The organism is Shinella curvata, assembly GCF_022899935.1.
GTDB lineage: Bacteria > Pseudomonadota > Alphaproteobacteria > Rhizobiales > Rhizobiaceae > Shinella > Shinella curvata.
Window position 1 is genome coordinate 224435 of sequence record NZ_JALJCJ010000001.1, and the last position, 45521, is coordinate 269955.

A 45521-nucleotide genomic window follows, 5' to 3' on the forward strand; every position below is an offset into this window, starting at 1 on the left:
GTCCCCGCCACGGCGGAGGTTGCCGATTTTCCCGGTAACGTTATCAACACGGACAGCGCGGACGATGGCGATATCTGGTTCGGAACCGCCGCCGCGGGCACGATCTACGATCTGCGCAAGCCGGTGGCCGGCAACTACGCCTGGCACACGCTGATCCACGAGCTCGGGCACGCCCTGGGCCTCAAGCACGCGCAGGAAAATGTGGTCTATGGCAAGATGCCGGATGCCACCAACAGCATCGAATTCACGGTCATGAGCTACCTGAGCTACATCGGCGACACAGGCAACTCCTACTCTTATGAAGAATTCGGCGCGCCGCAGACGTTCATGATGGCCGATATCGCGGCGCTCCAGCACATGTACGGTGCGGACTATTCCACCAATTCCGGTGCCACCGTCTACAAATGGACACCGGGAAGCGGCGATACGCTCGTCAATGGCGAACTCGCCATCGCCCCCGGCGAAAATCGCATCTTCGCGACGCTCTGGGATGGCGGCGGCAATGATACCTACGATCTCAGCGCCTATTCAAACGGCGTCAAGGTCGATCTCCGCCCAGGGGAGCACTCCGTCTTCGACGCTACGCAGCTCGCCTATCTCGGCGGCGGGCCGAATGGCGGCTTCGCGCGAGGCAACATTTTCAATGCGCTGCTTTTCAAGGGTGATCTTCGCTCGCTCATCGAAAACGCCACGGGTGGCAGCGGCAATGATACGATCGTCGGCAACCAGGGCGCCAACATCCTGTCCGGTAATGCAGGCGCCGACCAACTCGACGGCGGCAGCGGCAACGACACGCTGATCGGCGGCGCCGGCGCCGACAAGCTCATCGGCGGCGCGGGCGCAGATACCGCGTCGTACTCCACGGCTGCGGCGGGTGTCGTCGCCAACCTCATCAAGCCTTCCGACAACGTCGGCAACGCGGCGGGTGACACCTATTCCTCCATCGAAAACCTGGTGGGAGGCAATTTCGTGGACAAGCTGGTCGGCAATACGGGCAACAACAACCTGCAAGGCGGCGCCGGTGCGGATACGCTCGACGGCGGAGCCGGCAATGATACGTTGAACGGCGGCACGGGCGGCGACAAGCTGATCGGTGCTGCCGGCGTGGATACGGCGAGCTACCTGCTGGCGACGGCGGGGGTAACGGCAAGCCTGGCAAGTGCCGCAATCAATACCGGCGAGGCGATCGGCGACACCTATTCCTTGATCGAAAACCTCCTCGGCAGCGCCTTCGGCGACAAGCTGACAGGCAATACCGGCGCAAACAGGATCAATGGCTACAAGGGCAACGATACCCTGACCGGGGGAAGCGCGGCCGACGTCTTCGCCTTTGCGAGCGGCTACGGACGGGATACGATCACCGACTTCCAGAACAATGTCGATGACATCGATCTGCAGTCCTACAACTTTTCGTCGGCCAGTTCCGTTCTCAGCAAGGCCGTACAGGTCGGCGCCGACCTCGAAATCCGCCTGTCCAGCGCTGACGTCGTCATCCTGAAGCTCTTCAACAAGGCAAGTCTTGTCGCGACCGACCTCATTCTCTGAGCGCGGGAGATGGAATGCGGACCAAGACCTGATATCGGCCTTGGTCGTGTGCAGGATGGACATTTTTTCGGGACTGGTCACGAACGGCGCTTCGCCGCAGCTCTTGTGACCAGTCGCCTAGCAGCCCCGTCCGCCACACCGATTGTTTCAGAAGCCCCTTGCGGAACACATATCGAACATATAGTGTCTGTTCTGGATTTGTTTCACGATTCTCGGTGGAGAGGCCATGCTGACGCGCAAACAACAGGAACTGCTCCTGTTCATTCATGAGCGTATGAAGGAATCCGGCATTCCGCCGTCTTTCGACGAGATGAAGGATGCATTGGATCTCGCCTCCAAATCCGGCATCCATCGCCTTATAACCGCGCTGGAAGAGCGCGGTTTCATCCGCCGCCTGCCGAATCGTGCCCGCGCGCTGGAAGTCATCAAGCTTCCTGAAGCCTATTCGTCGAGCCTTCAACCACGTCGCGGCTTCTCGCCCGCTGTCATCGAAGGCAGCCTGGGCAAACGGCCGGCACCCGCGACACCGCCGCAGCGCACCGTCACACCGCAGGCAGATGTGATATCCGCCTCGGTATCCGTTCCCGTGATGGGCCGAATCGCCGCCGGCGTGCCGATTTCGGCCATCCAGAACAACACGCACGAAATCACCGTGCCGGCAGAGATGATCGGCGGCGGCGAGCATTATGCGCTAGAGGTCAAGGGCGATTCTATGGTCGAGGCCGGGATCTTCGATGGCGACACCGTCATCATCCGCAACACCAGCACCGCGAGCCCCGGCGAAATCATCGTTGCGCTTGTCGATGATGAAGAAGCCACGTTGAAACGGTTCCGCCGAAAGGGGGATTCCATTGCGCTGGAAGCCGCAAATCCGGCTTACGAGACCCGCATCTTCGGTCCGGACCGCGTGAAAATCCAAGGCAAGCTGGTGGGGCTTATTCGGCGTTATCACTGATCGTTCGTGAGCACGACAAGCGTATTCCGTTTTTCTCCCGCCTGATGTTGCAATCGTTGGCCGGGGGACGGGACACGGGAATGTCTTGATTTCACGACATATGGCGCGGCCATGATCAATGTGTAGACCACCGCAGATCGGTGGTTTTCGCCGCGTCCCCCTCCCCGTCCCGGTGTTCGCTGCCGACATGTTTTTGATCGGTCCCTTCACCCGAATAGGCGCCTGTCCGCCAATCATAAATGCGGTGTCGTGACCAGGGACGATCCAGCGTGTCGATAGCCGACGTGAAGCGGGCATCGGAGAAGCTCTTTTCGTTCGCTTGTTCGCCGGGCCGGATTTCCAGTGCGCCGGTTCGGCGCAGGTGGCGGGCCGTGACAAGCCGTGCGCCGGAACGGCAGGCGGCGATCCGTAGCGGCGCCGGTGTGACGACAAGGTCCGCAGCATCGCAGGCCGTGCCGAGAAATGCAACATCCTCAAGCGTGACAATACGCCAGCCATTTGGCGAAACGGCCACGCAGAAAGCCTTTGCCTCACAGAGAAAGCCGGCTTGAAGCCTTGCTGCCGCAAAGGCGGAAGAAATCGCCTCCCTGGCTTTCTCGCGGTTCGCCCGACGGCGCGGCCATATCCGCTTCTTCGCGGTCTGCGTGGCGGCGGCGTCTTCTTCGAGTGTCAGCCCGCTGGTCTTCCTTACGTCCGGTTTCACGAGTTCACCCAGGCGCAGGGCCCTTCGCCATTGCGCGTAGACGAAGTCCGGCGGGCGGGCGCGGTTCGCTGCGGCACGCCCATCGCGCAACACGGCGACGAGGCGACCATCTTCGGAAATCACGACTTCCGGCCTCACGGGGTCATTCGGCAAGAATGCGAGGGTTGTGCCCAACAGAACCAGCAACGTCCCGGCGTGGCGGAGGCGTGTCCGCAGGATACAGACAAGCCCGCCCCCGAGGCCGATGAGCAGGAACGTGCCGGGGGAAATACGACCGGTGACGATCTCGCCGTTCCAACTCGCAACCCAGGTGGAAAGCGTGATCATCCACTCGATCCCCTTGCCCATGATGGCAAAGGGGACGGCATCGAGGCCGAACGGCACCAGCAGCACGGCAGCCAGACCAAAGGGCATGACGACGGCGCTGATGACGGGCATGGCGAGCAGGTTGCCTGCCAGCCCATAGGCCGGGATGCGGTGAAAATGGCCGATCGAATAGATAAGCGTCGAGAGGCCGCCGATCAGCGAGGAAAGCGTCAATCCCCCGAGGAAGCGGCCAGCCGAACCACCAACGTTGCGAAATGCGCCTCCCCGGCTCTCGCGGCGTATCGGGCGCTCGCGCCAAGCCGCATAGCCAGCGACCAGCCCAAGCGTGGCGGCATAGGACATCTGGAAGCCGGGATTGGTGATGGCCGATGGCGTGATCAAGAGGATGAGGATCGCCGAGAGCGCGACATTGCGCAGGCTGATCGCCGAGCGGCCGAGCAGCACGGCGACGAGCATGACGCAAATCATGATCCAGGAGCGCACCGCGGAAATGGCGCCGCCCGAGACGAGGATGTAGAGCGTCACCATGACGAGCGCTCCGGCCGCTGCGATTTTCTTCGCCGGATAGCGCTCGGCAAAGCCGGGGATCAGCGCCATCACCATGCGTGCGCCCACCAGAAAGGTGCCGGCTGCCAGCACCATGTTCAACCCCGAAATGGCCAGCACATGGGCGAGCCCCGCCTGCCGCAGCGCCTCCACGGTCTCGTCGCTGATCGCGCGCTGCTCGGCGGTCACCAGCGCAGCCGCTATCGCTCCGGCATCCCCATCGATCCTGCCCTTGATATGCTCGGTCAGGTTGTTTCGCCAGGTCGCGATTTCCTGACGGATCCGCTCCGCCAGGCCGGGTGGCGTCGTCAAAACGCTTTGCGGCGCCTTGTAAAAATATCCGACCGCTCCGTTGCCAGCAAAATAGGCATCGAAGGCAAAATCGTTGAGGCCGGACAGCGCCGGACCTGACGGCGGACTGAGGCGCGCGCGACCGGCGATGCCGCCACCAATCGCGATCGGCTCGTGTCGGCTGCGGGCTAGGATGGTGACCACACGCGGCGCGCGCTTCAGGACGGGATCGCGCGTGGTCTCCAGGACGATGCGATAGCGGATTGCGCCGCGTCCGTCGCTTTCGCGGGAAAGCACGCGGCCGGTGATCTCCGTGGTCACGGGCGCATCCAACAGAACGGTGTCGAGGCGCGCGGTTTCAAAACCCGCAAGAAGCATGCCCAGGGGCACGAGGAACGCGCCGCCGGCGACGAGCGCCAACCAATCTTCCCGGTGCCGCAAACGCCAGGCCGGCCAGAAGGCGGCGACGGCGACGAACATGAGGGCAACGGTGGAGGGATCGGACGGGGCTGCAAACCAGAGGGCCGCCCCCAGGCCTAGGAAAACCGGCACGAAGAGAAAGAAGTGGCCATGTTGGCGTTCATCGCCCCAAGCGGCCGCCATGCCTCGCCGAGCGATGAAAGCGTGCGACAGCCGCCCCGCAAACCGGCGCGCAAATCCAGGCGGCCCGATAGGCCGCGGCAGATCGGCGGATCCCGTCACCGGCATCCGCGCATCCGGCGGCATCCGCCAGGCCTCAGCCTCGCGCATCGCCTCCCGTCTCTCCGCTCCATCCACCCCGGCCATGGCTTCGGCCCCGCTCTAGGCCACCATAGTGCAATCCAGAGGAAAAATCTTCAATCAACAGTAGGCATGGGAAATACTAAGTGACACAGAAAGGATGCCACCTCCGCATTCTGGTGACCACTCTCAAAGGTTGCTTGCAACTTCGCGGAAACGGTAGATATTGCGTTGCCGGAAAGCCTATTTCCGCAGTGCACAATTTGCCTTTGGTATCGCTTGGCAGCGCGCCGTAAATGGGCTAGCAAAACGAGCATGTTCATGGGTGCGGCACAACTGCGTGCCACCATTCGAAACAACGGAGGATCGTCATGACAGGAACAAGCGCGGGTGTATCGATCGGTGGCAGGACAGTCGAGCTGCCGACGCGATCCGGGACGATCGGCCCCGATGTGATCGACATCGGTACGCTCTACAAGAATACCGGCGCCTTCACCTATGACCCCGGTTTCACGTCCACCGCTTCGTGCGAATCGAAGATCACCTATATCGATGGCGACGAAGGCGTGTTGCTGCACCGCGGCTACCCCATCGACCAGCTGGCCGAGCATGGAGACTTCCTGGAAGTCTGCTACCTCCTGTTGTACGGCGAACTGCCGACCAAGGCGCAGAAGGATGATTTCGATCATCGCGTGACGCACCACACCATGGTGCACGAGCAGATGAGCCGCTTCTTCACCGGCTTCCGTCGTGACGCCCATCCGATGGCCGTCATGTGCGGCTGCGTCGGCGCTCTCTCGGCCTTCTACCACGACTCGACCGACATCACCGATCCGCACCAGCGCATGGTCGCTTCGCTGCGCATGATCGCCAAGATGCCGACGATCGCTGCCATGGCCTACAAGTATCATATCGGCCAGCCCTTCGTTTACCCGAAGAACGACCTGGACTATGCGTCGAACTTCCTGCGCATGTGTTTTGCTGTTCCGTGCGAAGAGTATGTGGTCAATCCGGTTCTGGCCCGCGCGATGGACCGTATCTTCATCCTGCACGCTGATCACGAGCAGAACGCTTCGACCTCGACCGTGCGTCTCGCCGGCTCCTCGGGTGCCAACCCATTCGCTTGCATCGCGGCCGGCATCGCCTGCCTCTGGGGCCCCGCGCATGGCGGCGCCAATGAGGCGGCGCTCAACATGCTGGCCGAAATCGGCTCGGTCGATCGTATCCCGGAATATGTCGCAAAGGCCAAGGACAAGAACGACCCGTTCCGTCTGATGGGCTTTGGCCATCGGGTTTACAAGAACTACGACCCGCGCGCCAAGATCATGCAGAAGACGACGCACGAGGTCCTGAGCGAACTCGGCGTGAAGGACGATCCGATGCTGGAAGTCGCGATGGAACTCGAGCGCATCGCGCTGACGGACGAGTATTTCATCGAGAAGAAGCTCTATCCGAACATCGACTTCTATTCGGGTATCACGCTGAAAGCGCTCGGCTTCCCCACGACCATGTTCACCGTGCTTTTCGCGCTCGCCCGCACCGTGGGCTGGATTGCCCAGTGGAACGAGATGATCGAGGACCCGGAGCAGCGCATCGGCCGTCCGCGCCAGCTCTATATCGGCGAGCCGAAGCGCGATTACATGCCGGTCTCGAAGCGTTAAGCGTAAGGCATACGAAATCAAAAGCCCGGTCAGTTTTGACCGGGCTTTTTTGTTGCAAGAAGATCGAGGATCACCGCCGCGCCGGTCACGCCGGGCGGTTGCTCGGTCTGCATGCGGTCATGGACGAGATCGTAGCCCTCCAGCATGGCGCGGCGTTCTGCGGTGTCGAATGCGAGCCGTTCGAACCAGCGTGCCAGGCTACCGGGGCGGACCTGCTCATTCAGATATTCCGGCACCACGGCGTAGTCCGCGATGATATTGGGAATGGCGGCCGTCCAGATCTTTACCTTGCGAAGGAACAGATTGGCCAGCCAATCGAATTTGTAGGTGGAGACGACAGGCACGCGGGCAAGTGCAAGCTCCAGGATAACCGTGCCGGAGGCGGCCAATGCAGCATCTGCCTGCGCGAAGGCTTCCCACTTTTCCTCCGGCGACACGGTGATGGTCGGCTTCACCTGCCAATCGGCTGTCAACCGCCGCACCAGCGCCTCCTGGCGCGGCACGGTGGGCAAAAGGAAGCGGATGCCGGGGTTGCGGGCGCAAAGTTCTTTTGCCGTATCGCCAAAAACCGGGAGTAGCCGGCTAATCTCCGTGGAGCGCGACCCCGGCAGCAGCAGGCACACTCTCTCGCCATGGTCACGATCTGGTCGGCCGAGCCGTGCATCCCGAATCTGACGGATCTGCCCGTCGCCGATTAGACGATGCCCGACATAGATTGTCTGAGGGCCTCCGAGGCGCTCCATGACGGCAGGCTCGAAGGGCAGCAGGGCAAGTACGCGATCGACATAGGCGCGCATGCGCGGCGCGCGCTCTTCCTTCCAGGCCCAGACGCTCGGGCAGACATAATTGACGACCGGCAGGTCCGGCATGGCGTTGCGCACGCGCCGTGCGACGCGGTGGGTGAAATCCGGGCTGTCGATGATGACAAGTACATCCGGCCGCGCGGCGATCAGGGCTTCCGCTGTCTGGCGGATGCGGCGCAGCAGCGACGGCAGGCGCTTCAGCACCTGCGAAATGCCCATGATGGAAAGCTCGGAAAAGTCGAAGAGGGATTTTAGCCCTTGACGCTCCAGGGCCTCGCCACCGACGCCGACGAGTTCGATCGGGCCGGAATAGGCTGTGCGCAACGCCGCGACGAGATCGCCGCCCAGAAGATCGCCGGAGACCTCGCCGGCGATGATGCCGATCCTGAGTGGTTTACCGCTCATGATGCTCCTCCGTTCGCGACGGCACGATGCCGGTAACAAAAAGACCGCGCGCATTCGCCTCCGCCACCAGGGATTCGCGCTCGAGCACGAGGGATCGCCCGGCCTCGACAGCGATACCGGAAAGGCCGGCGACCTGCGCCTGCCGCAATGTCTCGAGGCCGATCGACGGCAGGTCCGCCCTGAGGTCCTGTTCCGGCTTGCAGAGTTTTACGAGGACGCCCTTGCGGCGTTGGGAAATGCGCCCGTCTGCGCGCAGCCGTGCCACGCGCTCCAGCATGGCATCCGTGCCCTCCGCGCCTTCCAGCGCCACCACTCGTCCCCCGACGGCCACTGCGCCCTGCCCTACATCCAACCGGCCAAGGGCCAGGGCGGCGGCGGCAGCGGCGGTGATATCGGCCTCAGCGGCTGAATCCGGCGCGATCGCGCCAAGCGGCCCCTCGGTGCCCAGAAGATCCGGCGCGATGTCATGCGCGCCGACGACGCGCACGCCCTCACGCTCGATCAGGCGGATGACCATCTTCAGCACGGTATCGTCACCGCCCTTCAGGAGTGTGCGCACGACGGCAGGAAGGGCAAACAGCGCTTTCCACGGGGCACGGATATCACGCCATTCCGGCCGGCGGCGCACGAAACCGGACAGCACGGCGCGACCAATGCCGTTCGCCTGGAACGCGGCGCCGATGCCGGCATAGTTGCCGATGGAAATCACTTCGTGGTCGAAGCCGGACCAGTTCTCGCTGGATTCGTTGCTGAGAGCGAGGATATAGGGATTTTCACCCCGAGCGCGGGCGGCATCCGCCACATAGCGCGGCAACAAGCCACCGCCGGCGATGATGGCAAGCCGGTCGCGCGTGTCGGCCCGGCCGTCCGCCATGGAACTCAGCCCTTGCCCCGGTTCGGCGAGGACAGCGCACGGTCGCTGTCGGCCGCGATGAAGTCGAGGATATGCATGACCGGTACGCTGCCGACATACTGCTCTCGGATTGCAGCGGCATTGGTGCGGATCGATCCCTCACCTTCGAAGATCTGCTTGAAGGCACGGCGCACTTCGTGGATCGTCGCCTTCTCTATTCCCGAACGGCTCATACCGACGACATTGAGGCCGCCGAGGATGCCTGGATTGCCGTTCAGCATGCCATAGGGAATGACATCGTAAGAGACCGCAGAAAGCCCGCCGATGAACGCATGACGGCCGATGCGGGTGAACTGATGCACCGCCGAGCCGCCACCGAGGATCACGCGGTCCTCGACCGTCACATGTCCGGCAAGCATCACATTGTTCGACAGGATGATATGATCGCCGAGCTGGCAGTCATGGGCTACGTGGGAGTTGGCAAGAAACAGATTGTTGCTGCCGACGACAGTTTTGCCGCCGCCCTCGGTCGTGCCGGTGTTCATCGTCACGCCTTCGCGGATAACGCACATCGACCCCACGGTCAGCGTCGTCTCGGCGCCGTCGTGATGCACGCTCTGCGGATCGCCGCCGATCACTGCATTGGCGAAAATGCGCGTGCCGCGGCCGACAACAGTCCGGCCGGTAACGACCACATGCGTCAGAAGCTCCACATCATCTTCGAGAACGACCTTGGGTCCGACATGGCAGAAGGGACCGACGACGACGTTTTCGCCGATGATCGCTCCGTCTTCCACGACGGAGAGCGGATGGATCTTCGCGCTTGCGGCAATCATTTTCAGGCGTCTTCCTTTTTTACGATCATCGCGCCGATATCAGCTTCCGCGACAAGTTGCCCATCAACTTTTGCATCGCAATGAAACTTCCAGATATTGCCGCGCTGCTTCTGCTTGACGACATGGAACTCGACGCGGTCGCCGGGAACGACGGGCTTGCGGAAACGGGCATTGTCGATCGTCATGAAGTAGACGAGGTTCGAACCCGAACGCGACTTCCGCGCGCAGATCGCGCCGGCGGTCTGCGCCATGCCTTCGATGAGAAGCACCCCGGGCATGATCGGGTGATCGGGGAAATGGCCCATGAACTGGGGCTCGTTCACCGTGACATTCTTGATGCCGATCGCCGAATTGTCGCTGTCGATCTCGATGATCTTGTCGACGAGCAGGAACGGATAGCGGTGGGGAAGCAGCGTGAGAATCTCACGCAGATCAGCCACGCCGAGCGTCGCCTTGGTTTCTTCACTCATCGTTGCCCCCCTTCTTCTGGACTCGAGTGCTGGAACGCATGGCGATCTCCGCCATGTCGCGCAAGAAATCGCGCATTGGGCGGGCCGGAACGCCGCCGTATTTTTCACCCGCCGGAATATCGGCAACGACACCGCTCATGGCGGCGATCTGCACGCCGTCCCCGATGGTGATATGGCCGTTGATGCCGGATGCACCGCCGATCATCACGCCATCGCCGATGCGCGTGCTGCCGGCGATACCGACCTTGCTGACGATGCCGCAATGGCGGCCGATGCGCACATTGTGGCCGACCTGAACCTGGTTGTCGATCTTGGTCCCCTCACCGATCACGGTATCGTCCATCGTGCCGCGATCAATCGTCGTGTTGGCGCCGATTTCGACGTGGTCCTGGATTATGACGCGGCCGATCTGCACAATCTTGATCATGCCGGGCTTAACGCCGGGCGCATAGCCAAAACCGTCTTGGCCGATACGGGCACCGGGATGGATAATCACGTTGTTGCCGACGAGCGCGCACTGAACGGTTGCACCCGCTGCGATGGTGCAGTCGCGCCCGATCTTCACATTCGCCCCAATGATCGCGCCGGCCCCGATATGGCTGCCTTCGCCGATCTCCGCACCGGCGCCGATGACAGCCATGGGCTCGACGGTGACGCCGGGTTCGAGGCGTGCGGCGGGATCGACATAAGCTGCCGGGGAAATCGAAGCGGTTGCGGAGGTCATCGCTTCCGGACGCATCGCGGACGGATACAGAAGTTCCCCTGCCCGGGCGAAATCGGTGTGCGGACGCTTCGAGACCAGGACAACAATGTGCGCGGGAATCAGAGACACCAGCGCGCGATCGCAAAGGACCGCCGTTGCCTCGCTCGTCTCAAGCTCGGCGCGAAATTTGCGGGAAAGGATATAGCAGAGATCGCCATCTTTCGCCCGGTTAACGGGCGAGACGCTGCGCACGACGCGGTCGGCATGCGCAGAATCGGCAAGTTCCGCCCCAAGCGCGTCGGCCAGGTCACCCAGACGAATACCGTCGTGGGGCGGAAAAAACCAGGTATGCTCCATCGGCAAGACTCCAGAACGTCCGTGTTCTCTGAGGTTCTGGACGGCCGTCGTCAGAACTGCGTAGCGATGCCGAACTTGAAGCGCTGAACTTCGTCGAACTGTTCCTTCTTGATCGGAATAGCATAGTCGAAGCGCAGCGGGCCGAATGGCGAGGCCCAGATCACGCTGGCGCCGACGGAGGCGCGCAGGCTCATACCGGTTCCTTTCAACCCGTCACCGGTAGTCGGCGTTGGGTCTGTCGCCACATCATTCCCATACAGCGTTCCGGCATCAACGAAGACAGCGCCACGGAAGCCAGAGTCACGCGGAATACCGGGGATCGGGAACGATGCCTCGGCCGAAGCCGTGAAATAGGTCGTACCACCGAGTGAATCGCCGGTCCTAGTTGCACGCGGGCCGATACCGCCGGACTCAAAGCCTCGCAGGTCATTGGCCGAAAGCGTGAACTGGTCGTAGACCCGTGTTGTACCGAAGCCCCACATGTGGCCGCCACTGACGGCGAGAGAGCCGATGACGTCTGCATCCTCCATCAGCGTATGGAAGTAACGCGCCTTACCGTAGATCTTGTAGTATTCGGAATCGCCACCGAGGCCCGCCACTTCCTGCGTGATCTGGGCAAAGATACCCTCGCGCGGCAGCGTGCGATCATCGACCGTGTCATAGGTCAGGCTATGCGCAACCGCAGAACGGACCCACGGACCGTTTTCCACGACATCCTGATAGGGCGTGGACAGCTCGTCGAGATCGCTGGAATTGTAATCCAGGCGCGCATAGCTGTAGCGAAGCGTCGTCGACAGGTCCTCGGTAATCGGCGCCGTTACGCGCAGATTGAAGCCCTTCGTGTTGAGCGTGTAGTAATCTTCGCTCTCGTCCTTGTTGCTGAAGATATCGAAACCGGCAGCAAGGCGATAACCGAGGAAATATGGCTCGGTGAACGACAGGGCGTAGTCGCGAGAATTGCGGCCCGTACCGGCAGACACGCGAATGTACTGACCGCGACCGAGGAAATTCTTCTCTTCGATCGAGGCTTCGATCTTGAATCCGCCGTTCTTGCCCGTCTCGTAGCCGGCGCCGATACCGAACGAACCAGTCGACTGGTCCTGAACGTCGACGACAAGCACAACGCGGTCGGATTGGCTGCCCGGAGCGGTCGTCACGTTGACGGCCGAGAAATAGCCGAGCGCTTCGAGACGACGCTTGGCGCGCGTAATGACTTCCTGGTTGAAGGCGTCGCCTTCACCAATATCGAACTCGCGGCGAATGACGTAATCGCGCGTGCGGGTGTTGCCACGAATTTCGATACGCTCGACATAGGCGCGTTCGCCTTGGTCGACGAGGTAATCGACTGCGATCGTGCCATTGCCGAGATCACGGTTGCCGCGCGGCGTCACGCGGGCGAACGGATAACCATTGGCGGCAACGCGCTGGGAAATCGCGGACATCGTGTCCTGCACGTCCTTGGCGCGATAGGTCTTGCCTTCGCGGCTCTCGACGAGACCCTTCAGCTCCTCCGAATCGATACCTTCGACGGTCGATTCGACGTTCACGCCACCGAAATTGTAACGCTGCCCTTCGTTCACCGTGAACGTGACGACATATTCGTTCGAGGCTTCGTCGAGCACGGCTTCCGATGAAATCACCTGGAAGTCGGCAAAGCCGTTGTTGAAGTAGAACTGGCGCAGCGCCTCTTCGTCGGCGCGCAGCTTCTCTTCGCTGTAAACGTCCTTGCGGGTCAGGAACGACAGGAAGTTCGACTTCTTGGTGACAATGACCGCTTTCAGGCGGCTGTTGCTGAAGGCTTCGTTACCGACGAAGTTGATCTGCGAAATCTTCGTGCGATCACCTTCATCGACGACGAAGGCAAGGTTCACGCGGCCATTGCCAAGAGGATAGGTCTGTGTGGTGACCGTCGCATCGCTGCGGCCGATCGAGGCATAGGCATCGCGAATCGTCTGCTTGTCGGCTTCGATCGCGGTTTCGCTGTACGGACCGAGCGACTGCGAGCGCAGCAGGCCGACGAGCTTTTCGTCCTTGATCTTCTTGTTGCCGTTGATGACGACCTGGTTGATCAGCTGATTTTCATTAACGACGACGACGAGCGTGCTGCCGGAAACCGAGATCTTCACATCCGAGAAATAGCCGGTCGCGAAGAGACGGCGCACGGAGGCGTCGATATCGGCGTTCGAGAAGCTCTTGCCGGGCACGATGGTGACGTTGGCCTTGACCGTTTCAGCACTCACACGGTCCGCACCGCGAACCTGGATGCTGCGGATCGTGGCCGCTTCCGCGACGGATGCGGAGACAAGCGTGGCAAAAGAGCCGCCCGTGACAACCATACTAGCCGACAATGCAACGGCCGACACGGCGTTCAAAAAGTTTGAACCAGCTTTCATCTTCACTACTTACCTTCGTTTCAACGTCCCGGCGGGCGTGCACCCGAGTCCGGTCACGTTTGCCGTTTTAACCGCTTTTGCCATACAAGCAAGGTCACGCGTTAATTTCTGTTTACTTCAATTCAAACCGTGGCCTGAAGGCCACTACCTGAGTTTCATTACGGTAAACAGACTCTTAGCATTCACACCTGCGGCGAGCGGCTCCCCTTATATTCCTCACCGGCCGAAGCCGGCACTCTCAGCCCAGAAGCATCGAAATATCGTTCCAGGTCGCAAAGACCATCAGCATGAGCACCAGCGCCATGCCGATGCGAAATGCGATCTCCTGCGCCCCGGGCCCGACAGGTCTGCCCCGGATAGCTTCCACCGCATAGAACATCAGATGGCCGCCATCAAGTACCGGAACAGGCATCAGGTTCAAAAGTCCAATGGAAACAGAGAGAACGGCAGCCAATTGCAGCAGCGCTGCAACACCGAGCGTCGCCATCTGGCCGGAAGCCTGTGCCACGCGGATGGGGCCGCCGAGCTGATCGGCCTTCATGCGGCCCATCACGAGGTTCGACAGATAGTCGAACGTGCCCGTCACGATATGCCAGCTCTGGAGCACGCCCTGCCCCACGGCTTCGAGCGGTCCGTATTCCACGACGCGGAAATTGCCGGTTTCCTGGTTGGTGACGATGCCGATCAGACCGAGCTCGATCTTGTTGCCGAACTGGTCGGTGATTTCGGTGCGCTGCGGGGTCATCGGCAGGTCGAGATCCGCACCGTCGCGGCGCACGGTCACGGTGATCTTCAATTCCGGCCGCACGCTGACATAGCGGCGCACGTCGTCGAAGGTCGCGACCGGATTGCCGTCGAGCGCCACGAGAAGATCACCGGGGCGCACGCCGGCGGCTTCTGCAGCGCTGCCGGGACGCACCTCCGCGACGATCGGGTCGGCGACCTGGCGACCGTAGATGGAAAACATCACCGCAAAGATGGCGATCGCCAGGAGGAAATTGGCGATGGGGCCGGCCGCGACCGTGATCGCGCGCTTCCACAGGGCCGCCCCCAGGAACGTGCGCTTGCGCTCGGCCTCGGGCAAGGCTGCCAGGGCGTCGTAGTCCGGAATGGAGGCTGCGTCTTCGTCCCCGAGAAACTTCACATAGCCGCCGAGAGGAATCGCCGACAGCTTCCAGCGCGTGCCGTGCCGGTCGTTGAAGCCGATGATCTCGGGACCGAAACCGATGGAAAAGGCCGTGATTCCGATTCCCGACCAGCGGCCGGCTAGATAATGCCCGAGCTCGTGAATGAAGACGATCAGCGTCAGCACGATCAGGAAGGGAACGATATAGCCCGTCAAAAAGCCGACGGAGCTAGCCAGCATGTCCATGATTCAGTCCCCAGTCATTCGTGAGTTCGGTGCGGCTCACGGGCCAAAGAGAAACACGCCGGCCGGCGCGTTTGCAGCCCCCGACACGATGGCATCGCCAAGTGCAATGAGGAACGCGGCGAAGCAGGCGAAAACAAGGCCATCGACGCGGTCCATGACGCCGCCGTGACCCGGAATGAGACGACTGGAATCCTTGACGCCGAACCGGCGCTTGATGAAGGATTCGAAGAGATCGCCGATCTGGCTGCAGACGGACAGGACGAGCGCGATGACCGGGATCCACAAACCATTCAGCGGGAAGAACGCGGCATGCACGAGCGTGCCGGCAATGACGGCCGAAACCGCGCCGCCAATGGCGCCCGACCAGGTCTTGCCAGGAGAGATCGGCGGAGCCAGCTTCGGGCCGCCGATGGCGCGTCCGACGAAATAGGCCAGGATGTCCGTCGCCCAGACGACGGCGAAGATGAAGATCATCGCGGCAAAACCTTCGCCGCTGTCGCCGCGGATGGCGGCGAGCGAAATCGCGGTCAGGCCGGAATAAACGATACCGCCTGGCAGCCAGCCGCTTTTCGTGAAGGCGAAGGCATAGAGGATGCTGGCCACGGTCGCGCCGATGAGCACCGGCAGCGCCAGTTCGTCGAAGCCGAAGATCACAAGGCCGGCAATGCCGGCGACGGTCGCCCAGCCGAAGGCGTTGCCACGGAAATCCGAATCGGGAAGCCGTGTGATGGTCGACCACTCGTAGTAGACGAGGACGGAGATCGCGGCAGCAAGCAGGCGGAAGGCAATGCCGCCATACCAAGTGGCTGCCAGAACCAAGGCGGCAAGCACGATGCCGGAAATGATACGCAGGCGAAGTTCAGTCTGCATCAGGAACCAACCGCAAGTGTGGCGGCAGGCTGCAGGCCGCCGAAACGGCGTTCCCGTGCAGCATAACGCGCCAGGGCCGTACGGAACGTGTCGCGCGTGAAATCCGGCCAGTATTCGGGAACGAACATGAGTTCGGCATAAGCAGCCTGCCAGAGCAGGAAGTTCGACAGGCGCTCCTCCCCGCTGGTGCGGATAACGAGGTCGGGATCGGGAATATCGGCCGTGTCGAGCGAGGCGCTGATCCGTTCGGAAGTCAGCTGCGACGGGTCAAGGCGACCGGCGGCGACCTCCTCGGCAAGCTTGCGCACGGTGCGGGCAATCTCGTCACGGGAACCGTAGTTGAAGGCGATGACCAGCGTGATGCCGGAATTGCCGCGCGTTGTCTCCTCCGCCTCGAGCAACAGCGGCAGGATATCGCTTGCGAGATTTGCCCGGTCGCCGATCACACGGATGCGGACATTCTGCTTGTGCAGTACCGCGAGGTCGCGCCGGATGAAGGTCTTCAGCAGACCCATGAGGTCGGAGACCTCGCTTTCCGGCCGATTCCAGTTCTCCGAGGAGAAGGCGAAGAGCGTGAGGTACGAGACGCCGCATTCAGCCGCCGTCTTCACCGCCTCGCGCACCGCCTCGACACCCTTGCGATGCCCCATGGCGCGCGGCAGGCCGCGTGCGTTCGCCCAGCGTCCGTTGCCATCCATGATGATGGCGACGTGTGCCGGTACGGTGCTGGGCGAAAGCTGGTTCATGAACAATCCGGAAAAGAGAAAAAATACAGGTGGCGAAAGCCTTAAACCTGCATGATTTCCTTTTCCTTCTCGGCAAGCAAGCGATCGACGTCCAAAATCGTCTCGTCCGTCATCTTCTGCACCTTTTCGGATTGGGCGCGGCTCAGGTCCTGGCCGATATCGCCATCCTTTTCGGCTTTCTTAAGGTCATCCATTCCGTCACGGCGGACGTGGCGGATCGCGACCTTGGCCTTTTCGGCATAGTCATGCGCGACCTTGACGAGCGACTTGCGGCGCTCCTCGTTGAGTTCCGGCAGCGGGATACGCAGATTCTGGCCGTCGATGATCGGGTTGAGGCCGAGATTCGATTCGCGAATACCGCGTTCGACGGCGCCGACCATGCCCTTGTCCCAGACGGAGACCGAGAGCATACGCGGTTCGGGAACCGAGATGTTGGCGACCTGGTTGAGCGGCACGCGTGAACCATAGGCCTCGACCTGCACCGGATCGAGCACGTTGGCCGAGGCACGGCCGGTGCGCAGCGACGCGATGTCGTTCTTGTATGCGGTGATCGCGCCATCCATGCGGCGCTTCAGTTCCTTCAGGTCGATACCTTCACTCATCGGAATACTCCTATTTTCTCACAGAACGGCTGCACCTATGACGCGTGCGCCGACTCAGAATCAGTTGTCGGTTACGATGGTCCCGCGTCCGCCACCGGTCAATATTTCGGCGAAACCACCCTTTTCATGGATGGAGAAGACGATGATCGGGATGTGGTTTTCACGCGCCAGCGCGACGGCCGCGACGTCCATGACAGCAAGGCCCTTTTCGAGTACTTCGCTGTGCGTCAGGCGATCGAAGCGGGTCGCCGTCGGATCCTTCTTCGGATCGGCGGAATAGATGCCGTCGACCTGCGTGCCCTTGAAGATTGCTTCCGCGCCCATTTCGGCGGCGCGAAGGGCGGCAGCGCTGTCGGTCGTGAAGAACGGGTTGCCCGTTCCGCCGGCGAAAATCACCACGCGGCCGAGCGACAGATGGTAGAGCGTCGCGCGCTGCGAAAAGCTTTCGCAGATTTCCGGCATGGCGATGGCCGAGAGCACGACCGTATCGATGTCGAGTTTGCGCAGCGAGGTGGCGAGCGCCAATGCGTTGATGACGGTCGCGAGCATGCCCATGTGGTCGCCGGTGACGCGATCGCCGCCCTTGGAGGCCACGGCCACGCCGCGGAAGATGTTGCCACCGCCGACGACGACGCCGACTTCAACGCCCATGGCGCGGGCTTCGGCAATATCGGAGGCGATACGGTCGGCAACCGCGACATCGATACCGAAGCCCTGCGACCCCATCAGGGCCTCGCCGGAGCATTTCAGCAGAACACGTTTATAGATTGGCTTGGCGGTCATTGTCGCTCCTGAACTCGTGCACCTGCTCACCCGATCCGGCCGCCCGGGCGGCAACCGGGGCGGTTGCGCAAGGGGCAGCCATGGCCGCAGAGAAATTTCGGGGCAGGCATATCGGCAAGCCGGATACACGAAGGGCGCCGCGTTGTCACGCGGCGCCCTTCTGTTTTCCCAAACGGCCCACTATTTCCCAACAAAAATAGGAAAATCAGCCCTTGGCGACGGCTGCAACTTCAGCGGCGAAGTCCGACTCTTCCTTCTCGACGCCTTCGCCGAGCAGGAGGCGGGCCATGCCGACGACTTCGATCGGCGCGCCGACGGTCTTTTCAGCTTCCTTGACGGCAGCGCCAACCGTGAGGTCGGGGTTCATGACGAAGGCCTGCGACAGCAGGGCGACTTCTTCGAAGAACTTGCGCATGCGGCCTTCAACCATCTTTTCGATGATCGCGTCCGGCTTGCCGGAAGCGCGCGACTGCTCGATGAAGACGTTGCGTTCGCGTTCGGCGACGGCAGCATCGACTTCTTCGGCGCGGATGGCGAGCGGTGCCGTTGCAGCAACGTGCATGGCAACCTGGCGGCCGATGGCAGTCAGGGCTTCCTTGTCGCCGGTCGACTTCAGCGCGACGAGAACGCCGAGCTTGCCGAGGCGATCAGCGGCAGCGTTATGGATGTAGGTCGCGACGACGCCGTCTTCGACCGACAGGGCAACCGAGCGGCGCAGGTTCATGTTTTCGCCGATGGTGGCAACCGCGTCCTTGATCGTGTCGGTGACCGACTTGCCGGTTGCCGGATAGGTGGCAGCACCTACGGCTTCAACGGTACCGTCGGTGGTGAGCGCTACGTCGGCAACGCCGCGAACGATCGTCTGGAAGGCGTCGTTACGGGCAACGAAGTCGGTTTCCGAGTTGACTTCGACGACGACGGCCTTGGTGCCGGCGCTGGCGATGCCGATGAGGCCTTCAGCAGCCGTGCGGCCCGACTTCTTGTCGGCCTTGGCGATACCCTTGGCGCGCAGCCAGTCGATCGCTGCTTCGATGTCGCCGTCGTTTTCAGCCAGCGCCTTCTTGCAGTCCATCATGCCTGCGCCGGACTTTTCGCGCAGTTCCTTCACCAGTGCAGCGGTGATTTCAGCCATTGTGAGCCTCTTGTCGGTTGTTGCGTGCCGCCGGAAAACCGCGGCGAACTCAAGGTTTTGGGAACGAATGTACCCGGAAATGTGACAGGGTGATGAATATCACCGCTGGCCTGCCGTTTTGAAACCGCGACCCTTGAGGGTCATCGAAAAGCAGGACCTTTATAAACAAGCCGAGGCCAGGGATCGTCTCTCTGGCCTCGGTTGATCAGGAAAGAAGGAGCGAAGGTGTCGCTCCGACCTTTGCCTTACGCTTCGGCTTCGAGAGCCGGCTCGACCGGAACTTCAGCCGAGGCGCCGAGGTCACGGCCCGAAGCGCCCTGCTGGCGCGCGATGCCGTCGATGGCAGCGCGGGCGATCAGGTCGCAGTACAGAGCGATGGCGCGCGAGGCGTCGTCGTTGCCGGGGATCGGGAAATCGATCGGATCCGGGTCGCAGTTGGAGTCGATGACGGCGACGACCGGAATGCCAAGACGCTTGGCTTCTTCGATCGCGATCGATTCCTTGTTGGTGTCGATGATGAACATCAGGTCCGGCGTGCCGCCCATGTCGCGGATACCGCCGAGAGCCTTTTCAAGCTTTTCGCGCTCGCGCTCAAGGTTCAGGCGCTCCTTCTTCGAATAGCCAGAGCCTTCCGAAGCGAGGATTTCGTCGAGCTTGCGCAGGCGCTGGATCGAGTTGGAGATGGTCTTCCAGTTCGTCAGCATGCCGCCGAGCCAGCGGGCGTTGACGTAGTACTGGGCCGAACGCTTGGCAGCGTCAGCGATGATGTCGGAAGCCTGACGCTTCGTGCCGACAAACAGAACGCGGCCGCCGCCGGCAACCGTGTCGGACACGACCTGAAGGGCGCGCGACAGCATCGGAACGGTCTGGGCCAGGTCGATGATGTGAACGTTGTTGCGATCGCCGAAGATGTACGGCTTCATCTTCGGGTTCCAGCGGTGCGTCTGGTGGCCGAAGTGAATGCCGGCTTCGAGAAGCTGGCGCATAGAGAAATCGGGCAATGCCATGCCTAGTTATCCTTTTCCGGTTGAACCTCCGCAAGGCGAACAGCACTTCCTGGGAAATGCCACCGGGCGGAACGATCCGGATTTCTCCCGGACAATCCCATGCCTCACGTGTGGAATGAGCGGCCCTTTACCCTCCGTTTCCCGGAAAATCAAGGGCCGCACGGTAAAAAACACGCAGAATGCCGCGCCTACTTGCATTCCTGCGGCTTGAACATCTCAAGCTTGGCGAGCTTGCCGGTCAGCACGAACTCGCCGTAATCCATGGTGAGGTCCCGTGTGACGCCGTTCTCGTAAAGCTTGAACGCCATGCGGTAGACGGGCAGCGCATCGCCGTCATTGGTGTCGTTGTAATAGGCGATGGACACCGGCCAAAAGGCCTGCTTGGCGAATTTTCCGGCCTTGTCGGCATCCGGATCGCCCGCCTTCGGCATTTCCTTCTTGCCGACGACGGAGGTCGTCATCAGCGTCTTGTCGCCCGCATCCGAGCCGTCATAGAGGCGTGATTCGAAGAACCGGTCGCCCTTCTTGGCGTGCTCGATCACCTCGAGCATGTGCTCGGTCGGAAAACGGCTCTCCGCCAGTTCCAGCTTGCGCGCATCGGGCGATGTCAGGTCGACGCTGACGCCCGTCTTGTCGTCGCGCGCCGTGCCACGCACTTCCTTGTCCAGCTTCTCGTCGGTGAAGGAGCGGGTGAGGAAGCGGAAGCTGCGGCTCTTCAGATCCTCGTACGTCGTCGTCTGTTGGTCGGTGAGGCGCGTTTCCTCGCCGGTATTGACCTGCGTGACGAAGCGGAAGCTCACCGTGTAGCCGTCGCAGGGGCTGCCGTTGAACTCGTAGACCATGCGGCCGTACATGCCGGCGATGCCGGAGCGCTCGGTGGCGTCCTTGAGCTGGAGGTCGTAGACGGCGCGGTGCGGCGCAAGCCCGCTCGCCGGTGAGGCAAAGGCGCTGGTCACGCCGCTGCCGGCGAGGCATGTCCCGGCCGTGATGGCCACGACAAAGGCTGAACGAAACATCCGTTTCCTCCTGTTGAAGTCGAGCGCGATGTTATATGAACTCTTTCGGCAAAAGCGAGGCAATATCCACGCGATGCCATATTCATTTCCAACATTGCGACAGGCCTTGCCGCAATGCCCCTCACAGCCGCAGCGCGCCGTCCCTATCTATCAAGCCGGCGATCAAGAATGGAGACCGCAATGTCCGCTGAAATCGAAAAACGCGTCAAGGAGCTGGGTTACGACATTCCAGTGGCTGCGGCCCCCGCGGCGAACTATGTGCCCTTCGTCATCAGCGGCAACGTGCTTCACATTTCCGGCCAGCTCCCCATGCTCGATGGCAAGCTCGCGGTCACCGGTCATGTCGGCAAGGATGTTGACGTCCCTGGCGCCCAGAAAGCCGCCGAACTCTGCGCGCTCGGCCTGCTCGCCCAGGCAAAGGCCGCGCTCGGCGATCTCTCGCGCATCAAGCGCGTCATCAAGATCAACGGTTTCGTCGCCTCCACGCCCGATTTCGTCGAGCAGCACCTCGTCATCAACGGCGCCTCGAATTTCCTCGTCGGCGCACTCGGTGACGCCGGCAAACATGCACGCGCCGCCGTCGGCATGGCCTCCCTGCCCCTGAATGCCGCCGTCGAGATCGACGCCATCATGGAAATCGCCTGATGCACAAATTCAACTGGCTGACCGAGCGCCCGATTGCGCATCGCGGCTATCATGATCTCAACCGGGCCATCTGGGAAAACACCCTTTCGGCCTTCGCTCGCGCGGTCGAGGCCGGTTTCGCCATCGAATGCGACCTGCAATATGTCGCCGATGCCATTCCGGTCGTCTTCCATGACGATGACCTGAAGCGTCTTTGCGGCATCGAGGGTGACGTGCGCCAGCGCACCGCCGCCGAGCTCGGCCTGCTGACCATCGGCGGCACGGCCGACAAGGTGCCGACGTTGCGCCAACTGCTCGACCTCGTGAAGGGCCGCGTGCCGCTCGTCCTGGAGCTGAAGGGCCGCAAGGGCGACGACGACGGCTTCGCCATGGCCGTGCTCGACGCCATCGAGGGCTATGAAGGGCCGATCGCCCTGATGAGCTTCGACACGTGGCTGTTGAAGGATCTGAAGGAGATCGGCACCACACGCCCGGTCGGCCTGACAGCGGACGGCGCGCGACCGGAGAATTTTGCCGTGCATGAAGAGGCGATGCAGTACGGTCTCGACTTCATCTCCTATTACTACGGTCACCTGCCGAACGCCTTCATCAGCCGCCAGCGCGACCTTGGCAAGCAGGTCATCACCTGGACGGTGCGCGATGACGAGGCGCGCACGATCACGGCGCTCAACGCGGACCAGATGACCTTCGAAGGCTTCGATCCGCGCGAAGCCCTGACGGCCTGAGGTGACGGTGCGCATCCGCGTCGAAACGAGCTTTGCCGATATTTCGGCCGAAGACTGGGGGCGCCTCGCAGGCGCCTCCAGGGCGGATGCGCAAACGCCCTACAATCCCTTCGTCAGCCATGCCTTCCTGTCCTCGCTGGAAGAATCGGGCTGCGCCACGGCCGATACCGGCTGGCTCGGTCAGCACATGCTTCTGGAAAACGACGAGGGCGCCCTCATCGGCGCCCTGCCCGTCTATCTGAAAAACCACAGCCAGGGGGAATATGTCTTCGACCACGGCTGGGCCGATGCCTTCGAGCGGGCCGGCGGCAGCTATTATCCGAAGCTGCAGTCCTCCATCCCTTTCACGCCCGCCACTGGCCCGCGCCTCCTGCACCGGACCGATCAGCCAATCATCGAGACACAGGCAGCCCTTGCCGGCGGCCTGAAGGAACTCGCCAAGCGCCACGGCGTCTCCTCCGCCCATGTCACCTTCGTGCCGGATGCGGAAATCCCGGTCTTCGAGGCCGCCGGCTATCTGCACCGCACCGACCAGCAGTTCCATTTCGTCAATGACGGCTACGGCTCATACGATGCCTTTCTCGAAACGCTGGCGTCGCGCAAGCGCAAGGCGTTGAAGAAGGAGCGCCGGGCGGCGCTGGAGCACGGCATCGAAATCGACTGGATGACTGGCAAGGATCTGACCGAGGCGATCTGGGACCAGTTCTTCGCCTTCTATATGGACACCGGCAGCCGCAAATGGGGCCGCCCCTATCTCAACCGGGACTTCTACAGCCTGATCGGCGAACGCATGGCCGACGACATCCTGCTTGTCATGGCCAAACGCGACGGCCGCTATATCGCAGGCGCGATCAACTTCATCGGCGGCGACACGCTCTACGGCCGTCACTGGGGCTGCATCGAGGACCACCCCTTCCTGCATTTCGAGGTCTGTTACCATCAGGCCATCGATTTCGCGATCGCCAGGGGGCTGAAGCGCGTCGAAGCCGGCGCGCAGGGCGAGCACAAGTTGGCCCGCGGCTACCTGCCGACCATTACCCATTCCGCCCACTACATCACCCATGCGGGCCTGCGCCGCGCCGTTGCCGAGTATCTCGAGCGCGAGCGCAAGGACGTGGAGATGATGGGCGACTATCTGGCCGAACACGGCCCCTTCCGCCGCGGCGAACACAACAACGAGACAGAGTGAGACCGGGAGACGAGCATGAGCTACGACACCAACAACATTTTCGCAAAAATCCTGCGCGGCGAAATCCCCTCGCACCGCGTCTATGAGGACGAACACACATTCGCCTTCATGGATGTCATGCCGCAGGCAAACGGCCACACGCTCGTCATCCCCAAAACCCAGTCGCGCAATATCCTCGATGCCGATCCGGAAACGCTGGCCCGCCTGCTGCCCGTCGTGCAGAAGGTCGCCGTCGCGGCCAAGGAAGCTTTCGAGGCCGATGGCGTGACGGTCATCCAGTTCAACGAACCGGCCGCCGGCCAGACCGTCTATCACCTGCATTTCCACGTCATCCCGCGCGTTGAAGGCCTGCCGCTCAAGCCGCATACCGGCACGATGGAAGACCAGGGCGTGCTTGCGGCAAATGCCGAAAAACTCCGCAAGGCACTGGCGTGATGGCTGCCCTCACCCGCCGCACCCTCCTGCTCGGCCTCGCCAGCGTCGCGCTGGCCGCAGCCCTGCCGGCGTTTCCCGTCTTTGCGGCCGAACGGCCGGAGCAGATCATCGAGAAGGTCTATGCGTCCTATGCCAATGACGGCAACGGCCCGCAGGACGTCCCCTATCTGGCGGATGTCGCCGAGCAGCTGTCGGGCGAAAACCATCCGGGCTTCGATTTCTTCATCGACGCGCAGGATTTCGACAAGGTCTCTGCCGTCGTCACGCTGGTTTCGGAGAGCGACAAGGATGCCGTTGTACGCGCCGAGATGACGAATTTCGGCACGACGAAGACGGTTGAGATCGACTTCGTGAAGAACGGCGGCGCCTGGAAGATCGGCAATGTCCGCTATCCCGTCGCCGGCGGCTTTGATCTTCGCCAGAGCCTCGGCCTCAGCGCGCTCTAAGCGCCGATTATCGCAAGTCCCGCGGCCAGGAAGGCAATGGCCGCGGCAATGCCCAGAATCTGGCGGAAGCGGCCGCCGAAGAAGAAAAAGAGCGCACCGGCCAGCACCGCGCCCAGCCGCAGCCAGAGCGGCGAGCTTTCCAGCGTTCCCGTCGGAAAGAAGATCAGCTTGGCGATGACGGCCGCCACCAGCGCCGTAGCAACCGCCCGCACCCAGTTCAGCACTTCGGACTTTTCATCGATGCGGTTGCCTGCAATCACGCCGGACCAGCGCCAGAAATCCGTGGCGAGCCAGCCGGCAATGGCGATGTAGATATAGGGCCAGGGACCTTCGAAGCTCATCGCTTTCCCTCCCTCTGCCGCAACATCCGTTCTCCCAACCAGGCGAGCGTGCCGCCGATGATGCCGGTGAGCAGGATGTCGTATTCAGGCGCAATCACCGCGAAGAGATAGCCGAACGCAAGGCCGATGCCGAGCGCCCAGTAGATCACGCGGTGGCGCGCGGAAATCCAGATCGAGGTCAGGAAATAGACCGGCGTCAGGAAGAACAGGCAGCCGGAGACGATGGGCGGGAATTCCGAGACCGCGCCATAGACGAGACCGACCAGCACGATGTTGGTGAGCGTCAGCGTGATGCCGAAGCCCGCGAAGAAGGCCACGCGGCCGTAACGCGGCACGTCGCGCACATGTTCCATGGCAAAGACCCAGGCGGTGATGGCGACGAAATGCGAGACGATGAGCAGGAGCCAGGTCGGCGTCCGACTGGTGCGGATTTCCGGGATCAGCGCAGCCACCATCGGCATCATGCGCACGGAGGAAAGCGTCACGGCCAGGAACGCCGTCGCGATATGCGCACCCGACAGCATGGAGCCGACAAGGATAACTTTTGCCGGCAGTGCCCAGACCATGCCGGTCATGAACATGACCTGCCCGACCGGGATTTTCGCCTCCGCGGTGAAGGCGGCGAAGCCAACGAAGGAGAGCATGAGGATGATTGCCGGCAGGCTGAACAGCCCGCGCATGCCGATAAGGAACCAGTGGGTGTGCGAATTGTGGTCTGGCGCGGTCTCGGCAGTCATCGATATCTCGGGATCATCGGCAAAAAGAAAGCCGGGCAGTTTCCTGCCCGGCCTGTATCATTTGTAAAGCCGTTATTTCTTGCGTGGCACCTTCGGAACCGCGCCTGACGATTTGCGTGGCGGCTCGTCCTTCGGCTCCGGAGCCTTGGCTTCCGCAGCCTTCTTGGACGACTTGGCCTTGGCGGGTGCCGCTTCGGCGGCCACCGTTTCCTTGGCCTTGCGGGGCTTGGCCTTCTTGGCGGCAGCCTCTTCCACTTCAGCCTTTGGCTTGATCGGCGCGGTTTCCGGCACGGCGTCGAGAATCAGGCCCTTCGAGCCGTCTTCCTTCGGGCCGACGGAGACGCGCACGACGCCACCCTTCTTGAGCTTGCCGAAAAGGATTTCGTCGGCGAGCTTCTTCTTGATGTTTTCCTGGATGACGCGCGCCAGCGGGCGGGCACCCATCTTCTCGTCGTAGCCCTTCTCGGCCAGCCAGGCGATTGCTTCCTGCTGCAGGTCGAAGGTGACGTTGCGCTCGGCAAGTTGGGTTTCCAGCTGCATGACGAATTTCTGCACGACCTGATGGATGACCGGCGTCGGCAGCGAGCCGAACGGGATGATCGCATCGAGACGGTTGCGGAATTCCGGCGTAAACAGGCGGTTGATCGCCTCCATGTCCTCGCCTTCGCGCTTGGACGAGCCGAAGCCGATGGCGGCCTTGGCCATGTCGGAAGCGCCCGCATTGGTCGTCATGATCAGGATGACGTTACGGAAGTCGATCTTCTTGCCGTTATGGTCGGTCAGCGAGCCGTGATCCATGACCTGCAACAGGATGTTGTAGAGGTCCGGATGCGCCTTCTCGATTTCGTCGAGCAGCAGCACGCAATGCGGATGCTGGTCGACTCCATCGGTCAGAAGACCGCCCTGGTCAAAGCCGACATAGCCTGGAGGTGCACCGAGCAGACGCGAGACCGTGTGCCGCTCCATGTATTCCGACATGTCGAAGCGCAGCAGTTCCACGCCGAGCGAGCTTGCAAGCTGCTTGGCGACTTCCGTCTTGCCGACGCCCGTGGGGCCGGAGAACAGGTAGCTGCCGATCGGCTTGTTCGGTTCGCGAAGGCCAGCCCGGGCAAGCTTGATCGCCGATGCCAGCGCTTCGATCGCCAGATCCTGGCCATAGACCACCGAGCGCAGTTCCTTCTCCAGGTTGGAGAGCACCTGCTCGTCATCCTTGGACACGGTCTTGGCCGGAATGCGGGCCATGGTAGCGATCGTCGCCTCGATCTCCTTTTCGGTGATCAGCTTGCGACGCTTGCCGGCAGGCAGCAGCATCTGGGCCGCACCGGTCTCGTCGATCACGTCGATCGCCTTGTCCGGCAGCTTGCGGTCGTTGATGTAGCGGGCCGACAGTTCGACGGCGGTCTTGATAGCTTCGTTGGAGTATTTCAGCTTGTGATACTCTTCGAAGTAGGGCTTCAGGCCCTTCATGATCTCGATCGTGTCGTCGATGGTCGGCTCGTTCACGTCGATCTTCTGGAAGCGACGGACAAGCGCCCGGTCCTTCTCGAAGAACTGGCGGTATTCCTTGTAGGTCGTCGAGCCGATGCAACGGATCGCACCGGAAGACAAAGCCGGCTTCAGAAGATTGGACGCATCCATCGCACCACCGGACGTGGCGCCGGCGCCGATGACCGTGTGGATCTCGTCGATGAACAACACCGCACCCGGATAGTCCTCGAGTTCCTTGACGACCTGCTTCAGGCGCTCTTCGAAGTCGCCGCGATAGCGCGTGCCGGCAAGCAGCGTGCCCATGTCGAGCGAGAAGATCGTGGCGTCCGCCAGCGCTTCCGGCACCTTGCCTTCGATGATGCGCTTGGCGAGGCCTTCGGCAATCGCCGTCTTGCCCACGCCCGGATCACCCACGTAAAGCGGGTTGTTCTTGGAGCGGCGGCACAGGACCTGGATCGTGCGATTCACTTCGGCATGGCGGCCGATCAGCGGATCGATCTTGCCGTTGCGGGCCTTCTCGTTGAGGTTGACGCAATAGGCGGTCAGCGCGTCCTGCTTCTTTGCGGGTTCTTCCTGCTCGGAGCCTGCACCGCGCGTCTGCTTCTGCTCGTTTTCAGGCTCTTCCGAACCGCGCACCTTGCGCTCCTCGGAGGAGCCGGGGCGCTTGCCGATGCCGTGCGAGATGAAGTTGACGGCGTCGTAGCGCGTCATCTCCTGCTCCTGCAGGAAATAGGCAGCATGGCTCTCGCGCTCGGCGAAGATCGCGACGAGCACGTTGGCACCGGTCACCTCCTCGCGGCCGGAGGACTGGACATGGATCACCGCGCGCTGGATGACGCGCTGGAAGCCGGAAGTCGGCTTGGAATCCTCTTCATAGCCCGTAACCAGATTGGCGAGGTCGTGATCGACATAATCGGTGACGGTCTTGCGCAGCACGTCGAGATTGACGTTGCAGGCGCCCATCACGGCGGCAGCGTCGCCGTCATCGATCAGCGCGAGAAGCAGGTGTTCCAGCGTTGCATATTCGTGGTGGCGCTCGTTTGCGTAGGTCAGTGCCTGGTGGAGCGCCTTTTCAAGGCTTGCAGAAAATGTTGGCACGGTCGTTCCTCATTTCTTTTCCATGACACATTGCAGCGGATGCTGGTGCTGGCGGGAGAAATCCATCACCTGTGTCACTTTGGTTTCGGCAACCTCGTAGGTAAACACGCCACACTCGCCTACGCCATGATTGTGCACATGCAACATGACCCGTGTGGCCGCTTCACGGTCCTTCTGGAAGAAACGTTCCAGAATGTGGATCACGAACTCCATGGGCGTATAATCATCGTTGAGAAGCAGCACGCGGTACAGGCTCGGCTTCTTCGTCTTAGGCTTCGTGCGGGTAATGACGGAAGTGCTGCGACCGGGAGTGCCGCCGCTCTCATCACCATCCTGCATTGTGACCCGTCTCACAGTCATCTTCGTGGTCATTCCCTGATTACGAGTCCTTTACGACCACTTCCTTCGTGGCGCGTCGTTCGGCTGAGGTAGCCTTTGGACCTGTTATCTAATGTTTCGTCACACGATTGTAAGACCCCTGCTTCGCACTGCAATCATAATCGCCGGCTGTCCGAAGGAAATAGCGAAATTTGCTGCCCCTGCGTCAGCCTCGCGCAACCTCCAAAACGCGAAACGGCCGGCCGCGGTTGCCCACGGCCGGCCGATAAACGTTATACGCGTACGCTCTGCTGAAAAACCTTAGGCGGCGACGGCCGATTTGGCAGCAGCGGTGGCCTTGGCGACCGGTGCTTCATAGGGCTTGTAGGCGCCCTTGGCGAGGTCGGCATACATTTCGCTGAGCTTCGTGGCTTCGGCGACGAAACCTTCATAGGAGGACTTCACGAACGCGGTCTGGAGCTCGACAGCAGCTTCGACGCTCTTGACGCCGGACAGCTTTTCGAAGTGAGCAAGGCCGTTTTCGAAGGACTTCTTGTTGAAGTCGGCGGCCTCGGTGGCAATAGCCTGCCAGCCTTGAGCAGCCGTCGTGTAGCTCTTCACGAACGTGTCCACGGCTTCCTTGCTCTTCTTGTTTGCATCGTCAAAATTGAACATCGAAGTCTCCTTTGGATCCCGGTGGTATGGTCCGAAATCTATATGCGGCGCACAAAAAAGTCAACGAAATGGTGCGGCGCAATATTTTCCAGCCAAAGCAACACCTTGCGCGATAGGTATGATTATTGGCGTTGAGAAAAGCCAAGCTGTCGCAAAACAATAATAAACTGCGTTGGAACCAGAACAGCTTGGGTGAATTGCGGCCTTTGGGCAGGCATCAGGCCCCACCACTCCGCTCGCGCGCGGTTTTTCCCATTCGCAATGATGACACGCTGACTGCCACGGACGCCCACCCTTCCCTCGACGTCATCCTCGGCCTTGAGCCGAGGATCCATGCCACATGCGAGGCGGTACGGATGTATGGATCCTCGGCTCAAGGCCGAGGATGACAGAGGAGAGGCAGGCGTCCTTGGGGAACAGTCGGGGCCAGACACGAAAAAGCCCGGCGCGAAGTGCGGCCGGGCCTTTGAATTCCAGCAATGTCCGAGAGATCACAGATCGATGTCGAGGATAGCCATGGAGAAATTGTAGGAGAGTTCGCCGTCCTCGTCGTCGCGGAACACGACGCCCAGGAACTCATCCGCAAGATAGACCTCGGCCGATTCATCCTTGCGCGGACGCGCCTTGATGACGATCTCCTTGTTGATGTTGCGCTTGAAGTAGGCCTCGAGCTTCCTGATTTCTTCCGGCTTCACGACATGTCTCCGTCAATGATTTGATGTGCCGCGCTTCTCGCACCTGCTCTGGAGCCTGTAAACCCTCGAAGTCCGATGCGTATCGACTTTTCCGCCTCATAGATCGTAGTCGAAGGCTGCCAGCAGCTGGTCCATGGCGCGCGACGGCTCGTTGCAACCCGCCTCTCCGACGACCTTGGCCGGCACGCCGGCAACCGTCGATTTTGGCGGAACCGGTTTCAGCACCACGGAGCCGGCGGCAATGCGCGAGCAATGGCCGATATGGATGTTGCCGAGGATTTTCGCACCTGCGCCGATCATGACGCCATCGCCGATCTTCGGGTGGCGGTCGCCGCCCTCCTTGCCGGTGCCGCCGAGCGTCACATTGTGCAGGATCGAGACATTGTCGCCGATGGATGCGGTTTCGCCGACGACGAGGCCCGTCGCGTGATCGAGGAAGATGCCCTTGCCGATATGGGCGGCCGGGTTGATATCCGTCTGGAACACGCTGGAGGAGCGGCTCTGGAGATAGAGCGCAAGGTCACGCCGGCCGCTGTTGTAGAGCCAGTGCGCGATGCGGTGCGTCTGGATGGCGTGGAACCCTTTGAAATAGAGCACGGCATCCAGGAACCGCAGGCATGCGGGGTCGCGGTCGTAGACCGCCTGGATATCGACGCGCAGGATGCTGCCCCATTCGGGCCAGTCTTCCAGCATTTCGTCGAAAATCTGATGCAGGAGATTGGCCTGCAGGTCCGGATGGTCGAGGCGCTCACAGACGCGATGGATCACGCTTTCCTCCAGCGAGCGGTGGTTCAGCACCGTCGAATAGAGAAAGGCCGCCAGCAGCGGCTCGGCCTGGGCGGCAACGCGGGCTTCCTCGCGCAGGCTGTCCCAGATCGGATCCATGGCCTTGAGCTTGTCGCCGGCCCTGAGTTCATTCGTCGCGACCATCGCCGCACTCCTTCATCATCTACAGGACCCTATATAAAGCAAAGCACGCCCGAGCGGAATGGCCGGACGCGCTTTGTCGCAAACGGGGTCTCAGCGCGCGCCGATTTCCGTATAGAAATCCAGCACGGCGCGTTTGAAAACCTTGTCGCCGACGGCCAGCATATGGTCGCGACCGGGGATGTCGAGAGCGCGGGCATCCGGCATAAGCGCCGCCAGTTCCTGCGGGCTTCCGGCGATATCGTCCTTCGTACCGACGCCGATCAGCGCGGGCACGTCGATGCGGCCCATGTCCTCCACGGTCAGGAGATCCCGCGACGTCATGATGCAGGCGGCAAGCGCCTGGCGGTCGGACTTCGTCTGCTCGGCGAAGGCGCGGAACATGCGGCCGCGCTCATGGGTCACGACATCGAGTGACGGCGCCAGCAGCGCGTCGGCGATCGGATCCCAGTCGCCGACCCCTTCCACCATTCCGATGCCGAGCCCGCCGAAAACGACGGAGCGCACGCGGTGCGGATGGGCAAGCGCCATGAAAGCGGTAATGCGCGCACCCATGGAGTAGCCGAAGACATGGGCTTCGGGAATGCCGAGATGGTCGAGCATGGCTGCCACATCGCCCGCCATCAGCGGCGGCGTATAGAGCGCCGGATCATGAGGCTTGGCGCTGGCACCGTGGCCCCGGTTGTCGAGGGCGATCACGCGGTAGCCGGCATCGCCCAGCGTCTTCAGCCAGCCGGGAAACACCCAGTTGACATTGGCACTGGAGGCAAAGCCGTGGATCATGAGCACCGGATCACCCGACGGGTCGCCCTCGTCGAAAAAGGCGAGCTCCAGGCCCTCATGGGTGAAACGGGAAAAGGGCGGGGGATCAAGGTTCATCGCAGGCCGTCTTTCGTTTTCTCGACCCTGCTCATACTGCCCTTTGCCCGCGGAGAAAACGGTTGCGGCACGGAAATCTGCCTCACGTTTAGTCGCCAATGATTGAAATCGATGCCGATTTCAATCATTGGGGCCCGCGACGGTTTTGCATCTACACATTTGACCGGAAGGCGACTATGGTCCGCGCCAGAAAACGGACTTCCACGGAGCATGATATGGCTGGGCACAGCATTCCCCATTTCCAGAACGACGGCGGCCATGGTGTCATCGAGATCAGCGTGAAGGAATTCATGTGCGTCGGCGCCTCAGTGCCTTACGACCACCCGCATGTCTTCCTCGATATGGGCGACGACAACGAAAAGGTCTGCCCCTACTGCTCGACGCTCTACCGCTACAATCACGCCCTGAAGGCCACGCAGACGGAACCCGCCGGCTGCACCTTCACCAACCAGGCGGCGGCGTGACGGCCCGAAGGGCCGCACCATCATGTCTTCGGCAACATCAGCAACCATCGTCGGCGCCGGCATTGCCGGCCTGACAACAGCCCTTGCGCTCGCCCGCAAGGGCATCTCTTCTCATATTCTCGAGCAGGCCTCTACCCTCGAAGAGGTCGGCGCCGGCCTGCAACTCTCGCCGAACGCCTCACGCATCCTCGCCGATCTCGGCTTGCTCGACGCGTTGAGCGCCCGCTGGAACGAGCCGGATCATATTTCACTCGCCTCGGGGCACACGCTTTCCCCCCTCACGTCCGTCCCCGCCGGCAAGACGGCCCGCAGCCGCTGGGGATCCCCCTACGGCGTCCTCCACCGGGCGTCGCTCCAGGCTGTCCTTATCGATGCGGTGCGCCAAAACCCGCTCTGCACGCTGATGACGGGCCAGCGAATCGAAGGCGCCCAGTCCGCTCAGGCCATCGCACCCTCGGACCTGCTGATTGCCGCCGATGGTGTCTGGTCGCGCCTGCGTCAGGCCGTGCCGGGCGCTCTGCCCGCCCGCTATTCCGGCAATATCGCCTGGCGCTTTCTGGTTCCCTACGGTCTCGCGCCCGCCTTCCTCAATCCGCGCACGGTAACGGCCTTTCTCGGCCCATATGCCCATCTCGTCGCCTATCCGCTGGCGGAGATGCAGGCCTTCAATATCGTCGCCATCCATGCGCAGACGGATGCGCCACCGGAAGGCTGGACGCGCAAGGGCGATGCCTTGACGCGCGGCCGTCTTCAGGAGGCCTTCGCCGGCTGGCATGCCGGTATCCGCCATCTCATCGAGGACGCGCAAAATCCCATCGCATGGCCGCTATTCGGCTGCCCGGATGGTGCCTGGACGGATGGAAAAAACATGGTGCTGATCGGCGATGCCGCCCACGCCATGACGCCCTTCGCAGCACAGGGCGCCGCCATGGCGATCGAGGATGCCGCCCTCTTGGCAAATCGCCTCGCCGGCACCACCGAGATCGGACCGGCTTTGCGCCGGTTCGAAAAGGAACGCCGGGAACGCGTCGCAAAGGTTCGCAGCCGCGGCGCCTTCAATCGCTTCGCCTATCACGCCCGCGGCCCGGTCGCGCTTGCCCGCAATCTCGTGCTTTCGCTGCGCAAGCCGGAGCAGTTGGCCGGCGATCTGGACTGGCTCTACGGCTACCGCACACCGGATTGAACCCCTCACCCGGCAAACCGGATGAGGGTATTGTCAGCGTTAGACGGCGCGCGCCGCGGCCAGTCCACGCTCGATATCCGCCTTGATATCCTTCACGTCCTCGAGGCCGATCTGCAGGCGCAGCACCGGACCTTCTTCCGGACCCTTGGCGACGCGGCGGTCGTTCAGGTTCACATGCACTGCAAGGCACTCGAAACCGCCCCAGGAATAGCCGAGACCGAAGATGCCGAGCGCATCAAGGAAGGCATGCGCCTTGGCCTTGTGGCGCTCCGGCGCGCCGCCGTCGAGCACGATGGAGAAGATGCCGCTCGATCCCTTGAAGTCGCGCTTCCACAGATCGTGGCCCGGAAAACTCGGCAAGGCCGGATGCAGCACGCGCGACACGTCCTCGATACCTTCCAGCCAGCGCGCCAGCTCCAGCGCGCTTTCCTGATGCCGCTCCAGCCGCACTCCCATGGTGCGCAGACCGCGCAGCACCTGATAGGCGTCGTCGGGCGAGGCGCAGGTACCGAGCGTGATCTGCGTCTCGTGCAGCTGCTCCCAATGGGCGGCATTGGCGGAGACGGTTCCGAACAGCACGTCGGAATGACCGGCGGGATATTTCGTCGCCGCGTGGATGGACACGTCGACGCCGAAATCCAGCGGCTTGAAATAGAGTGGCGTCGCCCAGGTGTTATCCATCGTAACGATGGCGCCATGTTTGTGCGCGACAGCGGCGATCGCCGGGATATCCTGCATCTCGAACGTGTTGGAGCCCGGCGCTTCCGTATGCACGAGCTTGGTGTTCGGCTTGATCAGGGCCTCGATGCCCGCGCCGATCATGGGGTCGTAATATTCGACCGCCACGCCGAGGCGCTTCAGCATCGTGTCGCAGAAATGTCGCGTCGGATGATAGACCGAATCCACGATGAGCGCGTGATCGCCGGACGAGAGATAGGCGAGGAACGGCACGGTGACCGCGGCAAGGCCCGACGGCACGAGAATGGTGCCGGCAGAACCTTCCAGCGCGTCGATCGCCGCACAGAGCGCATCCGTCGTCGGAGTGCCCCGTGTGCCATAGGTGTATTTCTGCGCCCGGTTCTCCATTGTCGCGGCATTCGGGAAAAGCACGGTGGAGGCGTGCACGACCGGCGGATTGACGAAACCGTGATAGTCCGCCGGGTCGTTGCCGGCATGGGCAAGGCGGGTGTTCACGCCGGCGCCGGCGAGGATTTCGTCTCTGTTTTTCATGGGGATCGATCCGGGAAATGCGATGGTTGTGTCTGCGCCGACTTTTCGCCAGCCGGCCCGCAAGGTCAACCCCACAGATGACGAGGTCGCACCATCCAAAGCGCTTCAAATGTTCAGAGCGCGGAAATTTTGAGCGATTTACTGCACAATTCCCCGGATTTTTGCCCAAAACGGCGTCAGATGCTGACAAATTTAGGTTACCGGCCGGAAAATGGGGCGGGTCACTTGACCCTGTGAAAATTTGAGCATGAGATAAGCAACCTCGCGCCGGGAGGGTGGCGAGTTCCGCAGCGTGATCGTCGTGATCGCGTGACCCGCGGACAAAACAAAGACAACAGAAAAAGGTTGTGAAAAAATGGCAAAAAAAATCGTGACAGCGCTCGTCGGCGCTGCCGTGCTGGGGCTTGGCGCAACGGCTGCTCAGGCAGACACGCTTTCTGACGTGAAGGCCAAGGGCTTCGTGCAGTGCGGCGTGAACGGTTCGAACCTCGCCGGTTTCGGTGCGCAGGATTCGGCCGGGAACTGGGCCGGTCTCGACATTGATATCTGCAAGGCCGTGGCCGCTGCCGTCTTCGGCGATGCCACCAAGGTGAAGTTCACTCCCCTTTCGGCCAAAGACCGTTTCCCGGCCCTCCAGTCGGGTGAAATCGACCTGCTCGCCCGCAACACCACCTGGAGCGTCAGCCGCGATTCGCAGCTCGGCTTCGATTTCCGCGCCGTGAACTACTATGACGGCCAGGGCTTCATGGTGAAGAAGGAGCTCGGCGTAAAGTCGGCGCTCGAACTCTCCGGCGCCTCCGTCTGCGTGCAGTCCGGCACCACGACGGAACTGAACCTCGCCGACTACTTCCGCTCCAACAACATGGACTTCAAGCCGGTCGTTTTCGAAGCGCAGGATGAAGCCGACGCCGCCTACAATGCCGGCCGTTGCGATGCCTACACGACCGACGCTTCGGGCCTCTACTCGATCCGCCTGAAGATGGCCAACCCGGACGACCATATGGTTCTGCCGGAAATCATCTCCAAGGAGCCGCTCGGCCCGGCCGTTCGCCAGAACGACTCCAAGTGGTTCGATATCGTGACCTGGTCGCACTACGCAATGGTCGCCGCCGAGGAATTCGGCATCACGACCGCAAATGTCGAAGAGATGAAGAAGTCCGCCAACCCGGATATCAAGCGCTTCCTCGGCGAAGAGGCTGACTCGACCATCGGTGCCGACCTCGGCCTGCCGAAGGACTGGGCCGTGCAGATCATCAAGGCCGTCGGCAACTACGGCGAATCCTTCGAGCGCAACGTCGGCGAAGGTTCCCCGCTCAAGATCGCCCGCGGCCTGAACGGCCTGTGGACGAAGGGCGGCCTGCAGTACGCACCGCCGATCCGTTAAGCCACGGTCAAACGTGACGACCGGGAGGGCGCATAAACGCCCTCCCCTTTAAAACAAACGCCCGGCAAACAGGGCGAACCAACGTCAGGGGAAATGCATGGCTCTTGCGGATGCCCGAACAGGGTCCGGCGAACCGCCGAAGGTATCGCTGCTTTACAATCCGGCGCTCAGAAGCGTCGTCTATCAGGTTGTCACGCTGGTCGTGATCATCGCCGCCGTCTGGTATGCCTGGAATAACGTCGTTCAGAACCTCGCCCGCGCCAACATGACGGCCGGCTTCGGCTTCCTAAACAGCCGCGCCGGTTTCGACCTTGCGCAGACGCTGATTTCCTATTCCAGCGACTCGACCTATTTCCGCGCGCTGCAGGTCGGCCTCCTCAACACGCTCGTGGTCGCCGCCGCCGGTATCGTCACCGCGACGATCGTCGGCCTGCTCGTCGGCGTCGGGCGCTTGTCGCACAACTGGCTCGTCGCGCGTCTCTGCACGGTCTATGTGGAAGTCTTCCGCAACATCCCGCCGCTGCTCGTCATCTTCTTCTGGTATCTCGGCGTCCTGGCCCTCCTGCCCTCGATCCGCACGATCTTCCAGCACCTCAAGGAAGACCCCGACGCCGTATTCTTCATTTCGAATCGCGGCATCTACATGCCCGCGCCCGTTTTCGGCGAAGGCTTCGGTGTCGTGTTCGTCGCGCTGCTGATCGGCATCGTCGCGGCCATCGCCTTCACGATCTGGGCCAATGCGCGCCAGCGCGCCACGGGCCAGCGTCCGCCGGTTCTCTGGGTCAATCTCGCCCTTATCGTGCTGTTGCCGCTTGCCGTCTTCATCGTCATGGGCCAGCCCCTGACGCTCGATTATGCGGTGCCCGGCTCCTTCAACATGAAGGGCGGCATGGTCATCGGGCCGGAATTCCTGGCGCTCTATCTGGCACTGTCGCTCTATACGGCCTCGTTCATCGCCGAGATCGTGCGCGCCGGCATCCGCGGCGTCTCGCACGGCCAGTCGGAAGCGTCCTATGCGTTGGGCCTGCGCCCCGGCCAGGCGACCCGCCTCGTCGTGCTGCCGCAGGCGCTGCGCATCATCATTCCGCCACTCACCTCGCAATATCTCAACCTCATCAAGAACTCCTCGCTCGCGGTGGCCGTCGGTTATGCCGATCTCGTCGCGGTCGGTGGCACCATCCTCAACCAGTCCGGCAAGTCGATCGAGATCATCTCGATCTGGATGCTGATCTATGTCTCGATCAGCCTCATCACGTCGCTGTTCATGAACTGGTTCAATGCCAAGATGGCCCTGGTGGAGCGCTGATATGACCGAGAGCATTGTTTACGTCCGCGACCGGTTCCTTCAGCAGGAAAAACCGCCGGCGTCCGAAAAGTCGGCCTATGCCTGGATCCGCAACAATCTGTTCGCGTCCTGGAAGGACAGCATCCTGACGATTATCGCCATTACGGCAATCGTCCTGTACGTGCCGAAAGCGCTGAACTGGCTGTTCTTCTCCGCCGTCTGGACCGGCACGGACCGCGTGGCCTGCCTGACCGTCGAACAAGGCGGACAATTGCCGGCCGGCTGGAGCGGCGCCTGCTGGGCCTATGTGAACGACCGCTTCGTACAGTTCATGTTCGGCTCATATCCACGCGACGAGCTGTGGCGGCCACTCCTTGTACTTGCAATGTTCGTCGCGCTGCTGGTGCCCTTCCTCATGCCGAAGGTGCCGCGCAAGGGGCTGAACGCGCTTCTGCTGCTGGTCGTCTTCCCGATCGTCTCCTTCTTCCTGCTGATTGGCGGGGTCTTCGGTCTGCGTCACGTGGAGACGTCCCTGTGGGGCGGGCTGATGGTGACGCTCATCATCTCCTTCGTCGGCATCGTTTCCTCGCTGCCGATCGGCATTCTGCTGGCGCTCGGCCGCCGGTCGAGCATGCCGATCCTCAAGACGGCCTGCGTGGTGTTCATCGAGCTGATCCGCGGCGTGCCGCTGATCACCGTTCTCTTCATGGCAAGCGTGCTTCTGCCGCTCTTCCTGGAGCCGGGCAACAATATCGACAAGTTCCTGCGCGCGCTGATCGGCGTGTCGATTTTCGCATCCGCCTATATGGCGGAGGTCATTCGCGGCGGTCTTCAAGCCATTCCGAAAGGACAATATGAAGCGGCCGATGCTCTTGGTCTAAACTACTTCCACAAAATGACCTTCATCGTGCTACCGCAGGCCATCAAACTCGTGATCCCCGGTATCGTGAACACCTTCATCGGCATGTTCAAGGATACGTCCCTCGTCACGATCATTTCGATGTATGACCTGCTCGGCATCGTAAAGGCGAGCTTTGGGGATTCGGGCTGGATCACACCGGTCACGCCGCTGACGGGCCTGATCTTCGCCGGCTTCACATTCTGGATATTCTGCTTCGGCATGTCGCGCTATTCGGCCTTCATCGAACGCCGCCTCGACAAGAGCCACAAGAGATAAGTGAGAGGAAACACACATATGGCCAACCAAGCCCAGGCGCAAAAGATGACGGTATCGGCGACGGATGTCGCGGTCGAAATCACCAACATGAACAAGTGGTACGGCGACTTCCACGTTCTGCGCGACATCAATCTCAAGGTCATGAAGGGCGAGCGCATCGTCATCGCCGGCCCGTCGGGCTCCGGCAAGTCGACGATGATCCGCTGCATCAACCGCCTGGAAGAGCACCAGAAAGGCTCGATCGTCGTCGATGGCATCGAGCTCACCAACGACCTGAAGAAGATCGACGAAGTGCGCCGCGAAGTCGGCATGGTATTCCAGCACTTCAACCTCTTCCCGCATCTGACGATCCTGGAAAACTGCACGCTGGCACCGATCTGGGTGCGCAAGATGCCGAAGAAGGACGCCGAGGAAGTGGCGATGCACTATCTGAAGCGCGTCAAGATCCCGGAGCAGGCCCATAAGTATCCGGGCCAGCTTTCGGGCGGCCAGCAGCAGCGCGTGGCGATCGCCCGTTCGCTCTGCATGAAGCCGAAGATCATGCTGTTCGACGAGCCGACCTCGGCACTCGATCCGGAAATGGTCAAGGAAGTGCTCGACACGATGGTGTCGCTGGCCGAGGAAGGCATGACCATGCTGTGCGTGACGCACGAAATGGGCTTTGCCCGTCAGGTCGCCAACCGGGTCATCTTCATGGACCAGGGCCAGATCGTCGAACAGAATTCGCCGGCCGAGTTCTTCGACAATCCGCAGCACGAGCGCACGAAACTGTTCCTCAGCCAGATCCTGCACTAAGCGGATCGGCAACGAGACACGGAAAGGCGGGCTCTCGGCCCGCCTTTTTCATTTTGCCCGCAGCTCAGCCCTGAGTTTCAGCGGGCTTGCGCCAAAATGATTGCGGAAGGCGCGTGAGAAGGCAGAGAGGCTGTCGAAGCCGCTGCGCAGCGCCACCTCCTGCATGGAGAGCGGTGTGTCGCGCACCATGCGCTGGGCCGCCGTCAGCCTGAGCCGCAGATAATATTTGCCTGGTGCGGTCCCAAGCCCGTTGGTGAACAGCGTTTCCAGCTTGCGTGTCGAAAAGCCGAGCCGGCGGGCAAGGGCCGCGATGGTCAACGGCCGGTCGATCGTGCGCTCCATCAGGCGTATGGCCGAGGCAAGCTCCGGCTGGTGCTCGCCCAGCCGCCCGAGCGAGACGAGCGGTTGCGCATCCGTTGCCGCATGGGTCTGATCATAGACGAAGACGCTTGCCACATCGAGCGCCACGGCCGAACCGAAACGCTCGCGCACGAGATGCAGCATCATGTCGAAGGTCGGCGACGCGCCGCCGGAGGTCCAGAGCGGCCCGTCGGTGACGAACCGGTCGGCACGCACATTGAGTGCGGGAAAGGCCGCCGCAAAGTCCTCCAGCTCCTCCCAGTGCGCCGTCGCATCCCGCCCGTCGAGCAGGCCGGAGCGCGCCAGAAGCCAGCAGCCCGATTCGATACCGGCAACGACGCCGAACCGGCGCGCGATCTTCTTCAACCGGGCGACAAAGCTGCGATCCGCGTGACGATCCTGGTTAAAGCCGGCGATCAACAACAGCGCGTCGCCGCTCGTTACGTCGGCAAAATCGCCGTCGACGCGGATCTCCACACCACACGTCAGTAGCACTGGCCGCCCCTGTGGCGAGAGGATTTTCCAGCGGAAAACCGGCTCCGGCACGACGCGGTTGGCCGCGCGCATCGGGTCGAGCACCGAAGCCAGCGACATGATGGACGATTCCGGCAAGAGCACGATCGTCACGTGCAGTGGAGCTTGTTTTGGCGCTTCTTCATCCATGTGGAAATAGTTAAAAAAGATGCGTTTTATGTCAATCGAGAAAACGCCGTTCGGGCATGATCGGCGGCACAGGAGATCTGGAGATGCAGCCGGATTGTGGTGAGAGCCCCTGTACCCCGAACACCCTGATCCGCAATTTTACCGGAACGGGTTGGCGAGCCGACAAGGCGGACCAACCCGTTTTTTTTGCCTTTTCCATTTTGAAATCAAACCTTTTGCAAAGGTGCAGGAACAGACCCCGACCTTAGGCGTTCTAGTTTTGAACAACACGAAAGGTTCTCCCATGTTGAAGCTCAAGACAGGCCTTGTCGCCGGCGCTCTCTCCCTGATGATGGCTGTCACGTCAGCAATCCCGGCGCAGGCGATCACCTTTGCCCGCGTGCCCGTTCCGGAAGCAACCGCAGTCGAAAAGGTGCAGTACCGTTATGAACGTCGCGAACGTCGTGCGGACCGTCGCGAATACCGCCACGACCGGCGCGCCGAACGGCGCTGGCATGGTCACCATGGTTATCGCTACGCCCGTCCCGGTTACCGTCGCCACTCTGACGGCTTCTGGTATCCGCTCGCCGCCTTCGGTCTGGGAGCTGCCATCGGCGGCGTGATCGCCAACCAGCCGTCAGCCGGTGGCTCACATGCGCAGTGGTGCGCAAACCGCTATCGCTCCTACCGCGCCTACGACAACACGTTCCAACCAAACTACGGCCCGCGCAAGCAGTGCGTCTCGCCCTATTGAGGCTGAGCGGATCACGAAAAGACAAAGGGCAGCCAACCGGCTGCCCTTCTCTACGCAATGGCGACCCCTGCAGGGCTCGAACCTGCGACATTCTGCTTAGAAGGCAGATGCTCTATCCAGCTGAGCTAAGGGGCCTGACGGACCTCAGTGTGTCCAGGGCTGCATGCGATTGAAGCGGAAATTGTCCGGATAGGCGCAACGCTTGCGCGTGGCTTCCTTCGGCTCGATCAGGCGGAATTCGATGCCATTGCGCTCGGCGTAGGCAATCGCCTCTTCGCTGGTCTCGAAAGACAGCTTGACCTGCTGGTACATGTCGCCGGAGCTCGTATAGCCCATGATCGGGTCGATCGTCCGCGGCGCTTCAGCGTCAAACTCCAAAACCCAGAGGTTGGACTTTGCCTTGCCGGACTGCATGGCGGTCTTGGCGGGACGATAGATCTTCGCGGTCATCGAAGTGGCTCCAGAATTCTCGCATAAAGGCACGCCGTTCCGCCGGCGCGCGTCCGAGAATGCATAACCCAGATTCCGTAAAGGGGGAATGACCGGAAGAGCATTTGGCATCGAAACGCCCGCCGGACTGGTCGGAGTGGAGAGATTCGAACTCCCGACCCTCTGGTCCCAAACCAGATGCGCTACCAGACTGCGCTACACTCCGTCCGTCCCGGCGATGGCGGAGATACACGCATCCGCCCGATGCCGCAACAGCTAATGGCAGGTTTTCCCGTTTCCTGAGAGGATTTGCGCGGCCTATTTCGCCTTACGCAGCGAATCTATCAATTCGTTCTGCACGCGGTTGCCTGAACGGATGCCGAGGCGTTTCACCGTGCCACCGGTGAGTTCCAGCACATAGTCGATCGGTCCCTGCGAATCGATGATCGCCTCGGAGAGCGGCTCGGCGTTCTCCTTGATGGCACGCACCTTGCCGTCCTTGCCGATAAACAGCATGTCGAGCGGGATATAGGTGTTCTTCATCCACATGAAGACCTGGCGCGTCTCGCCGAAGGCAAAGAGCATGCCCTTGTCATCGGCCATTTCCTGGCGGTTCATCAGACCCTGCTCGCGCTGGCGCGGTGTCACGGCAAGCTCCACCGCAAAGGCATGGCTCTTGCCGTCCTTGGTGACGATCGTCAGCGGCTGGATATCAAATTTTTCCTGCGCGAAGGCAGGGAGCGAGAGGCAAAGAAAAAGCGCCAAGAGGGCGCTTACCAGGCGCGCGAAGCCGAAATTCCGCGCCGAATGCCGCATCAATGCGCTCTATTGCCAGGAACAGGCATGTCAGGGTGAATCTCGGCGGCCATGAGACCCTTGTCACCATCGCCAAAACGCACCAGCACGACCTGTCCGGGGCGAAGCTCCGTCAAGCCGAAACGCCGCAGCGTCTCCATATGAATGAAGATATCCTCGGTGCCCTCGCCGCGTGTCAGGAAGCCAAAACCTTTTGTGCGGTTGAACCACTTGACGAGAACGCGCTCGAGCCCGCTGGACGGCGTCACCTGCACATGGGTCTTGACCGGCGGCATCTGCGAGGGATGCACAGCCGTGGACTGGTCCATGGAAAGTATGCGGAACGCCTGGTAGCCGCGGTCGCGTCTCTGAATGATGGCGACAACGCGCGTCCCCTCGAGAACCGTCTGGTAACCGTCGCGGCGCAGGCAGGTAACGTGCAGCAGAACATCCTGCATGCCATTGTCGGGCACGATGAAGCCGAAACCCTTGGCGACGTCGAACCACTTGATGACGCCGGTGATCTCGATCAGATCGACAGCGTCGCTGCTCTGGTCATCACGCTCTGTGATTTCCTTTGAAGACACTCTGTCCACCATGACCTGCCAGCCCCTCGATTACGCGTCACATGAGTTACGGTTAACTGATTCTTGAGGATCAGAATAACATTGTCCCGATGCGAATGCGCAAGCCCCTTTGAAAGTTTTGCTGGCTGCATTGGTAGGCTTCAAGGCTTGCCTCAAGCTGACAAAAACCTCATCTTTTCGCGATTCCACATTTCGAGGATATTCCAATGCGTTATCTCCACACGATGGTCCGCATCAAAGACATCGACACGTCGCTGCACTTCTACTCCACGCTTTTCGGGCTTGAGGAAGTGCGCCGTTACGAGAATGAAAAAGGCCGGTTCACGCTGATTTTTCTCGCGGCCCCAGAGGATGTGGCAACGGCGCGTGAAAATGCCGCCCCTTGCCTGGAACTCACCTATAACTGGGACACCGAGGACTACGCCGGCGGACGCAACTTCGGCCATCTCGCCTACGAGGTCGACGATATCTATGCCCTCTGCCAGAAACTCATGGACAATGGTGTGACGATCAACCGCCCGCCTCGCGACGGCCACATGGCCTTTGTGCGCTCGCCGGACGGCATCTCCATCGAAATCCTCCAGAAGGGCGAAAACCTGCCGCCGGCCGAACCCTGGGCCTCGATGGGCAATACGGGCGCCTGGTAAGGCTTCCTTGACGCAAGCCCCGGGCAAAGCTTGCGCCTTATATTCCGTCCAATGAACCATCGTTTCGCCGTATTTGACCGGAAATTCTTGCACTTCCGGTCAAATCGCCAGCGTGAGGGGCGTCCTGGCCGTTATTTAAGCCGGATTGTTTCCGTTTAGCGTTTACGGCTTCTTTCGCGTCGGCCTTTACACGGAAGGCCGAAACGATAACATCGCGGCAGCTGCAGTCCGACCCTTGGCATTATCAGGGTCTTTGCCTGCGGTTGCGACTGTTTGAAGATATGGCCCGATCGGCGGCAAGACCGGGGGCCCGAACGTCGAAAGCGGGGGAAAGCCTTTGCAGGACATGCAAGGAAAGTGGCTCGGCCTGAAGACGCTGCGGTATGGATTGCTGCTGGCCGTTTCGGTTGCCACACTCTCGGGCTGCGTTTCCGCAGTCTCCAACGATATGCGCGCGGATGTGAAACCTGCGCAGGAAAGCGACGAAACCGTCGCAGATGCCGGCATGGACGAGACCACGACGCCGGTTACGGCCGCGTCGACGGGCAATGGCACCACTGCCGATGCATCCACAATGGCGGACACCCGCCAAACCGCCGCCATGACCGGCCAGCAGGGTGAAGTCGACAGCGACAGGGCGGGTCTCGTCATGCAGTCGACGACGCTGAATGCCGGCCGTTCGAGCATCTATTCCAACGGCACGCAGGCCGTCGCCACCAGCAACGCCTATGCCACGCAGACGGGCAGCGGGAACGCCGCCGTCAACAGTCTTTATGGCGGCTCCGGTGCGCAGGCCGCCGACCAGTCGGGACGGCTGCCGGTCGAGGACATGCCACCGGTCGATTCGTCCACCCAGCAACAGCAACCGCTCGAAAACCTCGGCGACGAGCAGGCCGTCGTGTTGCCGGAGACGGTGCCGATCCCGAAATCCGCGCGCTTGGCGCTCGTTGACGAAGCGGCAAGCGGCAATGCCGCAGAGCTGGCTCTTTCCGAGGAGACGACCGACAGCGCAACCGGCTCCGTGCCGGAAACCTCGGCTCAGGCTTCGCTCGCCGGAACACAGACGAAGAACCAGCCTCGCAAGACAGTGACGCTCGCCTCGCTCTTCAGCGGCAAGCGCGATGCGAAGGCGCAGTTCGACGGCGAGGGTTTTTCCGCGCAACCGCGCCGGGTTCTCAATCGCGACACAGCCGGCTCGACGCAAAAGGCGTCGCTTGGCAGCCTGCCCGGCGTCACCTCCGGCAGCTCTCTGTTCTCGAACGACCATTCCGAAGCTGAAGAAGTCGAGGATGGCGCGCCACAGTTCAAGGAAGTGGCCTCGCTTGCCGGCCTCGCACGCCTGGCGCCGAACGGCCTCTGGCTGCAGACCGACAAGGTGAAGACAGGCTGTTTCAAGCCGGAACTGCTGCAGGTCCTGAAGACGATCGAGAAGCACTACGACAAGCCGATCATCGTCACCTCGGGCTTGCGCGACGTGAAGGTCAGGCGCGCCAAACAATCACTGCACACACGTTGCGAGGCGGCGGACATTCAGATCGCGGGCGTTACGAAATGGGAACTGGCCGACTATCTGCGCAGCATGCCGGGCCGCGGCGGTGTCGGCACCTATTGCCATACCGAATCCGTGCATATCGACGTCGGCCCTGAGCGCGACTGGAACTGGCGCTGCCGCCGGCGCAAGTGATCCATTGATCGCAAGCTGTTGGAAACCAGGGATTTTCCATCTTGGCAAAGCCGCCCTCGGGCGGCTTTTCATTTTTTTGTCACAACCGCTTTTTCCTGCTTGCGGAAGGCAAAACGCCCTTCTATAAGACGCCCACCGCACGCGCCCTTCGTCTATCGGTTAGGACGCCAGGTTTTCATCCTGGAAAGAGGGGTTCGACTCCCCTAGGGCGTGCCACGGTTCCCTCCCCGAAATCGTTGTTTCTGTTCACGGAAAGCCGCTCCGTTTCCGCCTTTGAAAAAGTTGCAGCGAACGCGATTTTTCATCTTGCGCATCTGCCCGGTCCCGACTAGAAGACGCCCACCGCACGCGCCCTTCGTCTATCGGTTAGGACGCCAGGTTTTCATCCTGGAAAGAGGGGTTCGACTCCCC

Annotated in this window: 45 protein-coding genes and 3 tRNA genes (1 of these 48 cut by a window edge); 18 read left to right on the forward strand and 30 right to left on the reverse strand. The window is 61.6% G+C overall.

From position 1 onward, the window contains the following. Together MUU55_RS01115 and lexA are read left to right on the forward strand one after the other, a co-directional pair. A protein-coding gene (locus tag MUU55_RS01115; protein ID WP_244758930.1) for a M10 family metallopeptidase crosses the window boundary here: on the forward strand, positions 1-1545 show its 3' portion. It extends 318 nt beyond the left edge of the window; 1545 of the gene's 1863 nt are visible here — the last part of the coding sequence; the start codon falls outside the window, past its left edge; it ends in the stop codon at positions 1543-1545. 226 nt (positions 1546-1771) lie between these two features. Continuing rightward, on the forward strand, positions 1772-2500 hold the full coding sequence (lexA, locus tag MUU55_RS01120) for a transcriptional repressor LexA (RefSeq protein WP_244758931.1): 729 nt from the start codon (positions 1772-1774) through the stop codon (positions 2498-2500). Between the two features lie 115 nt (positions 2501-2615). Here lexA and MUU55_RS01125 read toward each other — a convergent pair whose 3' ends face one another. Continuing rightward, positions 2616-4970, reverse strand: a complete 2355-nt coding sequence (locus tag MUU55_RS01125) for a ComEC/Rec2 family competence protein (protein WP_244758932.1) — start codon at positions 4968-4970, stop codon at positions 2616-2618. A gap of 488 nt (positions 4971-5458) precedes the next feature. On the opposite strand from MUU55_RS01125, the gene gltA reads away from it, so the two are divergent. Next, on the forward strand, positions 5459-6748 hold the full coding sequence (gene gltA / locus MUU55_RS01130; RefSeq protein WP_244758933.1) for a citrate synthase: 1290 nt from the start codon (positions 5459-5461) through the stop codon (positions 6746-6748). Positions 6749-6777: 29 nt separating this feature from the next. Here the strand turns inward: gltA and lpxB are convergent, their stop codons facing one another. The 14 genes from lpxB to MUU55_RS01200 form a co-directional block, all read right to left on the reverse strand. Next, entirely contained in the window at positions 6778-7956 is a 1179-nt protein-coding gene (gene lpxB, locus MUU55_RS01135) for a lipid-A-disaccharide synthase (protein ID WP_244758934.1), read from the reverse strand. After that, positions 7946-8830, reverse strand: coding sequence for an LpxI family protein (locus MUU55_RS01140; protein WP_244758935.1), 885 nt, complete (start codon positions 8828-8830; stop codon positions 7946-7948). The genes lpxB and MUU55_RS01140 overlap by 11 nt, the downstream gene beginning before the upstream one ends. Before the next feature lie 5 nt (positions 8831-8835). Then, complete coding sequence (gene lpxA / locus MUU55_RS01145; protein ID WP_244759839.1) at positions 8836-9651, reverse strand: acyl-ACP--UDP-N-acetylglucosamine O-acyltransferase; 816 nt, start codon at positions 9649-9651, stop codon at positions 8836-8838. After that, positions 9648-10115: a 3-hydroxyacyl-ACP dehydratase FabZ gene (gene fabZ, locus MUU55_RS01150; protein WP_244758936.1), complete on the reverse strand. Its 468-nt coding sequence runs from the start codon at positions 10113-10115 to the stop codon at positions 9648-9650. Before fabZ ends, lpxA begins: the two co-directional genes overlap by 4 nt. Continuing rightward, positions 10108-11175, reverse strand: coding sequence for a UDP-3-O-(3-hydroxymyristoyl)glucosamine N-acyltransferase (lpxD, locus tag MUU55_RS01155; protein WP_244758937.1), 1068 nt, complete (start codon positions 11173-11175; stop codon positions 10108-10110). The genes fabZ and lpxD overlap by 8 nt, the downstream gene beginning before the upstream one ends. A gap of 50 nt (positions 11176-11225) precedes the next feature. Beyond that, positions 11226-13568 carry an outer membrane protein assembly factor BamA gene (bamA, locus tag MUU55_RS01160; RefSeq protein ID WP_244758938.1) on the reverse strand — a complete coding sequence of 781 codons (2343 nt, stop codon included), beginning with the start codon at positions 13566-13568 and terminating at the stop codon, positions 11226-11228. 238 nt (positions 13569-13806) lie between these two features. Continuing rightward, positions 13807-14934: an RIP metalloprotease RseP gene (gene rseP / locus MUU55_RS01165; RefSeq protein ID WP_425314138.1), complete on the reverse strand. Its 1128-nt coding sequence runs from the start codon at positions 14932-14934 to the stop codon at positions 13807-13809. Positions 14935-14976: 42 nt separating this feature from the next. Beyond that, positions 14977-15810, reverse strand: coding sequence for a phosphatidate cytidylyltransferase (locus tag MUU55_RS01170; RefSeq protein ID WP_244758940.1), 834 nt, complete (start codon positions 15808-15810; stop codon positions 14977-14979). Beyond that, a complete protein-coding gene (locus MUU55_RS01175; RefSeq protein ID WP_244758941.1) occupies positions 15810-16556 on the reverse strand; it encodes an isoprenyl transferase in 747 nt (248 codons plus the stop codon). Before MUU55_RS01175 ends, MUU55_RS01170 begins: the two co-directional genes overlap by 1 nt. A gap of 41 nt (positions 16557-16597) precedes the next feature. Then, positions 16598-17158: a ribosome recycling factor gene (frr, locus tag MUU55_RS01180; RefSeq protein WP_117371152.1), complete on the reverse strand. Its 561-nt coding sequence runs from the start codon at positions 17156-17158 to the stop codon at positions 16598-16600. Positions 17159-17218: 60 nt separating this feature from the next. Then, positions 17219-17941 (reverse strand): UMP kinase, encoded by a 723-nt coding sequence (gene pyrH / locus MUU55_RS01185; RefSeq protein WP_244758942.1) that lies wholly within the window; start codon positions 17939-17941, stop codon positions 17219-17221. A gap of 205 nt (positions 17942-18146) precedes the next feature. Beyond that, the gene (gene tsf / locus MUU55_RS01190; RefSeq protein ID WP_244758943.1) at positions 18147-19073 is read right to left on the reverse strand and encodes a translation elongation factor Ts; all 927 of its coding nucleotides are present in this window, start codon (positions 19071-19073) and stop codon (positions 18147-18149) included. 245 nt (positions 19074-19318) lie between these two features. Continuing rightward, positions 19319-20080, reverse strand: a complete 762-nt coding sequence (gene rpsB, locus MUU55_RS01195) for a 30S ribosomal protein S2 (RefSeq protein ID WP_117371155.1) — start codon at positions 20078-20080, stop codon at positions 19319-19321. A 188-nt stretch (positions 20081-20268) separates the two neighbouring features. Next, complete coding sequence (locus MUU55_RS01200; protein ID WP_244758944.1) at positions 20269-21096, reverse strand: cell envelope integrity EipB family protein; 828 nt, start codon at positions 21094-21096, stop codon at positions 20269-20271. Between the two features lie 180 nt (positions 21097-21276). Here MUU55_RS01200 and MUU55_RS01205 point away from each other — a divergent pair, with 180 nt between their 5' ends. The 5 genes from MUU55_RS01205 to MUU55_RS01225 are packed head-to-tail and all read left to right on the forward strand — an operon-like array spanning position 21277 to position 24536. Further along, positions 21277-21741, forward strand: a complete 465-nt coding sequence (locus MUU55_RS01205; RefSeq protein ID WP_244758945.1) for a RidA family protein — start codon at positions 21277-21279, stop codon at positions 21739-21741. Beyond that, positions 21741-22466 (forward strand): glycerophosphodiester phosphodiesterase, encoded by a 726-nt coding sequence (locus MUU55_RS01210; protein ID WP_244758946.1) that lies wholly within the window; start codon positions 21741-21743, stop codon positions 22464-22466. Before MUU55_RS01205 ends, MUU55_RS01210 begins: the two co-directional genes overlap by 1 nt. Before the next feature lie 7 nt (positions 22467-22473). Next, complete coding sequence (locus tag MUU55_RS01215) at positions 22474-23655, forward strand: GNAT family N-acetyltransferase (protein ID WP_425314123.1); 1182 nt, start codon at positions 22474-22476, stop codon at positions 23653-23655. A gap of 15 nt (positions 23656-23670) precedes the next feature. Beyond that, entirely contained in the window at positions 23671-24090 is a 420-nt protein-coding gene (locus MUU55_RS01220; RefSeq protein WP_244758948.1) for an HIT family protein, read from the forward strand. Beyond that, complete coding sequence (locus tag MUU55_RS01225) at positions 24090-24536, forward strand: YqhG/Tai3 family protein (protein WP_244758949.1); 447 nt, start codon at positions 24090-24092, stop codon at positions 24534-24536. The genes MUU55_RS01220 and MUU55_RS01225 overlap by 1 nt, the downstream gene beginning before the upstream one ends. Here MUU55_RS01225 and MUU55_RS01230 read toward each other — a convergent pair. The 8 genes from MUU55_RS01230 to MUU55_RS01265 all read right to left on the reverse strand — a co-directional run bounded on the left by MUU55_RS01230 (position 24533) and on the right by MUU55_RS01265 (position 31694). Beyond that, on the reverse strand, positions 24533-24877 hold the full coding sequence (locus MUU55_RS01230) for an AzlD domain-containing protein (protein WP_244758950.1): 345 nt from the start codon (positions 24875-24877) through the stop codon (positions 24533-24535). The two genes, MUU55_RS01225 and MUU55_RS01230, sit on opposite strands and share 4 nt — an antisense overlap. Continuing rightward, positions 24874-25614: an AzlC family ABC transporter permease gene (locus tag MUU55_RS01235; RefSeq protein WP_244758951.1), complete on the reverse strand. Its 741-nt coding sequence runs from the start codon at positions 25612-25614 to the stop codon at positions 24874-24876. The genes MUU55_RS01230 and MUU55_RS01235 overlap by 4 nt, the downstream gene beginning before the upstream one ends. Positions 25615-25686: 72 nt before the next feature. Then, entirely contained in the window at positions 25687-28200 is a 2514-nt protein-coding gene (gene clpA / locus MUU55_RS01240; protein ID WP_244758952.1) for an ATP-dependent Clp protease ATP-binding subunit ClpA, read from the reverse strand. Between the two features lie 9 nt (positions 28201-28209). Next, entirely contained in the window at positions 28210-28560 is a 351-nt protein-coding gene (gene clpS / locus MUU55_RS01245) for an ATP-dependent Clp protease adapter ClpS (protein WP_244759840.1), read from the reverse strand. 279 nt (positions 28561-28839) lie between these two features. After that, a complete protein-coding gene (locus tag MUU55_RS01250; protein WP_244758953.1) occupies positions 28840-29193 on the reverse strand; it encodes a phasin family protein in 354 nt (117 codons plus the stop codon). 491 nt (positions 29194-29684) lie between these two features. Further along, positions 29685-29888 (reverse strand): DUF3126 family protein, encoded by a 204-nt coding sequence (locus MUU55_RS01255; protein ID WP_117371167.1) that lies wholly within the window; start codon positions 29886-29888, stop codon positions 29685-29687. Positions 29889-29984: 96 nt separating this feature from the next. Beyond that, entirely contained in the window at positions 29985-30818 is an 834-nt protein-coding gene (gene cysE, locus MUU55_RS01260) for a serine O-acetyltransferase (protein ID WP_244758954.1), read from the reverse strand. A gap of 90 nt (positions 30819-30908) precedes the next feature. Beyond that, the gene (locus MUU55_RS01265) at positions 30909-31694 is read right to left on the reverse strand and encodes an alpha/beta fold hydrolase (protein WP_244758955.1); all 786 of its coding nucleotides are present in this window, start codon (positions 31692-31694) and stop codon (positions 30909-30911) included. 215 nt (positions 31695-31909) lie between these two features. On the opposite strand from MUU55_RS01265, the gene MUU55_RS01270 reads away from it, so the two are divergent. Beyond that, positions 31910-32158, forward strand: coding sequence for a zinc-finger domain-containing protein (locus MUU55_RS01270; RefSeq protein WP_244758956.1), 249 nt, complete (start codon positions 31910-31912; stop codon positions 32156-32158). Between the two features lie 22 nt (positions 32159-32180). Next, positions 32181-33341: an FAD-dependent monooxygenase gene (locus MUU55_RS01275; RefSeq protein WP_244758957.1), complete on the forward strand. Its 1161-nt coding sequence runs from the start codon at positions 32181-32183 to the stop codon at positions 33339-33341. Between the two features lie 39 nt (positions 33342-33380). Here the strand turns inward: MUU55_RS01275 and MUU55_RS01280 are convergent, their stop codons facing one another. Continuing rightward, entirely contained in the window at positions 33381-34571 is a 1191-nt protein-coding gene (locus MUU55_RS01280; RefSeq protein WP_244758958.1) for a cystathionine beta-lyase, read from the reverse strand. Between the two features lie 355 nt (positions 34572-34926). Between MUU55_RS01280 and MUU55_RS01285 the strand changes: the two genes are divergently transcribed. The 4 genes from MUU55_RS01285 to MUU55_RS01300 all read left to right on the forward strand — a co-directional run bounded on the left by MUU55_RS01285 (position 34927) and on the right by MUU55_RS01300 (position 39212). Beyond that, positions 34927-35955, forward strand: coding sequence for an amino acid ABC transporter substrate-binding protein (locus MUU55_RS01285; protein WP_244758959.1), 1029 nt, complete (start codon positions 34927-34929; stop codon positions 35953-35955). A gap of 97 nt (positions 35956-36052) precedes the next feature. After that, the gene (locus MUU55_RS01290; protein ID WP_244758960.1) at positions 36053-37261 is read left to right on the forward strand and encodes an amino acid ABC transporter permease; all 1209 of its coding nucleotides are present in this window, start codon (positions 36053-36055) and stop codon (positions 37259-37261) included. A gap of 1 nt (position 37262) precedes the next feature. After that, entirely contained in the window at positions 37263-38417 is a 1155-nt protein-coding gene (locus tag MUU55_RS01295; RefSeq protein WP_244758961.1) for an amino acid ABC transporter permease, read from the forward strand. Positions 38418-38435: 18 nt separating this feature from the next. After that, the gene (locus MUU55_RS01300; protein WP_244758962.1) at positions 38436-39212 is read left to right on the forward strand and encodes an amino acid ABC transporter ATP-binding protein; all 777 of its coding nucleotides are present in this window, start codon (positions 38436-38438) and stop codon (positions 39210-39212) included. Between the two features lie 48 nt (positions 39213-39260). Here MUU55_RS01300 and MUU55_RS01305 read toward each other — a convergent pair whose 3' ends face one another. Continuing rightward, positions 39261-40235, reverse strand: coding sequence for a GlxA family transcriptional regulator (locus tag MUU55_RS01305; RefSeq protein ID WP_244758963.1), 975 nt, complete (start codon positions 40233-40235; stop codon positions 39261-39263). Between the two features lie 283 nt (positions 40236-40518). Here MUU55_RS01305 and MUU55_RS01310 point away from each other — a divergent pair, with 283 nt between their 5' ends. Beyond that, positions 40519-40968 (forward strand): BA14K family protein, encoded by a 450-nt coding sequence (locus MUU55_RS01310; RefSeq protein ID WP_244758964.1) that lies wholly within the window; start codon positions 40519-40521, stop codon positions 40966-40968. A 58-nt stretch (positions 40969-41026) separates the two neighbouring features. Here the strand turns inward: MUU55_RS01310 and MUU55_RS01315 are convergent. From MUU55_RS01315 to MUU55_RS01335, 5 genes are all read right to left on the reverse strand, one after another. Continuing rightward, positions 41027-41103 (reverse strand) — tRNA-Arg (locus MUU55_RS01315). A 9-nt stretch (positions 41104-41112) separates the two neighbouring features. Further along, positions 41113-41418: an ETC complex I subunit gene (locus MUU55_RS01320; protein WP_244758965.1), complete on the reverse strand. Its 306-nt coding sequence runs from the start codon at positions 41416-41418 to the stop codon at positions 41113-41115. Between the two features lie 128 nt (positions 41419-41546). Further along, positions 41547-41623: transfer RNA gene (locus MUU55_RS01325), tRNA-Pro, on the reverse strand. A gap of 92 nt (positions 41624-41715) precedes the next feature. After that, positions 41716-42213: a DUF192 domain-containing protein gene (locus MUU55_RS01330; RefSeq protein ID WP_244758966.1), complete on the reverse strand. Its 498-nt coding sequence runs from the start codon at positions 42211-42213 to the stop codon at positions 41716-41718. Then, the gene (locus MUU55_RS01335) at positions 42213-42791 is read right to left on the reverse strand and encodes a cold-shock protein (RefSeq protein WP_244758967.1); all 579 of its coding nucleotides are present in this window, start codon (positions 42789-42791) and stop codon (positions 42213-42215) included. Before MUU55_RS01335 ends, MUU55_RS01330 begins: the two co-directional genes overlap by 1 nt. 194 nt (positions 42792-42985) lie before the next feature. On the opposite strand from MUU55_RS01335, the gene gloA reads away from it, so the two are divergent. The 3 genes from gloA (at position 42986) to MUU55_RS01350 (ending at position 45326) form a co-directional block, all read left to right on the forward strand. Continuing rightward, positions 42986-43426, forward strand: coding sequence for a lactoylglutathione lyase (gene gloA, locus MUU55_RS01340; RefSeq protein WP_244758968.1), 441 nt, complete (start codon positions 42986-42988; stop codon positions 43424-43426). Between the two features lie 346 nt (positions 43427-43772). Next, positions 43773-45110, forward strand: a complete 1338-nt coding sequence (locus MUU55_RS01345; protein ID WP_244759841.1) for a YcbK family protein — start codon at positions 43773-43775, stop codon at positions 45108-45110. Between the two features lie 141 nt (positions 45111-45251). Beyond that, positions 45252-45326: transfer RNA gene (locus MUU55_RS01350), tRNA-Glu, on the forward strand. Positions 45327-45521 lie beyond the last annotated feature (195 nt).

Excerpts from the sequence above, each read along its gene's own strand:
- lexA (WP_244758931.1), top strand. The coding sequence starts at position 1,772 with ATGCTGACGCGCAAACAACAGGAACTGCTCCTGTTCATTCATGAGCGT.
- MUU55_RS01125 (WP_244758932.1), bottom strand. The coding sequence starts at position 4,970 with ATGGCGGCCGCTTGGGGCGATGAACGCCAACATGGCCACTTCTTTCTC.
- gltA (WP_244758933.1), top strand. The coding sequence starts at position 5,459 with ATGACAGGAACAAGCGCGGGTGTATCGATCGGTGGCAGGACAGTCGAG.
- lpxB (WP_244758934.1), bottom strand. The coding sequence starts at position 7,956 with ATGAGCGGTAAACCACTCAGGATCGGCATCATCGCCGGCGAGGTCTCC.
- MUU55_RS01140 (WP_244758935.1), bottom strand. The coding sequence starts at position 8,830 with ATGGCGGACGGCCGGGCCGACACGCGCGACCGGCTTGCCATCATCGCC.
- fabZ (WP_244758936.1), bottom strand. The coding sequence starts at position 10,115 with ATGAGTGAAGAAACCAAGGCGACGCTCGGCGTGGCTGATCTGCGTGAG.
- lpxD (WP_244758937.1), bottom strand. The coding sequence starts at position 11,175 with ATGGAGCATACCTGGTTTTTTCCGCCCCACGACGGTATTCGTCTGGGT.
- bamA (WP_244758938.1), bottom strand. The coding sequence starts at position 13,568 with ATGAAAGCTGGTTCAAACTTTTTGAACGCCGTGTCGGCCGTTGCATTG.
- rseP (WP_425314138.1), bottom strand. The coding sequence starts at position 14,934 with ATGCTGGCTAGCTCCGTCGGCTTTTTGACGGGCTATATCGTTCCCTTC.
- MUU55_RS01170 (WP_244758940.1), bottom strand. The coding sequence starts at position 15,810 with ATGCAGACTGAACTTCGCCTGCGTATCATTTCCGGCATCGTGCTTGCC.
- MUU55_RS01175 (WP_244758941.1), bottom strand. The coding sequence starts at position 16,556 with ATGAACCAGCTTTCGCCCAGCACCGTACCGGCACACGTCGCCATCATC.
- frr (WP_117371152.1), bottom strand. The coding sequence starts at position 17,158 with ATGAGTGAAGGTATCGACCTGAAGGAACTGAAGCGCCGCATGGATGGC.
- pyrH (WP_244758942.1), bottom strand. The coding sequence starts at position 17,941 with ATGACCGCCAAGCCAATCTATAAACGTGTTCTGCTGAAATGCTCCGGC.
- tsf (WP_244758943.1), bottom strand. The coding sequence starts at position 19,073 with ATGGCTGAAATCACCGCTGCACTGGTGAAGGAACTGCGCGAAAAGTCC.
- rpsB (WP_117371155.1), bottom strand. The coding sequence starts at position 20,080 with ATGGCATTGCCCGATTTCTCTATGCGCCAGCTTCTCGAAGCCGGCATT.
- MUU55_RS01200 (WP_244758944.1), bottom strand. The coding sequence starts at position 21,096 with ATGTTTCGTTCAGCCTTTGTCGTGGCCATCACGGCCGGGACATGCCTC.
- MUU55_RS01205 (WP_244758945.1), top strand. The coding sequence starts at position 21,277 with ATGTCCGCTGAAATCGAAAAACGCGTCAAGGAGCTGGGTTACGACATT.
- MUU55_RS01210 (WP_244758946.1), top strand. The coding sequence starts at position 21,741 with ATGCACAAATTCAACTGGCTGACCGAGCGCCCGATTGCGCATCGCGGC.
- MUU55_RS01220 (WP_244758948.1), top strand. The coding sequence starts at position 23,671 with ATGAGCTACGACACCAACAACATTTTCGCAAAAATCCTGCGCGGCGAA.
- MUU55_RS01225 (WP_244758949.1), top strand. The coding sequence starts at position 24,090 with ATGGCTGCCCTCACCCGCCGCACCCTCCTGCTCGGCCTCGCCAGCGTC.
- MUU55_RS01230 (WP_244758950.1), bottom strand. The coding sequence starts at position 24,877 with ATGAGCTTCGAAGGTCCCTGGCCCTATATCTACATCGCCATTGCCGGC.
- MUU55_RS01235 (WP_244758951.1), bottom strand. The coding sequence starts at position 25,614 with ATGACTGCCGAGACCGCGCCAGACCACAATTCGCACACCCACTGGTTC.
- clpS (WP_244759840.1), bottom strand. The coding sequence starts at position 28,560 with ATGACTGTGAGACGGGTCACAATGCAGGATGGTGATGAGAGCGGCGGC.
- MUU55_RS01250 (WP_244758953.1), bottom strand. The coding sequence starts at position 29,193 with ATGTTCAATTTTGACGATGCAAACAAGAAGAGCAAGGAAGCCGTGGAC.
- cysE (WP_244758954.1), bottom strand. The coding sequence starts at position 30,818 with ATGGTCGCGACGAATGAACTCAGGGCCGGCGACAAGCTCAAGGCCATG.
- MUU55_RS01265 (WP_244758955.1), bottom strand. The coding sequence starts at position 31,694 with ATGAACCTTGATCCCCCGCCCTTTTCCCGTTTCACCCATGAGGGCCTG.
- MUU55_RS01270 (WP_244758956.1), top strand. The coding sequence starts at position 31,910 with ATGGCTGGGCACAGCATTCCCCATTTCCAGAACGACGGCGGCCATGGT.
- MUU55_RS01275 (WP_244758957.1), top strand. The coding sequence starts at position 32,181 with ATGTCTTCGGCAACATCAGCAACCATCGTCGGCGCCGGCATTGCCGGC.
- MUU55_RS01280 (WP_244758958.1), bottom strand. The coding sequence starts at position 34,571 with ATGAAAAACAGAGACGAAATCCTCGCCGGCGCCGGCGTGAACACCCGC.
- MUU55_RS01285 (WP_244758959.1), top strand. The coding sequence starts at position 34,927 with ATGGCAAAAAAAATCGTGACAGCGCTCGTCGGCGCTGCCGTGCTGGGG.
- MUU55_RS01290 (WP_244758960.1), top strand. The coding sequence starts at position 36,053 with ATGGCTCTTGCGGATGCCCGAACAGGGTCCGGCGAACCGCCGAAGGTA.
- MUU55_RS01295 (WP_244758961.1), top strand. The coding sequence starts at position 37,263 with ATGACCGAGAGCATTGTTTACGTCCGCGACCGGTTCCTTCAGCAGGAA.
- MUU55_RS01300 (WP_244758962.1), top strand. The coding sequence starts at position 38,436 with ATGGCCAACCAAGCCCAGGCGCAAAAGATGACGGTATCGGCGACGGAT.
- MUU55_RS01305 (WP_244758963.1), bottom strand. The coding sequence starts at position 40,235 with ATGGATGAAGAAGCGCCAAAACAAGCTCCACTGCACGTGACGATCGTG.
- MUU55_RS01310 (WP_244758964.1), top strand. The coding sequence starts at position 40,519 with ATGTTGAAGCTCAAGACAGGCCTTGTCGCCGGCGCTCTCTCCCTGATG.
- MUU55_RS01320 (WP_244758965.1), bottom strand. The coding sequence starts at position 41,418 with ATGACCGCGAAGATCTATCGTCCCGCCAAGACCGCCATGCAGTCCGGC.
- MUU55_RS01330 (WP_244758966.1), bottom strand. The coding sequence starts at position 42,213 with ATGCGGCATTCGGCGCGGAATTTCGGCTTCGCGCGCCTGGTAAGCGCC.
- MUU55_RS01335 (WP_244758967.1), bottom strand. The coding sequence starts at position 42,791 with ATGGTGGACAGAGTGTCTTCAAAGGAAATCACAGAGCGTGATGACCAG.
- gloA (WP_244758968.1), top strand. The coding sequence starts at position 42,986 with ATGCGTTATCTCCACACGATGGTCCGCATCAAAGACATCGACACGTCG.
- MUU55_RS01345 (WP_244759841.1), top strand. The coding sequence starts at position 43,773 with ATGCAAGGAAAGTGGCTCGGCCTGAAGACGCTGCGGTATGGATTGCTG.